The sequence below is a fragment of the Geodermatophilus marinus genome, assembly GCF_003428645.1.
Lineage (GTDB): Bacteria > Actinomycetota > Actinomycetes > Mycobacteriales > Geodermatophilaceae > Geodermatophilus.
Genome location: NZ_QVQH01000005.1, coordinates 226,165 through 282,198, shown reverse-complemented (window position 1 = coordinate 282,198; position 56,034 = coordinate 226,165). Strand labels below are relative to the sequence as shown.

General features: G+C 76.1%; 53 protein-coding genes, 2 tRNA genes and 1 riboswitch (2 of these 56 cut by a window edge). Of the genes, 29 read left to right on the top strand and 26 right to left on the bottom strand.

Annotation, left to right across the window (positions count from 1 at the left end):
- Nucleotides 1-770, bottom strand: the 5' portion of a protein-coding gene (locus D0Z06_RS08470; protein WP_233517536.1) for an alpha/beta fold hydrolase. 145 nt of this gene lie to the left of the window's left edge; 770 of the gene's 915 nt are visible here — the first part of the coding sequence; its start codon is at nt 768-770; its stop codon lies off the left edge, out of view.
- A 173-nt stretch (nt 771-943) separates the two neighbouring features.
- Here D0Z06_RS08470 and D0Z06_RS08465 point away from each other — a divergent pair, with 173 nt between their 5' ends.
- The gene (locus D0Z06_RS08465; RefSeq protein ID WP_117376958.1) at nt 944-1,735 is read left to right on the top strand and encodes a lipase family alpha/beta hydrolase; all 792 of its coding nucleotides are present in this window, start codon (nt 944-946) and stop codon (nt 1,733-1,735) included.
- A gap of 27 nt (nt 1,736-1,762) precedes the next feature.
- Here D0Z06_RS08465 and D0Z06_RS08460 read toward each other — a convergent pair.
- From D0Z06_RS08460 to D0Z06_RS08450, 3 genes are all read right to left on the bottom strand, one after another.
- Nucleotides 1,763-1,834 (bottom strand) — tRNA-Val (locus D0Z06_RS08460).
- Nucleotides 1,835-1,934: 100 nt separating this feature from the next.
- Entirely contained in the window at nt 1,935-2,396 is a 462-nt protein-coding gene (locus D0Z06_RS08455; RefSeq protein WP_117376913.1) for a peroxiredoxin, read from the bottom strand.
- 49 nt (nt 2,397-2,445) lie between these two features.
- Nucleotides 2,446-2,871, bottom strand: a complete 426-nt coding sequence (locus D0Z06_RS08450) for a DUF3052 domain-containing protein (RefSeq protein ID WP_117376912.1) — start codon at nt 2,869-2,871, stop codon at nt 2,446-2,448.
- Between the two features lie 317 nt (nt 2,872-3,188).
- On the opposite strand from D0Z06_RS08450, the gene D0Z06_RS27085 reads away from it, so the two are divergent.
- The 3 genes from D0Z06_RS27085 (at nt 3,189) to D0Z06_RS08440 (ending at nt 7,041) form a co-directional block, all read left to right on the top strand.
- Nucleotides 3,189-3,815: a hypothetical protein gene (locus D0Z06_RS27085; RefSeq protein ID WP_370453300.1), complete on the top strand. Its 627-nt coding sequence runs from the start codon at nt 3,189-3,191 to the stop codon at nt 3,813-3,815.
- On the top strand, nt 3,815-5,998 hold the full coding sequence (gene aceE / locus D0Z06_RS08445; RefSeq protein ID WP_370453299.1) for a pyruvate dehydrogenase (acetyl-transferring), homodimeric type: 2,184 nt from the start codon (nt 3,815-3,817) through the stop codon (nt 5,996-5,998). Before D0Z06_RS27085 ends, aceE begins: the two co-directional genes overlap by 1 nt.
- A 101-nt stretch (nt 5,999-6,099) precedes the next feature.
- A complete protein-coding gene (locus tag D0Z06_RS08440) occupies nt 6,100-7,041 on the top strand; it encodes an FAD-dependent oxidoreductase (protein ID WP_117376911.1) in 942 nt (313 codons plus the stop codon).
- A gap of 28 nt (nt 7,042-7,069) precedes the next feature.
- On the opposite strand, the gene D0Z06_RS08435 is transcribed toward D0Z06_RS08440, so the two are convergent.
- Nucleotides 7,070-8,470 (bottom strand): GH1 family beta-glucosidase, encoded by a 1,401-nt coding sequence (locus D0Z06_RS08435; RefSeq protein WP_117376957.1) that lies wholly within the window; start codon nt 8,468-8,470, stop codon nt 7,070-7,072.
- Nucleotides 8,471-9,046: 576 nt separating this feature from the next.
- Here D0Z06_RS08435 and D0Z06_RS08430 point away from each other — a divergent pair.
- Nucleotides 9,047-10,072 (top strand): LacI family DNA-binding transcriptional regulator, encoded by a 1,026-nt coding sequence (locus D0Z06_RS08430; RefSeq protein ID WP_117376910.1) that lies wholly within the window; start codon nt 9,047-9,049, stop codon nt 10,070-10,072.
- A 12-nt stretch (nt 10,073-10,084) separates the two neighbouring features.
- Here D0Z06_RS08430 and D0Z06_RS08425 read toward each other — a convergent pair whose 3' ends face one another.
- From D0Z06_RS08425 to D0Z06_RS08415, 3 genes are all read right to left on the bottom strand, one after another.
- The gene (locus tag D0Z06_RS08425) at nt 10,085-11,293 is read right to left on the bottom strand and encodes a M20 metallopeptidase family protein (RefSeq protein ID WP_117376909.1); all 1,209 of its coding nucleotides are present in this window, start codon (nt 11,291-11,293) and stop codon (nt 10,085-10,087) included.
- Nucleotides 11,294-11,363: 70 nt separating this feature from the next.
- Nucleotides 11,364-11,912 carry a pirin family protein gene (locus D0Z06_RS26900; protein ID WP_117376908.1) on the bottom strand — a complete coding sequence of 183 codons (549 nt, stop codon included), beginning with the start codon at nt 11,910-11,912 and terminating at the stop codon, nt 11,364-11,366.
- A complete protein-coding gene (locus tag D0Z06_RS08415) occupies nt 11,909-12,598 on the bottom strand; it encodes a phosphatase PAP2 family protein (RefSeq protein ID WP_233517535.1) in 690 nt (229 codons plus the stop codon). The genes D0Z06_RS26900 and D0Z06_RS08415 overlap by 4 nt, the downstream gene beginning before the upstream one ends.
- Nucleotides 12,599-12,658: 60 nt before the next feature.
- Between D0Z06_RS08415 and D0Z06_RS08410 the strand changes: the two genes are divergently transcribed.
- From D0Z06_RS08410 to D0Z06_RS08385, 6 genes are all read left to right on the top strand, one after another.
- On the top strand, nt 12,659-13,837 hold the full coding sequence (locus tag D0Z06_RS08410; protein WP_233517534.1) for a PucR family transcriptional regulator: 1,179 nt from the start codon (nt 12,659-12,661) through the stop codon (nt 13,835-13,837).
- Between the two features lie 168 nt (nt 13,838-14,005).
- Complete coding sequence (locus D0Z06_RS08405; RefSeq protein ID WP_117376907.1) at nt 14,006-15,208, top strand: acyltransferase domain-containing protein; 1,203 nt, start codon at nt 14,006-14,008, stop codon at nt 15,206-15,208.
- The gene (locus D0Z06_RS08400) at nt 15,205-16,176 is read left to right on the top strand and encodes a beta-ketoacyl-ACP synthase III (RefSeq protein ID WP_117376906.1); all 972 of its coding nucleotides are present in this window, start codon (nt 15,205-15,207) and stop codon (nt 16,174-16,176) included. The genes D0Z06_RS08405 and D0Z06_RS08400 overlap by 4 nt, the downstream gene beginning before the upstream one ends.
- Nucleotides 16,177-16,255: 79 nt before the next feature.
- Nucleotides 16,256-16,495 carry an acyl carrier protein gene (locus D0Z06_RS08395; RefSeq protein WP_117376905.1) on the top strand — a complete coding sequence of 80 codons (240 nt, stop codon included), beginning with the start codon at nt 16,256-16,258 and terminating at the stop codon, nt 16,493-16,495.
- Nucleotides 16,496-16,548: 53 nt separating this feature from the next.
- Nucleotides 16,549-17,790: a beta-ketoacyl-[acyl-carrier-protein] synthase family protein gene (locus D0Z06_RS08390; protein WP_117376904.1), complete on the top strand. Its 1,242-nt coding sequence runs from the start codon at nt 16,549-16,551 to the stop codon at nt 17,788-17,790.
- A 13-nt stretch (nt 17,791-17,803) separates the two neighbouring features.
- Entirely contained in the window at nt 17,804-19,216 is a 1,413-nt protein-coding gene (locus D0Z06_RS08385) for an acyl-CoA carboxylase subunit beta (RefSeq protein ID WP_117376903.1), read from the top strand.
- Nucleotides 19,217-19,460: 244 nt separating this feature from the next.
- Here D0Z06_RS08385 and D0Z06_RS08380 read toward each other — a convergent pair whose 3' ends face one another.
- Both D0Z06_RS08380 and D0Z06_RS08375 read right to left on the bottom strand, forming a co-directional pair.
- A complete protein-coding gene (locus D0Z06_RS08380; protein ID WP_117376902.1) occupies nt 19,461-19,961 on the bottom strand; it encodes a DUF3145 domain-containing protein in 501 nt (166 codons plus the stop codon).
- Nucleotides 19,962-20,347: 386 nt separating this feature from the next.
- Nucleotides 20,348-20,596, bottom strand: coding sequence for a hypothetical protein (locus D0Z06_RS08375; RefSeq protein WP_117376901.1), 249 nt, complete (start codon nt 20,594-20,596; stop codon nt 20,348-20,350).
- Between the two features lie 46 nt (nt 20,597-20,642).
- On the opposite strand from D0Z06_RS08375, the gene D0Z06_RS08370 reads away from it, so the two are divergent.
- Nucleotides 20,643-21,545 (top strand): maleylpyruvate isomerase N-terminal domain-containing protein, encoded by a 903-nt coding sequence (locus tag D0Z06_RS08370; protein WP_117376900.1) that lies wholly within the window; start codon nt 20,643-20,645, stop codon nt 21,543-21,545.
- Between the two features lie 87 nt (nt 21,546-21,632).
- Here D0Z06_RS08370 and D0Z06_RS08365 read toward each other — a convergent pair whose 3' ends face one another.
- The gene (locus tag D0Z06_RS08365) at nt 21,633-22,856 is read right to left on the bottom strand and encodes a M23 family metallopeptidase (protein WP_117376899.1); all 1,224 of its coding nucleotides are present in this window, start codon (nt 22,854-22,856) and stop codon (nt 21,633-21,635) included.
- Nucleotides 22,857-22,867: 11 nt separating this feature from the next.
- A riboswitch (cyclic di-AMP (ydaO/yuaA leader) is annotated at nt 22,868-23,016 on the bottom strand.
- Between the two features lie 265 nt (nt 23,017-23,281).
- Here D0Z06_RS08365 and pstS point away from each other — a divergent pair.
- Together pstS and D0Z06_RS08355 are read left to right on the top strand one after the other, a co-directional pair.
- Nucleotides 23,282-24,379, top strand: coding sequence for a phosphate ABC transporter substrate-binding protein PstS (gene pstS / locus D0Z06_RS08360; RefSeq protein WP_117376898.1), 1,098 nt, complete (start codon nt 23,282-23,284; stop codon nt 24,377-24,379).
- A 52-nt stretch (nt 24,380-24,431) separates the two neighbouring features.
- A tRNA-Ile gene (locus D0Z06_RS08355) sits at nt 24,432-24,505 on the top strand.
- A 215-nt stretch (nt 24,506-24,720) separates the two neighbouring features.
- Here D0Z06_RS08355 and D0Z06_RS08350 read toward each other — a convergent pair.
- The 6 genes from D0Z06_RS08350 to D0Z06_RS08325 form a co-directional block, all read right to left on the bottom strand.
- Entirely contained in the window at nt 24,721-27,639 is a 2,919-nt protein-coding gene (locus D0Z06_RS08350; protein ID WP_117376897.1) for a toll/interleukin-1 receptor domain-containing protein, read from the bottom strand.
- A gap of 220 nt (nt 27,640-27,859) precedes the next feature.
- Complete coding sequence (locus D0Z06_RS08345; protein WP_147332001.1) at nt 27,860-29,461, bottom strand: hypothetical protein; 1,602 nt, start codon at nt 29,459-29,461, stop codon at nt 27,860-27,862.
- 1,041 nt (nt 29,462-30,502) lie between these two features.
- A complete protein-coding gene (locus D0Z06_RS08340; protein ID WP_117376895.1) occupies nt 30,503-31,048 on the bottom strand; it encodes an acyltransferase in 546 nt (181 codons plus the stop codon).
- 124 nt (nt 31,049-31,172) lie between these two features.
- Nucleotides 31,173-32,012, bottom strand: a complete 840-nt coding sequence (locus tag D0Z06_RS08335; protein WP_117376894.1) for a DUF2382 domain-containing protein — start codon at nt 32,010-32,012, stop codon at nt 31,173-31,175.
- A gap of 154 nt (nt 32,013-32,166) precedes the next feature.
- On the bottom strand, nt 32,167-32,499 hold the full coding sequence (locus D0Z06_RS08330; protein ID WP_117376893.1) for an STAS domain-containing protein: 333 nt from the start codon (nt 32,497-32,499) through the stop codon (nt 32,167-32,169).
- A 97-nt stretch (nt 32,500-32,596) separates the two neighbouring features.
- On the bottom strand, nt 32,597-33,373 hold the full coding sequence (locus D0Z06_RS08325; RefSeq protein WP_117376892.1) for a TetR/AcrR family transcriptional regulator C-terminal domain-containing protein: 777 nt from the start codon (nt 33,371-33,373) through the stop codon (nt 32,597-32,599).
- 256 nt (nt 33,374-33,629) lie between these two features.
- Here D0Z06_RS08325 and D0Z06_RS08320 point away from each other — a divergent pair, with 256 nt between their 5' ends.
- The 4 genes from D0Z06_RS08320 (at nt 33,630) to D0Z06_RS08305 (ending at nt 38,196) form a co-directional block, all read left to right on the top strand.
- Nucleotides 33,630-34,877, top strand: a complete 1,248-nt coding sequence (locus D0Z06_RS08320; RefSeq protein WP_158579917.1) for a phospholipase D-like domain-containing protein — start codon at nt 33,630-33,632, stop codon at nt 34,875-34,877.
- A gap of 96 nt (nt 34,878-34,973) precedes the next feature.
- Complete coding sequence (locus tag D0Z06_RS08315; protein WP_158579916.1) at nt 34,974-36,440, top strand: phosphatase PAP2 family protein; 1,467 nt, start codon at nt 34,974-34,976, stop codon at nt 36,438-36,440.
- The gene (locus D0Z06_RS08310; RefSeq protein ID WP_117376889.1) at nt 36,437-37,330 is read left to right on the top strand and encodes a metallophosphoesterase; all 894 of its coding nucleotides are present in this window, start codon (nt 36,437-36,439) and stop codon (nt 37,328-37,330) included. The genes D0Z06_RS08315 and D0Z06_RS08310 overlap by 4 nt, the downstream gene beginning before the upstream one ends.
- The gene (locus D0Z06_RS08305; RefSeq protein WP_117376888.1) at nt 37,327-38,196 is read left to right on the top strand and encodes an alpha/beta fold hydrolase; all 870 of its coding nucleotides are present in this window, start codon (nt 37,327-37,329) and stop codon (nt 38,194-38,196) included. The genes D0Z06_RS08310 and D0Z06_RS08305 overlap by 4 nt, the downstream gene beginning before the upstream one ends.
- A gap of 3 nt (nt 38,197-38,199) precedes the next feature.
- Here the strand turns inward: D0Z06_RS08305 and D0Z06_RS08300 are convergent, their stop codons facing one another.
- Both D0Z06_RS08300 and D0Z06_RS08295 read right to left on the bottom strand, forming a co-directional pair.
- Nucleotides 38,200-38,784, bottom strand: a complete 585-nt coding sequence (locus D0Z06_RS08300; protein ID WP_117376954.1) for a YdeI/OmpD-associated family protein — start codon at nt 38,782-38,784, stop codon at nt 38,200-38,202.
- A gap of 31 nt (nt 38,785-38,815) precedes the next feature.
- Nucleotides 38,816-39,202, bottom strand: a complete 387-nt coding sequence (locus D0Z06_RS08295) for a VOC family protein (RefSeq protein WP_117376887.1) — start codon at nt 39,200-39,202, stop codon at nt 38,816-38,818.
- A gap of 80 nt (nt 39,203-39,282) precedes the next feature.
- On the opposite strand from D0Z06_RS08295, the gene D0Z06_RS08290 reads away from it, so the two are divergent.
- Nucleotides 39,283-39,783 (top strand): DUF2505 domain-containing protein, encoded by a 501-nt coding sequence (locus tag D0Z06_RS08290; RefSeq protein ID WP_117376886.1) that lies wholly within the window; start codon nt 39,283-39,285, stop codon nt 39,781-39,783.
- Between the two features lie 434 nt (nt 39,784-40,217).
- The gene (locus D0Z06_RS08285; RefSeq protein ID WP_117376885.1) at nt 40,218-41,426 is read left to right on the top strand and encodes an HNH endonuclease; all 1,209 of its coding nucleotides are present in this window, start codon (nt 40,218-40,220) and stop codon (nt 41,424-41,426) included.
- A 182-nt stretch (nt 41,427-41,608) separates the two neighbouring features.
- Here D0Z06_RS08285 and D0Z06_RS25305 read toward each other — a convergent pair whose 3' ends face one another.
- Nucleotides 41,609-42,067 carry a GNAT family N-acetyltransferase gene (locus tag D0Z06_RS25305; RefSeq protein ID WP_158579915.1) on the bottom strand — a complete coding sequence of 153 codons (459 nt, stop codon included), beginning with the start codon at nt 42,065-42,067 and terminating at the stop codon, nt 41,609-41,611.
- Nucleotides 42,068-42,117: 50 nt separating this feature from the next.
- Nucleotides 42,118-42,597: a universal stress protein gene (locus D0Z06_RS08275; RefSeq protein WP_233517533.1), complete on the bottom strand. Its 480-nt coding sequence runs from the start codon at nt 42,595-42,597 to the stop codon at nt 42,118-42,120.
- A gap of 202 nt (nt 42,598-42,799) precedes the next feature.
- Between D0Z06_RS08275 and D0Z06_RS26705 the strand changes: the two genes are divergently transcribed.
- The 4 genes from D0Z06_RS26705 to D0Z06_RS08260 are packed head-to-tail and all read left to right on the top strand — an operon-like array spanning nt 42,800 to nt 46,135.
- Nucleotides 42,800-42,928 carry a hypothetical protein gene (locus D0Z06_RS26705; protein WP_255419339.1) on the top strand — a complete coding sequence of 43 codons (129 nt, stop codon included), beginning with the start codon at nt 42,800-42,802 and terminating at the stop codon, nt 42,926-42,928.
- Nucleotides 42,919-44,187 (top strand): serine/threonine-protein kinase, encoded by a 1,269-nt coding sequence (locus tag D0Z06_RS08270; protein ID WP_233517532.1) that lies wholly within the window; start codon nt 42,919-42,921, stop codon nt 44,185-44,187. Before D0Z06_RS26705 ends, D0Z06_RS08270 begins: the two co-directional genes overlap by 10 nt.
- 2 nt (nt 44,188-44,189) lie before the next feature.
- A complete protein-coding gene (locus D0Z06_RS08265; protein ID WP_158579914.1) occupies nt 44,190-45,626 on the top strand; it encodes an arylsulfotransferase family protein in 1,437 nt (478 codons plus the stop codon).
- 2 nt (nt 45,627-45,628) lie between these two features.
- Entirely contained in the window at nt 45,629-46,135 is a 507-nt protein-coding gene (locus D0Z06_RS08260) for a mycothiol transferase (protein WP_117376951.1), read from the top strand.
- A gap of 31 nt (nt 46,136-46,166) precedes the next feature.
- Here D0Z06_RS08260 and D0Z06_RS08255 read toward each other — a convergent pair whose 3' ends face one another.
- The gene (locus tag D0Z06_RS08255) at nt 46,167-47,198 is read right to left on the bottom strand and encodes an NAD-binding protein (RefSeq protein WP_117376950.1); all 1,032 of its coding nucleotides are present in this window, start codon (nt 47,196-47,198) and stop codon (nt 46,167-46,169) included.
- Between the two features lie 101 nt (nt 47,199-47,299).
- Here D0Z06_RS08255 and D0Z06_RS08250 point away from each other — a divergent pair, with 101 nt between their 5' ends.
- Nucleotides 47,300-48,484 (top strand): acyl-CoA dehydrogenase family protein, encoded by a 1,185-nt coding sequence (locus D0Z06_RS08250; protein ID WP_117376882.1) that lies wholly within the window; start codon nt 47,300-47,302, stop codon nt 48,482-48,484.
- 14 nt (nt 48,485-48,498) lie between these two features.
- On the opposite strand, the gene D0Z06_RS08245 is transcribed toward D0Z06_RS08250, so the two are convergent.
- Nucleotides 48,499-48,759 (bottom strand): hypothetical protein, encoded by a 261-nt coding sequence (locus D0Z06_RS08245; RefSeq protein ID WP_117376881.1) that lies wholly within the window; start codon nt 48,757-48,759, stop codon nt 48,499-48,501.
- 174 nt (nt 48,760-48,933) lie between these two features.
- On the opposite strand from D0Z06_RS08245, the gene D0Z06_RS26700 reads away from it, so the two are divergent.
- On the top strand, nt 48,934-49,059 hold the full coding sequence (locus D0Z06_RS26700) for a hypothetical protein (protein ID WP_255419338.1): 126 nt from the start codon (nt 48,934-48,936) through the stop codon (nt 49,057-49,059).
- A 67-nt stretch (nt 49,060-49,126) separates the two neighbouring features.
- Nucleotides 49,127-49,432 carry a hypothetical protein gene (locus D0Z06_RS08240; protein WP_117376880.1) on the top strand — a complete coding sequence of 102 codons (306 nt, stop codon included), beginning with the start codon at nt 49,127-49,129 and terminating at the stop codon, nt 49,430-49,432.
- A 33-nt stretch (nt 49,433-49,465) separates the two neighbouring features.
- Here D0Z06_RS08240 and nhaA read toward each other — a convergent pair whose 3' ends face one another.
- The 3 genes from nhaA to D0Z06_RS08225 form a co-directional block, all read right to left on the bottom strand.
- Nucleotides 49,466-52,102 carry a Na+/H+ antiporter NhaA gene (gene nhaA, locus D0Z06_RS08235; RefSeq protein ID WP_158579913.1) on the bottom strand — a complete coding sequence of 879 codons (2,637 nt, stop codon included), beginning with the start codon at nt 52,100-52,102 and terminating at the stop codon, nt 49,466-49,468.
- Nucleotides 52,099-53,643, bottom strand: a complete 1,545-nt coding sequence (locus tag D0Z06_RS08230; RefSeq protein WP_117376879.1) for an MFS transporter — start codon at nt 53,641-53,643, stop codon at nt 52,099-52,101. Before D0Z06_RS08230 ends, nhaA begins: the two co-directional genes overlap by 4 nt.
- 137 nt (nt 53,644-53,780) lie before the next feature.
- Entirely contained in the window at nt 53,781-54,638 is an 858-nt protein-coding gene (locus tag D0Z06_RS08225; RefSeq protein ID WP_117376878.1) for an aldo/keto reductase, read from the bottom strand.
- A 135-nt stretch (nt 54,639-54,773) separates the two neighbouring features.
- Here D0Z06_RS08225 and D0Z06_RS08220 point away from each other — a divergent pair, with 135 nt between their 5' ends.
- Nucleotides 54,774-55,562 (top strand): (Fe-S)-binding protein, encoded by a 789-nt coding sequence (locus D0Z06_RS08220; protein ID WP_117376877.1) that lies wholly within the window; start codon nt 54,774-54,776, stop codon nt 55,560-55,562.
- A protein-coding gene (locus tag D0Z06_RS08215) for a LutB/LldF family L-lactate oxidation iron-sulfur protein (protein ID WP_117376876.1) crosses the window boundary here: on the top strand, nt 55,559-56,034 show its beginning. It continues 1,012 nt past the right edge of the window; only the first 476 of its 1,488 coding nucleotides appear in the window; the start codon lies at nt 55,559-55,561; its stop codon lies beyond the right edge, outside the window. The genes D0Z06_RS08220 and D0Z06_RS08215 overlap by 4 nt, the downstream gene beginning before the upstream one ends.

Below are 56,034 nucleotides of genomic sequence, written 5' to 3'. Positions count from 1 at the left end.
GGCACGAGCCGGTCCCGGTCGCCGTGCAGCAGGAGCACGGGGACGTCGACGCCCGCCAGCGCCCGGCGCAGCAGCCGCGGGTCGGCCAGCAGGAGCAGCAGCGACCGGGTGGCGGTGAGGAATGCGCGGTCCATGCCGCTGACGTCCTGCCGCTGGTCCACCAGCGCCACCGAGCGGTCGACGAGCTCGGGCGGCAGCCGGTCCGGGTCGACCCCGCACAGCCGCATCGTCTCCAGGACGGTGCCGCGCGCACCCAGCTGCGCCCGCCGCTGCGCGATCCGCCGCTCCCCCACCCCCGGGACCGCGTAGAGGGCGAAGTTCGCGGCCACCCGCGGGTCCGGGCGGCCGCGCGGCCCGGGCAGCGCCGGGTCGACGAGCACCAGCCCGCTGACCTTCGCCGGCGAGCGCGCCGCCTCGAGCACCGAGATCATGCCGCCCATCGAGTTGCCGACCAGCACGGCCGGCGCCCCGGCGACCTCCCGCACGAACCGGTCCAGGACGGCCACGTTGTCCCGCACCCCGGTCAGCCGGCGCCCGGGCTCGCTGAGGCCGAACCCGGGCAGGTCGAGGGCGTGCACGCGGGCGTACGGGGTCAGCAGCGGGGCCAGCAGGTCCCAGTTGAGGTGCGAGCCGCCGAGCCCGTGCACGAGGACGACGACCGGCCCGTCCTCGCGGCCGCCGTAGTCGACGTGGTGCACCGGACCACCCAGGTCCACCGTGCCGCTGATCCCGCGCGTGCCGCCGTCCCCGTGCGTCGTCCTGTCCGCCACGCAGGGCACGGTGCCACGGGGCAGGTGGGACGCGCGCGACGACGCCACGGTGGCGTGTCCCGGATCACACTCACATTGCCGATAGATGACGAGAGGAGTCGACGGGGTGTCGAGCAGGCACCCCCGTGGGTACCCGGCGGCCCGACGGCCGCCGGCCGGACGAGGAGGACGACATGGATCTCGGTGACGGGCCGGCACTCCCGCTCTACCTGAGCGAGCCGACACGGGCGGTTGCGGACTTCGGCCTGTACCTGGCGGCCCGCCCCCTCGTCCCCCGCCTCCCCGCGGGCGACGGGCACCCGGTGCTCGTCCTGCCGGGCCTGCTGGCCGACGACGGGTCGACCCACGCGCTGCGCTCGGTGCTGCGCCGGCTGGGCTACCGCGTGCACGGCTGGCGGCTGGGCCGCAACATCGGCCCGACCGCGGCCTGCGTCGAGGGCATGCAGGCCCGCGTCGACGACCTCGCCGACCGCTACGGCCGGCCGATCTCGCTGGTGGGTTGGAGCCTGGGCGGCATCTACGCCCGCGACCTGGCCCGCCGCACGCCCGACGCCGTCCGCCAGGTGATCACCCTCGGCAGCCCGTTCGGCATGACCCGGCACAGCCAGAGCCGGGCCTCCCGGGCCTTCGACCGCTTCGCGCACCTGCACGCCGAGCGCCGCTCGCTGCCCGTCGAGCCCGACGGCTGCCCGCTGCCGGTGCCGGCCACCTCGGTCTACAGCCACCTCGACGGCATCGTGCACTGGTCGACCTGCCTGAACACCCCCGGCGAGCGCTGCGAGAACATCGCCGTCACGGCCAGCCACCTGGGCCTGGGCCACCACCCGGCGGCGCTGTACGCGGTGGCCGACCGGCTGGCCCAGCCCGAGGGCACCTGGCGGCCGTTCCGCGCGCCGCTCTGGCTGCGCCCCGCGTTCCCGAGGCCCGACGTCCCACCGCCCGCCCGCCGGGCCGCCGCCGCCTGACCGGGGCGGACCGGACGCCGGCAGGGGTGGGCGCGGCAGGGATCGAACCTGCGACCGCTCGCTTGTAAGGCGAGAGCTCTCCCGCTGAGCTACGCGCCCCGCGCGCCCAGCGTAGGCGAGGGCTCCCCCGCCCCCCGGGCGGGAGCGGAGTGCCCCGTGCGAGGAGGACTCGCACGGGGCACTCCGCTGCGGTGCCCGCTCAGGCGGCGAGCTGCGCGACGGCGTCCTTCCAGCCGCTCTGCTCGCGGGCGTCACCGGGGCCGTTGACCTCGGCGAAGGCGATCCGGCCCTCGGCGTCGACCAGGAACGTGCCGCGCACCGCCATGCCGGCCTTCTCGTTGAAGACGCCGTAGGCCTGCGCGACGGTGCCGTGCGGCCAGAAGTCCGACAGCAGCGGGAAGTCGAAGCCCTGCTGCTCGCGCCACGCCTTGAGGGCGAACACCGGGTCGGTGCTGATCGCCAGCACCCGCACACCGGCGTCGGTGTAGGTCGCCAGCTCGTCGCGCAGCTGGCACAGCTCGCCGGTGCAGATGCCGGAGAACGCGAAGGGGTAGAAGACCAGCAGGACCGGGGTCCCGCGCAGGTCGGCCAGGGAGATCGCCTGGCGGTCCTGGTCGGGGAGGCTGAACTCGGGCGCGGCGTCGCCGACGGAGAGGGTCATGGCCTGATCGTGGCCCACCCGTCCCCGGGTCCGGACGCCGGGTGGGCGTTCAGCGCCGGGAGCGGGCGGCCTTCGGGGTGACCAGCCGGATGCCCGACCAGTCCTTGGCCGCGGAGACGCTGCTGGTCTGGGACAGCCCGGCGGTGGGCGCCACCTCGGTGACGTCGCTGGGCTCGACGTGGCCCGGGCGCCCGGACTTGGGCACCAGCAGCCACACGACGCCCTCGTCGGCGAGCGAGGTGAGCGCGTCGGTCAGCGCGTCGAACAGGTCGCCGTCGTCCTCCCGCCACCAGAGCAGGACCACGTCGGCCACCTCGTCGGTGTCCTCGTCGACCATCTCGCTGCCGGAGACCTCGACGATCGAGTCGCGCAGGTCCTCGTCGGCGTCCTCGTCCCAGCCGAGCTCCTGCACGACCATGCCCGGCTTGATGCCCAGCCGGGCCGCCATGCCGGCGCTGCCCGAGTCGACGCTCATCCCTGCTCGTCCTCCGTGGGTCCGTCTGCGGCCCGGGCGCGGCGCAGCCGGCTCCGGGGGTGGGTGGGGGCGAGGGGCCCGGACACGACCGGCGGGCGAGGTCCCCGCAGCCTGGCCATGCCACCCCTCTCGTCCGTGCCGCGCCCGGCGACTCCGACCGGCGGCGCGCCGGCCCGCTCCCGCGGCCCGGCTTGGGCGGAAGCGTAGGGCATGCCTGGTCAGGTGCAAGCGCTCGAAGGCAGGTCGCCCGGGACGCCGCCGTCCCGACACGTGGGCGTGGGGTGACGCCGGGATGACCGGCGGGGGACGATGGGGCCATGAGCGCACCGCAGCAGTCGGGCGGCGACCCCGCCCGCGATGCAGGTACCACCCGCGCGGTCATCACCGACGGGCTCCCCAGCCAACTGGTCGACACCGACCCCGACGAGACCCAGGAGTGGCTGGAGTCGCTCGACGCGGTCGTCGACCACGCCGGGCGCGGCCGGGCCCGGTACCTCATGCTCCGCATGCTGCAGCGCAGCCGGGAGCAGCAGGTCGGCGTCCCGGCGCTGCGCAGCACCGACTACATCAACACGATCCCGCCGGAGCGCGAACCCTGGTTCCCCGGCGACGAGCACGTGGAGCGGCGGATCCGCGCCTACATCCGCTGGAACGCCGCGATCATGGTGCACCGGGCGCAGCGCCCGGGCATCGCCGTCGGCGGCCACATCTCCTCCTACGCGAGCTCCGCGTCGCTGTACGAGGTGGGCTTCAACCACTTCTTCCGCGGCAAGGACCACCCCGGCGGCGGCGACCAGATCTGGTTCCAGGGGCACGCCTCTCCCGGCATCTACGCCCGCGCCTTCCTCGAGGGCCGGCTCACCGAGGCGCAGCTCGACGGCTTCCGGCAGGAGGTCAGCCACCCCGGCGGCGGGCTGTCCCCTCCTACCCGCACCCGCGGCTGATGCCCGAGTTCTGGGAGTTCCCGACCGTCTCGATGGGCCTGGGCCCGATCAGCGCGATCTACCAGGCGCGGTTCAACCGCTACCTGCACTCCCGCGGCATCAAGGACACCTCCGACCAGCACGTCTGGGCCTTCCTCGGCGACGGCGAGATGGACGAGCCCGAGTCCCTCGGCGCCATCCACCTCGCCGCCCGCGAGGAGCTGGACAACCTCACCTTCGTCGTCAACTGCAACCTGCAGCGGCTCGACGGCCCGGTGCGCGGCAACGGCAAGGTCATCCAGGAGCTCGAGTCGTTCTTCCGCGGCGCCGGCTGGAACGTCGTCAAGGTGATCTGGGGCCGGGAGTGGGACCCGTTGCTGGCCGCCGACCGCGACGGCGCGCTGGTCAACCTGATGAACGACACGCCGGACGGCGACTACCAGACCTACAAGGCCGAGGACGGCGCCTTCGTCCGCGAGCACTTCTTCGGCCGCGACCCGCGCACCCGCCGGCTGGTCGAGAAGATGAGCGACCAGGAGGTCTGGAACCTCTCCCGGGGCGGGCACGACTACCGCAAGGTCTACGCGGCGTTCAAGGCCGCGGTCGAGCACAAGGGCCAGCCCACGGTCATCCTCGCCAAGACGATCAAGGGCTGGACCCTGGGCAGCCACTTCGAGGGCCGCAACTCCACCCACCAGATGAAGAAGCTGACCGCCGAGGACCTCGCCGCCTTCCGCGACCGGCTCTACCTCGACATCCCCGACGAGGCGCTGGACAAGACGCTGCCGCCCTACTACAAGCCCGACCCCGGCTCCGACGAGATGCAGTACATGCTCGAGCGGCGCCGGGCCCTGGGCGGGGCGGTCCCGCGGCGGCGGACGGAGTTCAAGGCGCTCAAGGCACCCGAGGACAGGGCCTTCGACGTCCTGCGCCGGGGCTCGGGCAAGCAGGAGGTCGCCACCACGATGGCGTTCGTCCGGCTGCTCAAGGAACTCCTCAAGGACAAGGAGCTCGGCCCGCGGTTCGTGCCGATCATCCCGGACGAGGCCCGCACCTTCGGGATGGATTCCCTGTTCCCGACGCAGAAGATCTACTCGCCGCAGGGCCAGCGCTACACCTCGGTCGACCGCGAGCTGATGCTGGCCTACAAGGAGTCCGAGCAGGGCCAGATCCTGCACGAGGGCATCAACGAGGCCGGGTCCGCGGCGTCGTTCACCGCCGTCGGGAGCTCCTACGCCACGCACGGCGAGGCGATGATCCCGATCTACATCTTCTACTCGATGTTCGGGTTCCAGCGGACCGGCGACGCGTTCTGGGCCGCCGCCGACCAGATGACCCGCGGCTTCCTGCTCGGCGCCACCGCCGGGCGGACGACGCTCAACGGCGAGGGCCTGCAGCACGAGGACGGCCACTCGCTGCTGCTGGCGCACACCAACCCGGCGGTCGTCTCCTACGACCCGGCGTTCGCCTTCGAGGTCGGGCACATCACCGGGGACGCGCTGCGCCGCATGTACGGGGAGGACCCCGGCGCCCCGCTCGGCGGGTCCCGCTCCCCCGACGTCATGTACTACCTGACGGTCTACAACGAGCCGTTCCACCAGCCGGCCGAGCCGGAGGACCTCGACGTGCAGGGCCTGCTGGCCGGCATGTACCTCTACCGACCGGGGTCCGGGGACGGCGCGAAGGCGCAGGTGCTGGCCTCCGGCGTCGCCGTGCCGTGGGCGCTGCGCGCGCAGGAGCTGCTGGCCGACGACTGGGGCGTGTCGGCCGACGTGTGGTCGGTGACGTCGTGGAGCGAGCTGCGCCGGCAGGCCGACCAGGCCGAGGAGCACAACCTCCTGCACCCGGAGGAGGAGCCGCAGGTCCCCTACGTCACCCAGCGCCTGGGCGACGCGGCCGGCCCGGTGGTGGCGGTGTCGGACTGGATGAAGTCGGTGCCCGACCTCATCGCGCCCTACGTCCCGGGCGGCATGGCCACCCTGGGCACCGACGGGTTCGGCCTGTCCGACACCCGGCCGGCGCTGCGGCGGCACTTCCACGTCGACGCCGAGTCGGTCGTCGTCCGCGTGCTGGCCTCGCTCGCCCAGCGCGGGGAGGTGGACCGCGACCTGGTCCGCCAGGCGGTCGAGAAGTACTCGGTGCGCGACGTGCAGGCCGCGCCCGAGGACACCACCACCGACCCCGAGCAGCAGCCGGGAGCGTGAAAGAGGACCCCTCTGCTCCCCACGCCTCGCAGGCTCGGCGCGGGCCCCTGCAGGGGGGCCACCTCGGGAGAGGGCCGGCCGCCGGCGGCGGTCACCGCGCGGTGACCGTGGTCGGGGGCGGGGTGGTCGGGCTGACCTGCGCCCTGGAGCTGGCCCGGGCCGGGCACCGGGTGCGGGTGCTGGCCGCCGACCCGCCCGAGCGGACCACCTCGGCGGTCGCGGCGGCCATCTGGTCGCCCTACCGGGCGTTCCCGGCCGAGGCCGTGCAGCGCTGGGCCGCGGTGTCGCTGGGGGTGCTCACGGGCCTGGCCGGGCAGGAGGGCACCGGCGTCACCCTGCGCCCGGGCACCGTCGTCCACCGCGGGGGCGGGCCCGACGGCCGGTGGGACGCCGTGCCGGGACGCCGGCCGGCCACCGCGGCCGAGCTGCCGCCGGGAGCACCGGCGGGTACGCGCTGCACGCTGCCGGTCGTGGCCATGGGCCGCTACCTGCCGTGGCTGCTCGCCACCTGCCGCGCCGCCGGGGTGCGGGTCGAGCAGGGTCGGGTCGACCGGCTCGACGACGTGGCCGGGGACGCCGTCGTCGTCGCCGCGGGGCTGGCCTCCGGTCCCCTGCTCGGCGACGGCAGCGGGGTGCCCATCCAGGGCCAGGTGGTGCGGGTGGCCGACCCCGGGCTCCCCGAGTGGCTGCTCGACGAGGACCACCCCGACGGGCTGACCTACGTCGTCCCCCGCGGGTCGGACGTCGTGTGCGGCGGCACCGCGGTCGAGGGGGCCACGGGCACCGAGCCCGACCCGGAGGTCGAGGCCGCCGTCCTGGCCCGGGCCCGGGCGCTGGTGCCGGCGCTGCGGGACGCCCCCGTGCTCTCCCGGGCCGTGGGCCTGCGGCCGGGCCGGCCGGCCGTCCGCCTCGAGCGGGTCGACACCGGGGGCCGCCCGGTGGTCGCCTGCTACGGGCACGGCGGCGCGGGGGTCACCCTCTCCTGGGGCTGCGCCGCCGACGTGGCCGCGCTGGTGCGGTGCGGAGTGGGTCCGTCGGCGTGACGCCGACGGACCCACTCCGGACCGCAGCTCAGCCGCGCCCGCGGTGCTGCCGGAGGATCGCGGCGTAGGCGTGCCCGCTGTCCTTCACCGTGCGGCGCTGGGTCGGGTAGTCCACGTGCACCAGGCCGAAGCGCTGGGCGTAGCCGCGGGCCCACTCGAAGTTGTCCATGAGCGACCAGGCGAAGTAGCCGCGCACGTCGACGCCGGCGTCGATCGCGTCGACCACGGCCGCGAGGTGGCGGACCAGGAAGTCGACCCGCTCGGGGTCGTGCACGTGCCCCTCGCCGTCCACCTCGTCCGGCCAGGCGGACCCGTTCTCGGTGACCACCAGCGGCAGGTCCGGGGCGCGCTCCCCCAGCCACTGCAGCAGCCGGGTGAAGGCCCCCGGGCTGATCCCCCAGCCCATGGTCGTCGTCGGCCCCTCGGGGTCGAGCTCGACGACCCCCTCGCCGCCGATGAAGGAGGTCTCCCCCTTCTCCGGCGGCCGGGTGCCGGCGCGCACCGTCTGCTCGAAGTAGTAGTTGACGCCGAGCCAGTCCAGCGGGGCGGCGATCACCTCGAGGTCGCCGCCCCGCACGGGCAGCGGGGCACCGGCGGCGGCGAGGTCGGCGACGACGTCCTCCGGGTAGGCGCCGCGGACGACGGCGTCGAGGAAGACCCGGTTCTGCTGGCCGTCCAGGAGCCGGGCGGCCTCTCGGTCGGCCGGGGCGTCGGTGGCCGGGTGCGTCGGGGTGAAGTTCAGGGTGATGCCCAGCGACCCGACCCCGGCCGCGCGCAGCCGGCCGGCCGCCAGGCCGTGCCCGAGCAGCAGGTGGTGGACGGCGCGCGACGCGGCGACCGGGTCCTGCAGCCCGGGGGCGTGCTGCCCCGACCGGTGCCCGAGCAGCGCGCTGCACATCGGCTCGTTGAGCGTGGACCAGTGCTGCACGCGGTCACCGAGGGCCTCGACGACCACCGCCGCGTAGTCGGCGAACCGCTCGGCGGTGTCCCGGTCGGCCCAGCCGCCGCGGTCCTGCAGCCCCTGCGGCAGGTCCCAGTGGTAGAGGGTCAGCCACGGCTCGACGCCGGCGGCGAGCAGCTCGTCGACCAGGCGCCGGTAGAAGTCCAGGCCGCGCTGCTCGACCCGCCCGGCGCCGGTGGGCAGCACGCGCGGCCAGGCCACCGAGAACCGGTACGCCGACAGGCCGAGGTCGGCCATCAGCGCGACGTCCTCGCGGTAGCGGCGGTAGTGGTCGGTGGCCACGTCCCCGGTGTCGCCGCGGACGGTGCGCCCCGGGGTGTGGCTGAAGGTGTCCCAGATGGAGGGCCCGCGGCCGTCGGCGTCGACCGACCCCTCGATCTGGTAGGCGGCGGTGGCCGCGCCGAAGACGAAGCCGGGCGGGAAGGCCCGGCCGCCGAGGGCCTCCTCGGGCGCGACGGTGACGGTCATGGCTGACGTGCTCCTCGTGGTCCGTGGTCCGTGGTGCGTCGTGGTCCGTGGTGCGTCGTGGTCCGTGGTGCGTCGTGGTCCGTGGTGCGGGGTCGTCCGGGCTGCGTGGTCGTCGGGGGGTGCGTGGGCGGCGCCCCCGTTGGGGCCCGTCGCGGCTGCGGACGGCGGGGGCCCGCAGTCAGCCGACCCGCGGACCGGTGCCCGGGTCGAACGCGTGCAGGCACCCGGGGCGGGCGCGGAGCCCGACCGTCGTCCTCGGGGCGGCCGCCCGGCGGGCCCGGTGCGGACGACGTCGGCGGTGTGCTGCAGCTCACGGCCCTGCCCGGCGAGGGCAGCGTACAGGGAGGCGTCCGCGCCGAGCTGCTCGACGGCGGAGACCTCCACGGGCAGCCCGTCGGCGGGGTCGGACGGCGGCTCGTCCACGAGGAGGACCTGCGGGCTGCGCACGATGGCCCGGCCCATGGCGACCGCGCCGCCGTGCACGCCTGCGAACGGTCACCGGCCCTCCCGCGGGATGCGTCCGCGGCCTCTGGCGCGCGTGCAGAATGGGGCTCCACGACGTCCGAGGAGGGGTGCATGACAGCCGTCCACGGCCGTGGCCCCTCGCCCACGCTCGAGGAGGTCGCCGGGCTGGCCGGGGTCTCCCGCGCCACCGTGTCCCGCGTGGTCAACGACTCCCCGCGGGTCAGCCCCGAGGCGCGCACGGCGGTCCTCGCGGCGATCGAGCAGCTGCGCTACGTCCCCAACCGCGCCGCCCGCAGCCTGGTCACCCGGCGGACCGACACGATCGCCCTGGTCCTGTCGGAGTCCGACACGCAGGTGTTCAGCGACCCGTTCTTCGCCCGCACCGTCCGGGAGCTGTCGGCCGCGCTGGCCGACACGGAGCTCAACCTCGTGCTGCTCACCGCCCGCGGCGAGCGGGAGCAGGAGAAGGTCGGCCGCTACGCCCGCCAGGGCCACGTCGACGGCGTGATCCTCATGTCGCTGCACCGCGACGACCCGCTGCCGGGCACCCTCGCCGCGGCGGGCGTGCCGCTCGTCCTCTCCGGCCGGCCGCTGGACGGCCGCGAGGTCTGCTACGTCGACGCCGACAACGTCGGCGGCGCCACGGCGGCCACCGAGCTGCTGCTCGCCGGGGGGCGGCGCCGGATCGCCACGGTGACCGGGCCCGGCGACATGATCGCCGGCATCGACCGGCTCGCCGGCTACCGCACCGCCCTCGCCGGGGCGGGCCGGCCGGTCGACCCGCTCCTGGTCGCCGAGGGCGACTTCACCGAGGCCGGCGGCAACCGGGCGATGGCCGAGCTGCTGGCCCGGGCGCCCGACCTCGACGCCGTCTTCGTGGCCTCCGACCCGATGGCCGTCGGTGCCCTGCGCGCGCTGCGCCGGGCCGGGCGCTCCGTGCCCGGCGACGTGGCGGTCGTCGGCTTCGACGACGCACCGGTGGCGGCCACCGCCGACCCGCCCCTGACCACCGTCGCCCAGCCGCTGGACGAGATGTGCCGGCTCATGGTCGAGCTGCTCCGGCGCCGCATCGAGGGCGACGAGCAGGTGGCGGCGCGGGTCTGCGCCACCCGGCTGGTGCGGCGGGCCTCGGCCTGACGCGGCCGGCGGTCAGCCGCCCGCGAGGGCGTCGCACGCCATGGCCGCGTACAGGGCCGCCCCGACCGGCAGCACCTCCTCGTCGAAGACCACCAGGTTGGAGTGGTTGCCGGCGGCGGTCCCGGGCTCGTCGCCGGGCGGGCAGGCGCCGAGGAACGCCATCGCGCCGGGCACCCGCTGCAGCACGTAGGAGAAGTCCTCGGCACCCATGAGCGGGTCGGGCGTCGGCACGCTCCGGTCGGCGCCCAGCAGGGCGGCCGCCGCCGTCCGCACCCGGTCCGCGGCGCCCGGGTCGTTGACCGTCACCGGGTAGCCCTCCTGGTGGTCGAACTCCACCTCGAGGTCGTGCGCGGCGGCCACGTGGGTGGCCACCCGGCGCACCGAGGCCACCGTGTCGGCGCGCCGCTGGGGGGACAGCGAGCGGATGGTGCCCTGCAGGAACGCGGAGTCCGGGATGACGTTGTCGGTGGAGCCGGCGGTCAGCTGGGCGACGGTCACCACGGCGGGGTCGAACACGTCCACCCGCCGGGTCACCATGGCCTGCAGGGCGAGCACGATCTCCGCCGCGACCGGCACCGGGTCGGCGGCGCAGTGCGGCATCGAGGCGTGCCCCCCGCGGCCGCGGACGGTCACCGACCAGTGGTCGGCCGCGGCCATCATCGGCCCGGGCCGCACGCTCACCGTGCCGCTGGGCAGCGAGGTGAACACGTGCAGCGCGAAGGCGCCCGCCACCGGCGCCCCGGGGACGGCGTCGAGCACCCCCTCCTCGAGCATGTAGCGGGCGCCGTGGAAGCCCTCCTCCCCCGGCTGCAGCATGAGCACGACCTGGCCGGCGAGCTCGTCGCGCCGCTCGGCGAGCAGCCGCGCCGCCCCGATCAGCATCGCGGTGTGCAGGTCGTGACCGCAGGCGTGCATCGCGCCGGGGACCTCCGAGGCGAACGGCAGCCCGGTGTCCTCGTGCACCGGCAGCCCGTCCATGTCGGCGCGCAGCAGGTAGCTCGGGCCGGGCCGGGCACCGCGCAGGACGGCGACCGCCGACGTGGTGCTGCGCCCGGTGGTCACCTCGACCGGCAGCTCGGCCAGCTCGCCCAGGACCGTCTCGAGCGTGCGCGGCAGGTGCAGGCCCACCTCGGGGTGCCGGTGCAGCCTGCGGCGCAGGTCGACGGTGCGGTCGGCGTCGGCGCGGGCGGCGGCGAGCAGGTCCGGGACGGGCGTCGGCATGCCGCCACTCTCACACGAGCGCCGCCGGCCCCGCCCGGGAGCACCACGGACCCGGCCCCGGCCCCTGCCGTCAGCCCCGGGCCCACTCCGGGCGGCCGGTGTCGAGCGCCCACACCAGCGCCGTGGCCGGCCCCTCGACCGGCCCGCCGTCCTGCCGGGCCAGGGTGGTGCCCCGCACCCGCGCCAGCACCAGCAGCCCGGCGGGCACCGCCACCCGCTCACCCGGGGCGAGCACGGCCACCCACAGCCGCGCGTCGGGCCGGCCGAGGTCCACCCACCCCCGGGCGGCGCGGTGGACCCGGTGCGCCGGCGCGGCGGCGGGGTCGGCGCTGCGCAGGTAGGTCTGCAGGACGCGGGCACCGGCGTCCCCCGCGACCTCGTCGTGCTCCAGGCCGGTGCCCGCGCGCAGCACCGCGACGTCCCCCGCCCCGACCTCGGCGCGCTCGCCCCACGCGTGCCGGACCGCACCGGCCAGCACCACCGCCACCACGTCCACCGCCCGGTGGGCGTGCCGGCCGTATCCGGCGCCCGGCGCCAGGACGTCGTCGGCCACCCGCAGCAGCGGCCCGAGGGAGCCGTCGTCGGGCTCGGCCAGCACGGCCGAGCGCAGCCCCGTCACGCCGGCCCCCGGGGCGGCAGGGCGGCCGGCCCGCCCGGCAGCGCGCCGAACGCCAGGGCCGCGAGGAGGGTCCACACGACGCCCAGCGACCAGCCGCCGAGGACGTCGGAGGGGAAGTGCACCCCGAGCCACACCCGGGTCAGCCCGACCAGGAGCACGAGCGCCGCCCCGGCGGCCGTCGCGGCCCGCCGCCCGCGGGAACCCAGCCGCGGCCAGGCCAGCACGAGCGCCGCGGTGACCAGCGTCGCGATGCCCGCGGAGTGGCCGCTGGGCCAGCTCAGCCCCTCGTAGTGCAGGCCGCCGCCCTCGAACGCCGGCCGCACCCGGCCCACCGCCTCCTTGAGCAGCTCGGTCAGCGGCGCCACGCCCACCACGGCCGCGGTCAGCCACGCCGCCGTCCGGTAGGCCCGCCGGGCGCCGAGCCAGAACAGCACCGGGAGGGACACCAGCACGCGGAACCAGGTGACCCCCGGCGTGGTGAGCACCTCCAGCAGCGCCCCGAGCGCGGCCGGGCGGCCGTCGCCCACGTAGAGCGCGTCGCTGACCGCCGCGTCCACCCGCACCTGGGGCGCGAACCCGGCGAGCACCCCCGCGCCGAGCCCGGCGAGGACGCCGAGGCCGGCCGCGACGCCGGCCAGCGCGCGGTTCCGCACCGACACGGGGGTCCCCCGGGACAGCACGGCCACCGGCCCACTCTCCCCGACGCGCCGCTGCGCGGGCGACCCGGCCCGTGACACGCTGACGCCGTGCCCGACCGGGGAAGCCGCCGCCCGCCCTCCGAGGCGACCCTGCGCCGGCTCGAGCGCGCCTCCGGAGCGCTGGCCACCCGGGCGGTCGCCCGCATGGACGACCAGCTGCCGTGGTTCCGCACCATGCCCGCCGACCAGCGCTCCTGGGTCATGCTCGTCGCGCAGGCCGGGATCGCCTCCCTGGTCGAGTGGTGCCGCTCCCCCGACCGCCCGCCGCGGCTGACCGGCGAGGTGTTCGGCGCCGCCCCGCGCGAGCTGGCCCGGGTGGTGCCGCTCAAGCACACCGTCGTCCTGGTCCAGGTCACCGTCGAGGTGATGGACGACTTCGTCGACACGGTCGCCGAACCCGGGGACGCCGACGCGCTGCGGGTGGCGGTGCTCCAGTTCAGCCGGGAGGTCGCCTTCGCCACCGCGCACGTCTACGCCACCTACGCCGAGAGCCGCGGGGCCTGGGACGCCCGCCTGGAGGCCCTGGTCGTCGACGCGCTCGTCCGCGGCGAGCGCTCCGAGGAGCTCTCCGGGCGGGCCTCGGCGCTGGGGTGGGCGGCGACCAGCCCCGTCGCGGTCGTCGTCGGCGCCGCCCCGGCCGACCGCGACGCCCACACCTCCGCCCGGCGGGCCGCGAGGCAGATGCGCTGCGAGGTGCTCGTGGGCGTGCACGCCGACCAGCTGGTGGTCGTGCTCGGTGGCGGTGACGACCTCGACGCGGTCGCCGAGCGGGTCAGCGACGAGTTCGGTCCCGGCCCGGTGGTCGTCGGACCGGTCGTCGACGGCCTGGGCCGCGCCGGCGAGTCGGCCGCCGCAGCGCTGGCCGGCCTGCACGCCGCGCCCGCGTGGCCGGCCGCCCCGCGGCCGGTGGCCGCCGAGGCGCTGCTGCCCGAGCGCGCCCTGGACGGCGACCCCGTGGCGCGGGCCGCCCTGCAGGAGCAGGTCACCCGGCCGCTGCAGGGCGCCGGCGGCGAGGTGCTCGAGACCGTCCGCGCGGTGCTGGCCAGCGGCGGCAACCTGGAGGCCAGCGCCCGCGCGCTGTTCGTGCACCCCAACACGGTCCGGTACCGGCTGCGCCGCGCCGCCGAGCTGACCGGGGTGTCCGCGGCCGACCCGCGGGGTAGCTGGACCCTCCAGGTCGCCCTCGCGCTGGGCGCGCTCGGCGACGACAGCTCCCTCTGGCACTGACGCGCCGGGGCGCACGCGCGCGCCCGCGTCAGTGCGGTTCCCACCACAGGAACGCGCTCCCAGGACCACTGCGCGCCGTTCTCTTGTAGGAACCCTCCAAATCCGACCGGTGCGACTTCGTCGCGCTCCCCACCGACGCGTCGGCGCGACGCCTGGCACGGTGGGGAGGTGCTGGCCGTTCTCGCCCCTGGACAGGGTGCCCAGAAGCCCGGGATGCTCACCGACTGGCTCGAGCTCCCCGGTGCCGAGCCGTTCTTCCGGTGGGCCGGCGCCATCGCCGACGCCGACCTGCTGACCCTCGGCACCACCGGCGACGCCGAGGCGATCCGCGACACCGCGGTCACCCAGCCGCTGGTCGTCGCGATGAGCCTCTTCGTCGCCCGAGAGCTCGGCGGCCTCCCCGGCCCGGTGCCGCACACGCCCTCCACCGGCCGCGACGTCGTCATCACCGGGCACAGCGTCGGCGAGCTGACCGCGGCCGCGCTGGCCGGCGTCCTGTCGGTCGAGGCGGCGATCGCGCTGACCGCCGTCCGGGGCCGCGCGATGGCCGCCGCCTGCGCGCGGACGCCCACCGGGATGTCCGCCGTCATGGGCGGGGACCCCGAGGAGGTCGCCGCGAAGCTGGCCGAGCACGGGCTCACCCCCGCCAACGTCAACGGCGGCGGGCAGGTCGTGGCCGCCGGCCCCCTCGACGGCCTGGCCGCGCTCAAGGACGACCCGCCCGCCCGGGCCCGCGTCGTCCCGCTCTCGGTGGCCGGCGCCTTCCACACCCCGTACATGGCCCCGGCGCGCGAGCAGCTCGAGGCGCTGGTCGGCGGGCTGCGCCCGGCCGACCCCAGCCGATTGCTGCTCTCCAACGCCGACGGCGCCGCCGTCCCCTCGGGGCCCGAGGTGGTCTCCCGGCTGGTCAGCCAGGTCACCAGCCCGGTGCGGTTCGACGCCTGCCTGACCACGCTGCGCGAGCTCGGGGTCACCGCCGCCATCGAGCTGCCACCGGCCGGCGCGCTGGCCGGCCTGGCCAAGCGGGAGTGGAAGGGGGCGGGCATCGACGTCCTCGCGGTGGGCAGCCCGGCCGACCTCGACCGCGCCCGCGAGCTCATCGACGCCGAGCGCGGCCGCGCCGAGGCCACGCACCTGCCCGACTGGCGGGTGGTCGTCTCCCCGGTGCGCGGCACGGTCAGCCCCGCCGAGGTCGCCGAGGGCACGCACGTGCCCGCCGGCAGCCCGCTCGGCCGCATCCGCGGCCGGCGCGAGGAGGTCAACGTCTCCGCCGGCTACGACGGTGTGCTGGCCGAGTGGCTCGTGCAGGAGGGCGACCGGGTCGACGCCGGGGACCCGATCGCCCGTCTCTACCCGGAGGTCACCGAGTGACTGGCTCCATCACGCTGCAGCAGGGCGCCGCCGGCGCCCGGATCCTCGGGCTGGGCGCCTACCGCCCCCGCCGGCGGGTCACCAACGACGAGCTGGCCCAGACCATGGAGACCAGCGACGAGTGGATCCAGAGCCGCGTCGGCATCGCCGAGCGCCGCTGGGCGTCCGAGGACGAGTCGCTGGTCGACATGGCGGTCGCCGCCGGTGGCAAGGCGCTGGCCGCCAGCGGCCTGACCCCCGGGGACGTCGACCTGGTCGTGGTGGCCAGCGCCAGCCTGCGGGCCCCCATCCCCGGCATCGGCCCGCAGGTCGCCTACAAGCTGGGCATCCCGCGGCCGGGCGCCTTCGACCTCAACGCCGGGTGCGCCGGCTTCTGCTACGCGCTCGGGGTGGCGGCCGACTCCATCCGCACCGGGTCGGCCCGCAACGCACTCGTGGTCGGGGTCGAGCGGCTCACCGACGTCACCGACCTGACCGACCGGTCCACGGCGGTGATCTTCGCCGACGGAGCCGGGGCGGCGGTCATCGGCGCCGCCGACGAGCCGGGCATCGGCCCGGTGGTGTGGGGCAGCGACGGCGACCAGCACAACGCGATCGAGATCGCCGCCGGCAGTTCCACGATGACCATGGCCGGGCAGGCGGTCTACCGCTGGGCCACGACCAAGCTGACCGCGACGCTCGAGGAGGCCATGGCGGCCGCCGGCGTCGGCCCGGCCGACATCGACGTCTTCGCCCCGCACCAGGCCAACCTGCGCATCGTCGAGTCGATGACCAGGCGGCTGGGCTTCGGGGAGCGCACGGTCGTGGCCCGCGACATCGTGCAGTCCGGCAACACCTCGGCCGCCTCGGTGCCCCTGGCGCTCACGGCGCTGCTCGAGTCCGGCGAGGCCAGGAGCGGCGACCTCGCCCTGGTGCTCGGCTACGGCGCCGGGCTCACCTTCGCCGGGCAGGTGTTCCGGCTGCCCTGACGGGCACTCCCAGATCCCCGGGCCACGGGGCCCGGCGGCGGGGAGCTCCCCCGCCCCACCCGAGAGAGAGGACTTTCGCGTGAGCGAGGACATCCAGAGCGGCCTGGCCGAGATCCTCGAGGAGGTCGCCGGCGTCGCACCCGCCGACGCCACCCCGGAGAAGTCGTTCACCGAGGACCTCGACGTCGACTCGCTGTCGATGGTCGAGATCGCCACCGCGGTCGAGGACAAGTTCGGCGTCGCCATCCCCGACGACGAGCTGGCCAACATCAAGACCGTCGGCGACGCGATCAGCTACATCCAGAAGAACCGGGGCTGACCGGCCCGGTCCGCCCGACCCGGCCCCCCGGCCGCACCCCCAGGAGGGATCTCATGAGCACGTCCAACGGTGACGTCGTCGTCACCGGACTCGGCGCCACCACACCGCTGGGTGGCGACGTCGCCAGCACGTGGGAGGCGCTGCTGGCGGGGCGGTCGGGGGTCAGCCGGATCACCGACGACTGGGTGGCCGACTTCCCCGCCCAGCTCGTCGCCCGGCTCGCCGACGACCCGACCGCCCAGCTCGACCGGGTCCGCGCCCGGCGGCTGGACCGCAGCCAGCAGGTCGCGGTCATCGCCGCCGAGCAGGCCTGGCGGGACTCCGGCGCGGCCGAGGCCGGCGTGGCCCCCGAGCGGGTCGCCGTCGTCTTCGGCACCGGCATCGGCGGGGCGCTGACCCTGCTCGGCCAGGACGACGTCCTCGAGCAGAAGGGGCCCAAGCGGGTCTCCCCCTTCACCATCCCGATGCTCATGCCCAACGGCCCCTCGGCGGCGGTCGGGCTGGCCATCGGCGCCAAGGGCGGCGTGCACGCGCCGGTCAGCGCCTGCGCCTCCGGCGCCGAGGCCATCCGCTGGGGGCTGGACCTGCTCCGCCTCGACCGGGCCGACGTCGTCCTTGTCGGTGGCGCGGAGGCCTGCGTGCACCCGCTGCCGATGGCCGGCTTCGCGGCCATGCGGGCGATGAGCACCCGCAACGACGAGCCCGAGCGGGCGTCGCGCCCCTTCGACAAGGCCCGCGACGGCTTCGTCCTCGGCGAGGGCGCCGGGGCGCTGGTCCTGGAGCGGGCAGACGCCGCCCGGGCCCGCGGCGCGCAGGTGCACGCCCGGCTGGCCGGCGCCGGCGGCACCGCCGACGGCTACGACCTGGTGGCCCCCCACCCCGAGGGCGAGGGCGCCGGGCGGGCGATCGCCGCGGCCGTCCGCGACGCCGGCCTCGCCCCCGCCGACATCGGGCACGTCAACGCGCACGCCACCTCCACCCCGGTGGGCGACACCGCCGAGGCGGCGGCGATCCGCGACACCATCGGCGAGCACGTCCTGGTCACCGCCACCAAGAGCCAGACCGGGCACCTGCTCGGCGCGGCCGGCGCGCTGGAATCGGTGTTCACGGTGCTCGCGCTGCGCGACCAGCTGGTGCCGGCGACCGCCAACCTCGACGACCCGGACGACGACGCGGCCGTCCAGGCGCTCGACATCGTGCGCCGCGAGCCCCGGCGCGCCTCCTTCAGCGCCGCGGTCAACGACTCCTTCGGCTTCGGCGGCCACAACATCGCGCTGGTGTTCACCACCGCCTGAGCACGGAGGACCCGTGACGACGCTCTCCCCCGCCCCGCCCGCCCCGACCACCGACCCGCGGGACCCGGAGGACCGGCTGCGGCGGTTCTTCGACGAGGGCAGCGCCGCGCTGCTGCTGCCCCGCGACACCTCGGGCGTCGTCGCCGCCCGCGGCCGGGTCGCCGGCTCCCCCGCGATCGCCTTCTGCACCGACGCCACGGTCATGGGCGGGGCCATGGGCGTCGACGGCTGCCGGCACGTCGTCGACGCGATCGACACCGCGCTGCGGGAGCGGCTGCCGGTGGTCGGGATCTGGCACTCCGGCGGCGCGCGGCTGGCCGAGGGGGTCACCGCGCTGCACGCGGTGGGCGAGGTGTTCGAGGCGATGGTGCGGGCCTCCGGCCGCATCCCCCAGGTCTCGGTGGTGCTGGGCCCGGCCGCCGGCGGCGCCGCCTACGGCCCCGCCCTCACCGACCTGGTGATCATGGGCCCCGCCGGGCGGGTGTTCGTCACCGGGCCCGACGTCGTCCGATCGGTGACCGGCGAGGCCGTGGACATGGAGTCCCTCGGCGGACCCGACACCCACGGCCGGCGCAGCGGGGTCGTGCACGTGGTCACCGACACCGAGCAGTCGGCCCTGGACGCCGCCCGCGAGGCGGTCGACCTGCTGGCGGCCCAGGGCTCGTTCCAGCCCGCCGACGAGGAGCCGGACGTCGACCTGCGGGCGCTGCTGCCCGAGCGGTCCAACCGCGCCTACGACGTCAGGCCGCTGGTGGCCGCCGTCCTCGACGCGCCGGGCCTGGAGCTGCACCCGCGCTGGGCGCCCAACATCGTCACCACCCTCGGCCGGCTGGCCGGGCGCACGGTCGGCGTGGTCGCCAACAACCCGCTGCGGCTCGGCGGCTGCCTGGACTCCGCCTCGGCGGAGAAGGCGGCCCGGTTCGTCCGGATGTGCGACGCCTTCGGCGTCCCGCTGGTGGTGCTGGTCGACGTCCCCGGCTACCTGCCCGGGGTCGGCCAGGAGTGGGACGGCGTCGTCCGCCGCGGCGCCAAGCTGCTGCACGCCTTCGCCGAGGCCGTGGTGCCCCGGGTGACGCTGGTGACCCGGAAGTCCTACGGCGGGGCCTACATCGCGATGAACGCGCGCTCCCTGGGCGCGACGGCCGTGTTCGCCTGGCCGGGTGCGGAGGTGGCGGTCATGGGCGCCAAGGCGGCCGTCGGCATCCTGCACCGCAAGAAGCTGGCCGCCGTCCCGCCCGGCGAGCGCGAGGCCCTGCACGCGCAGCTGGCCGAGGAGCACGAGCGGATCGCCGGCGGGGTGAACCGGGCCCTGGCGATCGGGGTCGTCGACGAGGTGGTCGAGCCCACCCGCACCCGGCGCCGCCTGGTCGCCGCGCTCACCGCGGCGCCGTCGGGCCGCGGCGCGCACGGCAACATCCCGCTGTAGCCCGGCGGGCGCGCCCGACCGCGCACGCGGACGAGGGCCCGTACCCCTGTCAGGGGTACGGGCCCTCGCCGTCGACGGGACCTGGTCGTCCGGGCGCCGCTTCCCCGACGACGCCCGGACGACCGGCCCCGAGCCTACGACGGGCGCGGGTCGCGCTCATCCCGTCGTGGTCGGATCGTGATGAAGTCGAAGGACCCCGTCCCCCTCACCGCTCGCAGGCTCGCGGCGAGCCTCTGGACGGGGCCTAGACCACCTGGTGGAGCCAGGTGACCGGCTGGCCGTCGCCGGCGTGCCGGTAGACCTCGAGGTCGGCGTCCCAGGCCGCGCCGAGCAGCTCGTCCACCCCGTGCCGGAAGGCCTCGATGGAGGTGGCGGTGGCCGCGAGGTGCCGCAGCTGCTGCTCGGTGACGATGAGGTCGCCGTTGGCGCTCGTCGGCGCGCGGTACACCCCGTGCCCGGGCACGTAGGACATGCGCTCGCCGTCGTTGCCGTGGCTGGCTTCCTCGGTGACCTCGAAGCGCAGCATCGGCCACGCGCGCAGCGCGGCGACGAGCTTGGCGCCCGTCCCGGGAGCACCGGTCCAGGCCACCTCGGCACGGAACGAGCCGTGCGCCGCGGGCTGGTCGGCCCACGACAGGGAGACCGGCGCGCCGACGACGCGCTCGAGCGCCCACTCGACGTGCTGGCACAGCGCCTTCGGGCACGCGTGCACGAAGACGACACCCTGGGTAGACCGTCGCTGCACGAGGCACCTCCATCGACTTGATCGGTCTCGTCTTCCCCAACGGACGATCAATTCGGTGACAGGCTGTGTTCGGCGGTCCAGGACCAGGCGTCCTGGCACCAGTGTGCACGATGCCGCCCCGGTCGCGCCAGTGCGCGAGTGGCGGATGGGACACATGTGACGGATGGTCACCGCGGTGACCACTACCCGCAGGTCAGCGCCGCATACCACGACATGGGGCGTCGAGTCCACAGCACGGGCGCTCCGCACACCGCGTCCACAGGATCTCCCCCGCGCGCCCACAGGCGCATCCCCAGGCCCGCGGGCGGTCCCGCACACCGCTCACACAGCGTAGCCGCAATACCCCTTGCGAGCCTCCGCGGTCCGTTGCTGGGGCGGACCGCAGGTCAGGCGCCGAGCGTGGCCTGCAGGTCCTCGCGCGGCACGACACGGGTCACCGTGGGCGGCTCCCCGGGCGCGGCCGGCTCGGTCCACTCGAGGTCGACCACCTGCCCGGCCCGCAGCACCGACGCACCGTGCACGACGGCGGCCTCGGCCCAGCACGGCTCGGGCAGTCCCTCCGCCTCGACGAGGGCGCCGGGCCGGGCGTCGTCCCAGCGGACGACCGTGCCCCGCGCGGTCCGGTCCTGTGTCATGCCCCCAGCGTGCGGTCCGCGGCGGCTCCCGGCAACGTGCACCGGCATGGCACCCCCGGACGGCGACCGCTACCGCCACGGCATGGCCGACGCCGGTCGCGCGGAGGTGGGGCGGTGGGTGCTCGGCGCCTGGGACGCCTTCCTCGCGCAGGCCGCGGCCGTGGACCTGGGGGCACCGACGCGCCTCCCCGGCTGGCGGGCCCAGGAGGTCTGCGTCCACCTCGGCAGCTGGCCCGATCACACGGCGCTGGCCGACGTCGTGGCGTCCGCGCGCGCCGGGGGGACGGGGTCCCCGCCGGACGTCGACGCCACCAACGCCCGGGTGACCGCCGCGCACCGGGACGCGTCCCGGGCGGAGGTGCTCGCCGCGCTGCGGCGCAACCGGGAGGCGACCGTCCGGTACCTGGCGGAGGAGCCGGCAGCCCTGGACACCTCCCCCGCGGTCGCGGTGGTGGGCCGGCTCCCGGTGCTCAGCGTCGTCCTGGGGCAGGCCTACGAGCTCGCCGTGCACGGCCTGGACCTCACCGCGTGCGGGGCGCCGCCGGTCCCGCCGGACGTCCTCCAGGCCGGCCTGGCCGCGCTCGCCGACGTCACCGGGGCCCTGGCCGCCGGCACCGGGACGGTCGCCGGAGCCACGCTGGCGACCCCGGAGGGCGGCTGGGCCTTCGCCGCCGGCACCGACGGCTGGACGGTGCGCCGGGTGCCGCCGGGGCGCGTGCCGGGGCCCGCCGTCGAGGCGCCGGCCGCCCTGCTGCTCGAGGCGGCCTCCGGGCGGGTCAACCCGGTGGCGGCGCTGGCGCGACGGCGGCTGTGCGCCCACGACCTGGCCGGCCTGCTGGCGCTGGCACCCGTCGTGCAGGCCGCTCCCGGCATCCCGGGCGGTCCGGTCCTCCAGCTGGCCGCCCGCACCCTCGGCGGCGCCGGCGGCCTGCTCCGGTGGCGCCGCTGACCGCCGGCGCGCCGGGGACGGGCGGGGCCCCGCACCCGGTCGGGGTGCGGGGCCCCGTTCAGGCCCTGCGGGCTCGGACGACCCGGGTCAGCAGTTGACCGCGATGCCGTGGGCCTGCAGCCACGGCGCCGGGTTGACGCGGCTGGCGTACAGGCCGCCCTGGTGGACCTCGAAGTGCAGGTGCGGGCCGGTGGACTGGCCGCGGTTGCCGACCTCGGCGATCTGCTGCCCGGCCTCGACGACCTGCCCCGCGCTGACGAAGAACTGGTTGACGTGCCCGTAGAGCGTGATCTGCCCGTCGGCGTGCTGCACGTAGACGGCCAGCCCGAACCCGCTGGCGGGGCCCGCCTGCAGGACGACGCCGCCCTCGGGGACGTAGATGGGCGTGCCGATCGGCGCGGCGATGTCGACCCCCTGGTGCATGGTTCCCCAGCGCGGGCCGTAGCAGGAGGTCACCCGTCCGTCGACGAGCCCGCTGCCGCTGCCGGACGCGGCCAGGGCCGGGGCGGCGGCCGCGGCGCTGGCGGCCTGCTGCGCGGCCCAGGCCGCGGCGGCGTCCTCGGCACCCTGCGCGGCGGCCAGGCGCTCACCGGCCTGGCGCAGCTGCTCGTCGAGGGCGGCCTTCCGCGCCGCCGTCTCGTCGTAGCGGCCCTGCGCCTCGGCGAGGTGGGCGTTGGCAGCCGCCTCGGCCTCGTCGGCGGCCCGGGCGACCTCGTCGAGGCGGGCGACGGCGGCCTTGGCGGCGCGGTCGGCCTCCTCGACGCGCTGCTTGACGGTCAGGAACTCGGCCAGCCGGTCGGCGCGGTGGTCGCCGATCACCTCCATGGTGGCGGCCTGCTGGAGCAGCTCCGTGGGGTTCTCGGCGTCGAGCAGCAGCTGGATGTCGCCGTAGCGGTCGTCGGCGCCCATGTAGGCCTCGCGCCCGAGGTCGGCGATGTCCTCCTCGGCCGCGACGACGGCGGCCTGGGCGTCGGAGAGCTCGCGGGCCGTGGCCTCGGCGTCGGCCTGGGCGCGGGCGAGCTCGGCGCGGGCGACGAGCGCGGCGTCCGCGGCGGCCTCGGCCTCCACGGTCATGCGCTGCAGCTGCTCCTCGGCGGCGCGCACCTCCTCCGCGAGGCGGTCCACCTCGGCGGACAGCTGCGCCTGCTCGGCGGCGATCTCGCTGGAGCCGGGGGCCGCGACGGCAGCCGGGGTGCCGGCCAGGAGGCCGAGGGCGACGGCGGCGACGAGCGTCAGGCGGGGGGCGCGCAGGCGGCCGCGGCGTGACGTGGTGCGGGCGTGCTTGAAGGTCAGGCGGTGCAAGGTCGCCAACGCGACGGTTCTCCCATCCTCGCGACCGCCTACCGGGTTAGCTGACGGGTTCGGGCCGGACGTCGCCCTACCCGGGTGCGCCCCCCTGCGCACCCAGGACTCACCCCAGAGGTTCGGTGGGTCCCCGGTCCGCCTCGACCCCGGAGGGCGTCGGCGGTTCGGCGGGGCCCGGCCGAGGCCCCCCGGGATTCGGGGCGCTGCCCGGCAGGGCCGACGCGACGCTACACCGGACGGCGCCGGCGGTCACGATCGGGTAACGCAGATCGCGCGCCTCCTTGCCCCTTCGGGTGGTTCCAGCTACCCGGAGTGGTCGGGTGACTGCGTTGCGCTGCCCATCCGCCCCGGGTCGCCACGGGCTGGGAGGATGGCTGGCGCTCGGGCGGGGGTCGTCCGCCGGGTCCCGCAGTCGATCGGCAGAGGTGGGCGTGTCAGCACGGAGGAAGCTCGTCGGCCTGGCCGGCGTCGCGGTGGTCGCCGGCGGGGTCGCCGTGGCCGCGACCTGGACCCCGCCCAACGAGCGCCGGACCCCGGTCGCCGCCGGTGACCGGCTGGAGGGCGAGCTCGTCGGGGCGGGGGCGAGCAGCCAGCAGGCGGCCATGCAGGGCTGGCTGGCCAGCTACTCGGCGGTGCAGCCCGACGTGCGGGTGAGCTACGACCCGGTCGGCTCGGGCGGCGGTCGGGAGCAGTTCCTCGCCGGCGGGGTGGACTTCGCCGGGTCGGACGCCGCGCTCGACGAGGAGGAGCTCGCGGAGGCGCGGGAGCGCTGTGGCGACGCCGGCGTGTTCGAGCTGCCGAACTACATCGCGCCGATCGCCGTGGTCTTCCAGGTGCCCGGCGTCGACGAGCTGCAGCTGTCGCCGGAGACCCTGGCGGGCATCTTCTCCGGCGCGATCACCCGCTGGGACGACCCGGCCGTCGTGGGGGACAACCCGGGCACGGCGCTGCCGGACCTGCGGATCTCTCCGGTCCACCGCAGCGACGAGTCCGGGACGACGGAGAACTTCACCGCCTACCTGGCCGAGACGGCGGGCGCGGCCTGGCCGTACGAGCCGGAGGGCGAGTGGCCGCTCCCGGGTGGCGAGGCCGCCCAGGGCAACTCCGGCGTCGTGGCCGCGGTCGCGGGCGGTGAGGGCACCATCGGGTACGCCGACCTCAGCCAGGCCGGGGACCTCGGCGTCGCCGCCGTCCGCGTCGGGGACACCTACGTCGGCCCGACCGCGGAGGCCGCGGCCGCCGTGGTGGCCGGGTCCCCGCGCCGGGAGGGCCGCGGGCCGGCCGACCTGGCCATCGAGCTCGACCGCGGCACCGCCGAGGGCTACCCGATCGTGCTGGTCAGCTACCACATCGGCTGCGTCGAGTACGCCGACCAGCAGACCGCCGACCTGGTGCGATCCTTCCTGGGCCACGTGATCAGCGAGGAGGGCCAGGAGGCCGCGGCCGAGGTGGCCGGCTCCGCCCCCATCTCCGACGAGCTGCGCGAGCAGGCCCGCCCGGTGGTGGACTCGATCCGCGCCCGGTCCTGACCGCGGGCCCCGGGGCCGGGCTCCCCGGCCGTCTGGCAGGCTGGGCCGCACCGGGGCGGTAGCTCAGCCGGTCAGAGCATGGGACTCATAATCCCTGGGTCGTGGGTTCGAGCCCCACCCGCCCCACCCCGAGCCTCATCTGCAGAGATGGGACTCGATACCGACGGCGCCGTTCCGCACAGCGTTCGTACAGCGGCCTTGACCACGGCGGACCGAGCTGACCAGTCGGTCCCCCTCGGTTGCCGAGCACCCCACCACACCAGGACCCACCCGCCTGGCCGGAGGGAGCCGAGCGGGTAGCCGGTGTTCGACGACCCCAGCGACGACCCCCGGCGACGAGCTCAGGACGCACAGGTGTCCTGGTAGGGCAGGCCTGTGACGAAGCGCTGCCACTCCTCCCGGTTCAGACCGCGTCCGGTGATGGCGCACGCCCGATCGGCCGGCGCTTCTCTCAGGGTCCCGAGCTCTCCGAGGTCCCACAGGCCGACGGTGCCGTCGCCACTGCCGGTGGCCAGGGTCCGCCCGTCCGAGGAGAACGCGACCGCGTTGACGGACCCGCGATGCCCGATCAGGGGCTCACCCAGCGGACGCGGTCGTCCCAGGTCGGTCAGGTCCCACAGAGCGAAGGCGTCGTCCGCACCGCCGCTGGCGAGCGTGCGACCGTCGGGATCGAAGGCGATCGACCGGACGTAGCTGCCGTGTCCCGTCAGCGCCGGACCGACTCGACGGGGCGAGGCCGGGTCGGCGACGTCCCACAGCAGGACCGAGCGGTCGGCACCGCCGCTCGCGAGCAGGTCCCCGTCCGGGGAGAACGCCACGGTGTACACCAGGCTCGCGTGGTCGCCCAGCGCCCGACCAAGCCGGCGGGGCCGGGCCGGGTCGGCGACGTCCCACAGCAGGACCGAGCGGTCGGTACCGCCGCTCGCGAGCGCGTCGCCGTCCGGGGAGAACGCCACCGCGAGGACCTCGCCGGTGTGCCCGGTCAGCGGCCCACCGACCCGTCGGGGCCGGGCCGGGTCGGCGACGTCCCACAGCAGGACCGAGCCGTCGGCCCCGGCGGTGGCCAGAGTGCCTCCGTCGGGGGAGAACGCCGCCGCGAAGACCTCGCCGGTGTGCCCGGTCAGCGGCCCACCGACCCGTCGGGGCCGGGCCGGGTCGGCGACGTCCCACAGCAGGACCGAGCCGTCGGCCCCGGCGGTGGCCAGAGTGCCTCCATCGGGGGAGAACGCCACCGCGAAGACCTCGCCGGTGTGCCCGGTCAGCGGCCCACCGACCCGTCGCGGTCGCGTCGGGTCGGTGATGTCGTGGAGCACCACGGACCCCTCGGCGCCACCGCTGGCCAGCGTCCGCTCGTCGGACGCGAGGGCGACTGCGTTCACGGGGCCGGTGTGCCCGGTCAGGGGCTCGCCGATCCGCTGTGGCCGCAGGGAATCGGCGAGGTCCCACAGGACGGCGGTCCGGTCCGTGCCGGCCGTGGCCAGCGTGCGCCCGTCGGGAAGGAAGACGACTGCGTTGACGGGGCCGGTGTGCCCGGTCAGGGGCTCGCCGAGCCGCCGTGGTCTCGACGGGTCGGTGAGGTCCCACAGGACGACGGTCCGGTCCGAGCTCGCCGTGGCCAGCGCGTGCCCGTCCGGCGCGAAGGACACCGCGTACACCTCGCTGATGTGCCCCGTCAGCGGCTCGCCGAGCCGCCGGGGAGCGGCCGGGTCGTCGATGTCCCAGAGCAGGGTCCTGTTGTCGGCTCCCGCGGTGGCGAGGATGCGATCGGCAGGGGCGAAGGCCACTCCCCAGACCGCGTTCGTGTGGCCGGTGAGAGGGGTCCCGAGCCGTCGGGGTCCGGCCGGGTCGGACACGTCCCACAGCAGCACCAGGCGGTCGAACCCCGCGCTCGCCATGGTCTCTCCGTCGGGAGAGAAGGCCACCATGGTCACCAGGTCGGTGTGGCCGGTGAGCGGTTCTCCCAGCCGCGCAGGTCTGGCCGGGTCGGACACGTCCCACAGCAGCACCAGGTTGTCGAAGCCCGCGGTGGCCACGGTTCGTCCGTCCGGGGAGAAGGCGGCGTGGTGGACGGCATCGGTGTGGCCGGTGAGCGGTTCTCCCAGCCGCGCAGGCCTGGCCGGGTCGGACACGTCCCACAAGGCGACGGTCCGGTCGTTGCTCGCGCTCGCCATCGTGCGCCCGTCCGGGGAGAAGTCGACGGAGTACACGAAGCTGCTGTGGCCGCTGAGGGGCTGGCCGATCGGGCGGGGCCGGGCGGGGTCGGCCACGTCCCACAGCGTGATGGTGCCGTCGAAGCCACCGGTGGCGAGGGTGCGGCCGTCACGGGTGATCGCCAGCCCGACCAGGCCGCTGTCGTGCGGCAGCGTGCGCGAGTACCGCGTGTGCGTCAGGGTGTCCACCAGGCTGCTCTCGGCCTCCGAGCCGGGGCGGATGCGCTGGGCCGCGATGCCCAGCAAGAGTGCGTTGCGAGCGTCACGGGCCCGTGCCGCGTCGGCCTGGGTGACGAGCTGACGGGCTACTGCGAGGTCCCGTTGTTCACGGGCGGCATTGCGCTGAACGAGGAATTGCACGGACATCACGGTCGCAACGAGAGCCAGGGTGAGCAGCGCTGCGATCGCAGAATTGCGCCATCTGATCGTCCGTCGCTGCTGGCGAGTGTCCTCGCCGATCAACTGTTCCTTCGTGACACCGTGCAGGGGCGCAGCCAGATCGGCTACGACTTCGCGGAACCTCGGATTGTGGAGCGAGAGGTCGTTCTCGGTGTGCGCCCATCTCACGTCCACCCAGAGCGGCTCTTCACCGAACGCTCCGTACAACGAAGGCGGCAAGGCGTCGGAAGCGTCGGGGTCGAAATCCCCTGTCGCGCTGTCCCAGGTGAGTTCGCCGTCGGTCAGAGCCACCAGGACGCGGTCGCGTGGCTTGTTCGAGAGCCACCAGGTCACCTCCCGATTAACCCACTGCGACTTCGAGGCCTGTGGAGACGCGAGGAGCACGAAAAATGCTGACGCCTGGAGAGCCTGCTCGATCGACGACCAGAGAGCAGGGGTGGCGGTCAAGCTCGTGTCGTCACGGAAGACGCGGAAGGCCGGAGGCCGATACCAAGGCTTGCCGAGCCGATGCAACCCGCGTTGGAGAGATGGAGCGAGTTTGCCGTCGGCGGCGTGACTGTAGGACATGAACGCCCTGAACCCAGCACCGTCATGCTGCCCGGACACCAGAGGTGCGAAGTCCCCTCCGTGGGAGACCGAGTGATCGGTCACCGCGAGACCCCACCTCGAGTGTCCGACCCGCCCCTGCACCCAGCACCCCTCCGGGCCGCGCCGCAACCGGCCCTCGTGCCGCGCCGGGCGACCGGTCCAGGACCGCCACCTCCCCCTTCCGTGCGCACCGGGGTAGCTGACCGGGCATCGTCGGAGGAACGACTGAGAAGGGCTCTGGCGGCTCGTCCTCGCCGGTGCTGCCGTTGACCTCTTCGGGCGGTCACGGTGTGGTGGACCCCGTCGCGTCCTCGTTCGGCCCTGCGGTCGTCTCGGCCGGCGGGGGCGGCGCCTGGCTGGTCGTCTCGGCCGGCGGGGGCGGCGCCTGGCTGGTCGTCCCCGGCGGCGGGGGCTCGCTGGTCGTCCCCGCCGGTGGGGGTTCGCTGGTCGTCTCGGCCGGTGGGAGCGGGGGCTCGCTGGTCGTCTCCGCCGGTGGGGGCGGGGGCTCGCTGGTCGTCTCCGCCGGTGGGGGCGGGGGCTCGCTGGTCGTCTCGGCCGGCGGGGGCGGCGCCTGGCCGGTCGTCCCCGGCGGCGGGGGCGGGGGCGGCGCCTGGCTGGTCGTCCCCGGCGGCGGGGGCGGGGGCTGGCTGGTCGTCTCCGCCGGCGGGGGTTCGCTGGTCGTCTCCGCCGGCGTGGTCTCCGGCGGAGCGGTGCTGGATCCCGACGCCGCCGCCTCCGCCTCCTGCGCGGCTGCCTGCGAGATCCCCGATCCCGGGCGGAGCCGCCCGTCCTCGGGCAGGTCCTCGAGCTCGATGGGATCACCGTCGGCGTCCACCAGTCCGAAGGCCGCCACGCACCCTCCGCCGATGAGGAGGACGTGACCGGGCTGATCCCCAGCAGCCTCCACCCAACTGGCCTGGCAGCCCTCGGCATCGGGGTCGGCCACGACGACCGGGGCCGTCTCGAAGAACGCGGGGACCTTCTCCACACACGCCTGCTTGTCGATGACCTCGACTTCGCCCTCTTCCAAGACACCACGCTCTGCCAAGCAGCGGTCCGTGAGGGCCTTGATGGCCTCCTTCAGGGTCGGCGTACCCCCGAACTTCTGGAAGAAGTCGTCCACCCCCGGCGCTGGCGAGACCGTCTGGGGAACCGGGGGGCCTCCACCCGTGGTGCCGCCAGCGCCACCCTCCGATACCCCGGGCGCGGGTACCGCTCCGGGCGCGATCCCACCGCCCTGGGGCAGCCGGCCGTCCGCCGGCACGATGGCGGGGTCGAGGGGCTGGCCCTTGGCGTCGACCAGGTGGAACGCGGTCGCGCAGTCCGCACCACTGAGGATGATGCCGCCGCTCTCCCAGCGGGCCGCACAGCCGGGCGCGCCGGCGCCGATCCACGTCACGGGCGCGGTCGCCAGGCGCTCCTGGACGGCGGCCTCGCAACCCGTCCGGTCGGTGACGGACGGATCGTCGCCGCAACGCCGGTAGAGGATCTCGGCGGCCTGCTCCAGGGTCTGCGCACCGGAGACGTCATCGAGGAACGCCTCGTCCACCGCCGACTCCCCGGGTGGGGATACCGCTCCGGGCGCGATCCCACCGCCCTGGGGCAGCCGGCCGTCCGCCGGCACGATGGCGGGGTCGAGGGGCTGGCCCTTGGCGTCGACCAGGTGGAACGCGGTCGCGCAGTCCGCACCACTGAGGATGATGCCGCCGCTCTCCCAGCGGGCCGCACAGCCGGGCGCGCCGGCGTCGATCCACGTCACGGGCGCGGTCGCCAGGCGCTCCTGGACGGCGGCCTCGCACCCTTCCCGGTCGGCGATGGACGGATCCTCACCACAACGCCCGTAGAGGAGCTCGACGACCTCCTCCAGAGTCTTTGCACCGGACATCTCCTGGAGAAACGCCTCGTCCAGCGGGAACGCCTCCTGACCGGACGCTTGCGGGTCTGCCGGTGGCCGCCCGCCCCCGGAGTCCGCCCCGGTCGAGCCGGAGTCGGACGAGCACCCCGCCACAGTCAGGGCGATCGCGACAGCGGCGCAGATCAGACAGTCGCTCGGTCGCCGTCTGCCCATGGCCGAACTTCCTGATCTTCTGGATCGGAGACCCGCTCACGGGGAGCGCATGCAGCCGTCGGGGACTCGACAGCGCGGAGGTGGATCAGGTCGCCCCGGGCAGAATCCGCGGAGGTTCGTCGGAACCTCTGCGACCGTCCTGCACGTGGGCGTTTCCGGGCCTCCCCATCGGACCGGGGTGTCCTCGACGGATGCGCTGCGCCGCCTCGTGCCCGAGTTGAACCCTGGCGCGCTGCAACTCGACACGGCGGAGCACCCTGCGGTCCGGGTTTCGGCGGCTCACGCCTCGCTGCTGCCGCCTGCGCCACGGATGTCGCCTGACGCACGATCGAGCCAATCCGTTGATCTGGTTCCTGCTCGCAGGGCGGGCACCCGTGCCCGCCCTGCACGTCGGTCGCGCCTCCCGTGTTCTCTGTCGGGTGAGCGTCTGTAGGGCGTCCGGTGGGGCCCGGCCTCTGTATAGACGGTGGTCCGTCACCGCTGCGTCACGCCCGTATCAGCGGGGCGTGGTCGCGTGCTGGCGACAGTCGTCGTCGGCCGTAGGGCGTCCCCCGGTCCCCGACGGGTCGGGCGGCTGGTTGCGTCGGGAGTGCACCCGTTCCGTGAACGCAGCGCCACGCTGGAGGTCGGGCGGGAGCTTCCCTCGACACCCGGGCAGGGGAATGGAGGGTCCTCACCGACGTGCGTGGAGGCAGCAGGGCCCAGCGCAGCCTGCGAGAGCACCGTCCACCCCTGGGTCGTGGGTTCGAGCCCCACCCGCCCCGCCGGTGCTCCCCCGGCCGACGACGTGGAACCCCGGCGTCACTGTCGCCGATCCCGTGCTGCACCACACGCACGGCCCAGCACCGCAGGCCTTCCTCACCCGTCGTGCGGGGGACCCCCGCCGGCCTCCTCGGCATCGTCACAGGCCACGGAGGTCGGGAGGTCCTTCACCCGCCGAGCGGGGACCCCCGCGTAGAGACCGTGCGGTGCACAGTCCTCGGTGACGACCGAACCGGCGGCGATCACGCACCCCTCACCGACCGTGACACCGGGCAGGAGCACCACGCAGGCCCCGACCCAACAGCCGTCGCCGATGCTCACCTGCCGCGCGAGGAGCTCACCGGACCGTCGGTCGCCACCCCCGATGCGGTGGGTACCGGTGGCGACGACGACGCGCATCGCCAGGGAGCAGTTGCGACCGATCCGGATCGGTGCGGACCCGTCGAAGAAGCACTCGCGGTTGATGTACGAGCCGGGGCCGATCGCCACGTCCCTGCTACCGAAGTAGCTGGCCGGCTCGATGGTGCAGCGCCGTACGTCCATGCCGAGCTTGGCGAGGTACCGCCACCGCCGCGGTGCGGAGATGAGGCTGGAGGCGAGGGTTCTGCTCAGGAGATCCCGGACCGCGGGCCGCGTCCACATCCCCACACCCTGGCAGCCCGACGAGCGGTGCACGCGACGCGCTTGCCCAGCGACGAGGCACCGCCCCGCCGACCGGGCGGCCCGCAGCCCGAGGGACGTGCGGGCCACCCGGTCGGGAGCCGGGTCAGCGGCGGTAGGAGGGGTCGTCCGCGTCCATCTCGACCTGCTCCTTGCGGACCTCGCCGGTCACCGTCTCGCGGTCGGTGACGGTCTCGGTGTCGAGGCGGACGCGCTCGACCGGCACGGCCTCCTTCTCCACCACGGGGCGCTCGGCGTGGAGCGTGACCTCGTGCTCCTCCTCGCTGATCGCCGGCCCGTCCATGGCGTTGCCGCGGTTGGCGTCGGTGATCGGCTCGCGCTCGACCCGGACCTCCTCGCGGGTCACCGGGACGGTCTCGGTCACGTTCTCCGTGACGACGTACTTGCGCAGCCGGGCCCGGCCGGCCTCCTCGGTCCGGGTGCCCACGGCCAGCCGCTCCTCGGAGCGGGTCATCGCGTCGTCGGTCGTGGGGCCCGAGGTGTCCCGGCCCACGGCGCGGCCCCGGACGTCGTCGCGCACGCCGTCGCCGTCCCGGTCCGCCCGCGCGGTGCCGGCCGCGTCGGTCGTCGACCGGGTGGTCTCCGTGCCGGTGACCTGCGTCCCGGTCGTGGCGGGGCCGAGGTCGTAGTAGCGGTAGAGCTCCTGCTCCTCCTGCGGGGAGAGGTGCCCGTCGGTGTCGATCTTCGGGGCGTCCTTCACCCGGTCCTTGCTGACGGCGACCCGCAGGCCGTCGTCGGTCAGGTCGGCGTCCCGGATCGGGACGAAGGACTCCTTGGTGCCGAACAGACCGGTGCGGACGGTGACCCACTCCGGGCGGCCGGTCTCGTCGTCGAGGTAGACCTCCGATGCCGAGCCGATCCTGTCGCCGGTCTGGTCGTAGACGTCCTTGCCGATCACGCGGCTGATGCTGTCGGTGCCGATCATCGTCACTCCTGCGGGTCGTGGCCCGAGCGGCACGGCCGGGGAGTCGTGGCCGGTGCGTCGTGGCGCGTTCACCTGGGTAGCGACCCGGAGGTCCCGGGCCTACCGGAGGAGCGTCTACCCGGCGGTTTACGACGTAAACGGACGTCGGAGGCCGTCAGCCGACCCGATCGAACAGCAGCTCCAGCCCGGTGAGGCGGAGGACCTGCAGCGCCGCCTCCGAGGGCCGGCGCAGCACCGGGCGCAGCCCCGCCGTCCGGGCCGGCTGCGTCAGCCGGATCACCAGCACCGCGCCCACGGAGTTGAGGAAGGTCACCGCCGAGGCGTCCACCACGCGGAGCAGCCCGGGGGGCGCGGCCCCGCCGGCGCTCTCGAAGGCGGCGACGGCGGCGGCGTCGACCTCGCCGGTGAGGTGGAGCACGACCACGCCGTCCTCGACGGCGAGCCGGATCTCCCCCGACGCTCGGGGGCCGGGCGTGCTGGGCACCATCGGCCGCGGCCTCCGTGAGCTCCCCTGCCTCGGCGCTCGGGACGCCCGGTCCTTTACATCGTAAAGGCAACAGGCTCCCGGGCAACAGGCCGCGAGGTCACCCGCGCGGGCGGCGGTGGAACTCGCGCAGCAGCCGGTCCAGCCGGTCCAGCAGGTTCTCCAACGCCTCCTCGAACTCGGCCGCGGACTCGTCCTCCCGCAGCAGCGGCTCGAGCCGCACGACCGACGGGTACCGACCCAGGTCGGTACCCGCCCCGCTCTGCGGGTCGGGGTCGTCGCGGGAGCTGATGGGCACGCCGCGCTGCGAGATCTCGAGCAGCAGGTGGCCGAGCAGGAAGCTGGTGTAGGCGCGGTAGGCGGCGACCGCCGCCTCGTCGGGGAACCCGTGGTCGGTGAGGGTCGACAGGAACGACTCCACCCACCGCAGGCTGCGCAGCGGCGGGCGGATCCACGGGGCGGCCGGCGGCCGGGTGGCGACCAGGGGGAAGACGGCCGGGTGCGCGAGCGCGATCCGGCGCACGCCGTGGGCCAGCCGCTGCAGGTAGTCCTGCCACCCGTGCGACGCGGTGAGGTGGACGTCCGGATCGCCGTAGAGCTCGTCGACGACGGTCTCGACCACGCCGTCGAGCAGGTGCTCCCGGCTCGGCACGTAGCGGTACAGGGCCATCGCCTCCACGCCGAGGTGGGCCCCGAGCCGGCGCATGGTCAGCGCGTCGATGCCGTGCTCGTCGATGAACTCCACCGCCGCACCCAGCACCCGCCGCCGGTCCAGGCTGCCGCGTGCCGAGCCCGGGGCGGCTGCAGGGACGACCATCGCCGACCCGCCCCGCGCCTCGGGCTCGTCCGGGTCGCGGGGCGTGCGCGCGTCCGCCATGCGACCCTCCCCACCCGGACGAGCGGACCACGACCGGGCCGGCCGCCGTCCCCTCCCCCGAGCATCCCCGCCACCACCGGCGGCGCGCACACCGGCCCCCCGACCGGGTGGCGCCCACGGCTCCCCGGCCGGCGGGCGAGGGGTGACGGCTTCGTGACGGTCGGCCGGTGCGCCCATGGGTGCACCGGCACCCGGGCACTCCCGTCCGAGGTACGGGCCGGCCGAGCGCGTCCCACCCGACGAGGAGGGAGACACCATGCCGGGATCGCGGGTGCCGCCCGGTGGGCCGGTCCAGGGCACCGCCGCTCCGCGCCGCGTGCTCGAGCAGCTCCTCGGGATCCCGTTCACCGAGGGCAACCGGGTCGACGTCCTGCGCGACGGCCGGGAGACGTTCCCGGCCCTGCTCGACGCCATCGCCGCGGCCACGCGGACCGTCGACGTGCTGTGGTTCGCCTGGCGCGGCAGCGACGTGGGGACGCAGGTGTCCGAGGCGCTCGCCGAGCGGGCACGGTCCGGCGTGCGGGTCCGGGTACTGCTCGACGCCTACGGGGCCGGGCAGATGAGCCGCGACGAGCGCGAGCGGCTGCGCCGCGCCGGGTGCACCGTCTTCAGCTACCGGCCGGTGCCGAGCTGGCGCCCCACGGTGTGGAACCTGCGCACGCACCGCCGGGTGCTCGTCTGCGACGGGTCGGTCGCGTTCACCGGGGGCACCGGGGTGGCCGACGCCTGGGCCGGTGGCGGCTCCTCCCCCGGCGAGTGGCGGGACACCGCCTTCCGGGTGCGCGGCCCGGCGGTGGCGGGCCTGCGGGGCGCCTTCACCGAGACGTGGCTGCAGGCCGAGCTGCACCGCGGCACCGGCCACCCCCTCTCCGAGGCCGACCCGTTCCCCGTGCTCGACCCGGTCGGCCCCAGCCCGGTCCAGGTGCTCCGCCCGAAGTCCGGGCCCGGGTGGAACGACGCCGCGCTGGCCATCGCCCTGCTCCTGCAGACCGCGCGCGCCCGCGTGCGGTTCACCACGCCCTACGTGCGGCTGCCCGGCTGGCTGCGCGACCTGGTGCTCGAGACGGCCGGGCGCGGGGTCCGGGTCCAGCTGCTCGTCGCCGGCCCGCGCGTCGAGCGCCCGGCGGTGCACCTGCAGGGCGAGCGGGAGTTCGGGCCGCTGCTCGGCGCGGGTGCGGAGATCTGGCGCTACCGGCCCAGCCTCCTGCACGCGAAGGTGGTCACGGTGGACGGCGCGATCGCGATGGGCGGCACCACGAACCTCGACGTCCGCTCCCTCGCCCTCAACGAGCAGGTGGGCCTGCTCGTCGACGACCCCGCGGTCGTCGCCACCCTCGACGAGCACTTCGACGAGGACCTCACCCGCAGCGAGCGGGTGACCCCGGCCGGGTGGGCCGCCCGGCCGCCGACCCACCGCGCCCTGGAAAAGGCCGCCGACGTGGTGGGGCGCCCGCTGCGGGGCTGGGGCGGCATCGGGCTGGCCGGGCGCCGCCCGGGCCGCTGACGACCCGGCGACGGCGGTCACCCCGCCGCCGGCCCCCGGGGAAGCGTCACGGAACCGTCAGAGCCCGCCGGGGGGACGCCGGGTATGCGGCAGGCGATGACTGCCCCCTCCCCCACCCGCCACGCCGAGACCGCGGGCCTCGGCCGGTTCGAGCGGCGCTCCGCGCTCGCCGGGCTGGCGGTCCTCGTCGGCGCCGTGCCCTTCCTGCTGCTCTGGCTGCTCGTGCAGCGGTCGTGGTCCCCGCTGGCCGGCCTGGACGGCGACGTCGCCGCCGGGCTCAACGACGTGGTCAGCGACTCGCCCGTGCTGGTCACCGCGCTGCAGGTGGTGACCGACCTCGGGGGCACCGGGACGGCGGTGTTCGTGCTGGTGCTGCTGACGGTGGTCCTGGTGGTCCGGGACCACCGGCGGCTGGCGGCCTTCGTGGCGACGACGGGTCTGGGGCTGGCCGTGCTCGGCCCGGTCACCAAGGCGGTGGTCGACCGCGCCCGGCCGGTGGTCGAGTCGCCCGTGGTCGCCACGCCGTCGAACGCCAGCTTTCCGAGCGGGCACTCCATGACCGCGCTGGTCACGTGGGGCGTGGTGCTGCTCGTGGCCCTGCCCGCGGTGCACCGCCGGGCCCGGCGCTGGCTGATCGCGGCGACCGTGGTGGTGGTCGTCGCCGTCGGCTTCACCCGGCTCGCGCTGGGCGTGCACTTCGTCTCCGACGTGCTCGCCGGATGGGCGCTGGGGGCCGGCTGGCTGGCGGCCACGACGGCGTCCTTCCGCGCCTGGGAGCACGAGCACCACCCGCCGGCGCACGAGCCGCTGGACCCGCTCGACGTCCGGCCGGACGAGGCGCCGCACGCGGCGCCGGGCCCGGTCCCGCCGCTCCCCCGCGGCCGGCAGGCCGGGCTGCGCCTGCTCGCCGTCGCCGCCGCCCTGGTCGCCACGCTCGCCGGGCTGGGGCTGCTCGTCACGGGCCTCCTGGGCGACAGCTGGGTCGGCCGGCTCGACCGGGCGGTCGTCGAGTGGTTCGTCCAGTTCCGCAGCCCCACGGCCACCGCTGTCGTGGACACGCTGGGGGCGCTGGCCGGTACGCGGACCGTGGTGCTCGGGGGCCTCGCGCTCGGCGTCCTCGGCGTGGCCGTGGCCGCGAGCTGGCGGCCGCTGGTCTTCGTCGCCGTGGTGCTCGGGGGCGAGGTGCTCCTCTACTGGGCGACCGCCCAGCTGGTCGGCCGGCTGCGGCCCACGGTCGCCGACCTGACCCAGGGGCTGCCGACGGGGGCGAGCTGGCCCTCCGGGCACGCCGCCGCCGCGATGGCCCTGTACGGGGCCGCCGCCGCGCTGGTCGTCGTCCACGGCCGGTCGCCGCGGCGCTGGTGGGTGCTGACCCTGCCGCTGCTCGTCGCCCCGGTCGTGGCGGTCAGCCGGCTCTACGTGGCCGCCCACTACCCCACCGACGTCCTCGCCGGACTCGTGCTCGGTGGCGTGTGGGTGTACGCCTGCACCCGCCTGCTGCTCGCGGCGCCCGGCCGGGGCTCGCGCGCCGGCGTGCGGCGCCGCGCGGTGGCAGCCCCGTGACGCGGGTGCTGGGCCGGGTCGCCCTCGCCCTGGGCGTCGTGGTCGTGCTGCTGCTGGCCTACGGGACGCTGGTCGAGCCGCGGTTCGTCCTGGACCGGGAGCGGGCGGAGGTGACGCTGCCCCGGTTGGGTCCGGACCTCGACGGCACGGAGGTCGCCGTCGTGTCCGACTTCCAGCTGGGCATGTGGTTCGGCAACCCCGGGATGAGCGCGCGGGCGGTCGAGGCCATCGCCGAGGAGCAGCCCGACGTCGCCCTCCTGGGTGGGGACTTCCTCTACAGCACCGATCCCGGCATCGCCCCGCGGGTCGACGCGGTGCTCGACCTCCTGGCGCCGCTGCGGGACGCCGGCATCCCGACGTACGCGGTGCTCGGCAACCACGACCACGCGATCGGCGCCGCCGACGAGCTGACCCGCGCGCTGGAGGGGGCCGGCGTGACCGTGCTGCGCAACGAGGCGGCCCGCGTGCCCGGCACCGGCGAGGACGCCGGCCGGGCGCTGTGGGTGGTCGGCGTCGGGCCCGACCTGCCCGACCTGGTGGACGTCGACGCGGCGCTCGCCGACGTCCCGGACGACGCGCCGCGGGTGGTGCTCATGCACAACCCCACCGTCTTCGACCGGTTCCCCGCCGGCACCGCGCCGCTGACCCTGGCCGGGCACACGCACTGCGGCCAGGTCGCCCTGCCCGGCACGCCGCGGTGGGGCTACCTGGCTTTGACCACCGAGGAGCGCATCGTCGCCGAGGGGTGGGCCCCCGAGGGGTACGGCGCACCCGGCAACGCCCTGTTCGTCACCTGCGGCACCGGGTTCAGCCTCGCACCGGTCCGCATCAACGCGCCGCCCCAGGTCGCCACGTTCGTCCTGCGGGCCGGCGAGGAGGGAGCACCGTGACCGAGCCGGCCACCGTCGACGGGACCCCGCTGGCGGTCACCGTCCGCGGCCCCCGGGAGGCCCCGCCCGTCGTGCTCGTGCACGGGCTGGGCATGTACTCCCGGGGGTGGGACGACGTGGCCGCCCGCCTGGCCCGGGAGCACCGGGTGATCGCCTACGACCTGCGCGGGCACGGGCGCAGCGGGGACGCCGGATCGGCGGGCTACACGCTGGAGGCGCACGGCCGGGACCTGCTGGCCGTGCTCGAGGGCTGCCTCGACCCGGGCACCCGCGCGCTGGTGGTCGGCCACAGCCTCGGCGGCGGCGTGCTGCTGGCCGCCGCCCGGCTGGCCGGCACCGGGCGGTACGCCGGGGCGGTGTTCGTCGGGTCCGGCGGTTCCCGCGTCACCGCGCCCGGCCTGCCCGCCCGCCGGCTGCCGCCGCGGCTCGCGGGCGCCCTGCAGAGCGCCTGGTTCGCCGCGCTGCGGGTCGGGACGGCGGCCGGTCGGCGGCTGCGGCCGGTCGGGTGGGTGTCGGACCGGCTGGTCCGCCGGTTCGGCTTCGCCCCCGGGGAACCGGAGGAGCTGGTCGAGCGGGTCCGCGACGACCTGCTCACCACCCGGTCGCCGGCGTTGTCGGCGACCACCCTGGCCAGCCTCAGCCACGACGGCACCGGGCTCGCGCGGCACCTGGACGTGCCGGCGCTGGTCCTGCACGGCACCCGCGACCCCGAGGTCCTCGAGGAGGACCTCCGGGCGCTCCTCACCGCCCTGCCCGACGCCGAGCTGGTCTCCTACCCCGGCGCCGGCCACTTCCTGCCGCTGACGCACGGCCCGCAGGTCGCGGCCGACGTGGCCCGCTGGGCGGCGCTGGTGCGACCGGGCTGACCGTCAGCGCCCGCGCGGTTGCCGCCACTGGTTGGCCCGGCGGCCGGCCTCGGCCTCGGCCACCACCGTCTGCACCCGCCGCAGCCGGGTCTCCGGGCGCCGGGCGGCGGACACCCACTCCAGGACCGCCCGCCGGACCGACGGCGGGAACGCCGACCAGTGCTCCCGCGCCCGGGGCCGGGCGTCCAGCGCCGTCCGCAGGTCGTCGGGCTCGACGAGGTCCTCGACGTCGTCCAGGGCGCCCCAGGCGCCGCTGGCCTCCGCGGCCGCGACCACCGCCTCACCGGCGGGGGTCATCAGGCCGGCGGCCCGCAGCCGCTCGACGCGGTCCTTGTTCCGGCGGGACCAGCGGCTGGCCGGGTTGCGCGGCGCGACGTAGAGCATGGCCCGGGCGGTGTCGAGGCGGGCCGGCCGGCTGTCGACCCAGCCGAAGCAGAGCGCCTCCTCGACGATGTCGTCGTAGCCGAGCCGCCGCCCCGGGCCCTTGTCGTAGACCAGCCAGACGCCGCCCGAGCGGTCCGCGTTCTCGGTCAGCCAGGCCCGCCAGCCCGCCCGGTCCGCCGGCTGCGCGCGTTCCGCCGGTCGCACGGCGTCCGCCGGCCCCGTGCGGACCGGCCGCTCACCAGGCGGCACCGGGCTCGTAGGAGCCGAGGCTCCACTCGCCGCCCTCGGGGTCGAGCAGGCGGGAGCGTCGCGTGCCCCACTCGGTGTCCTCCGGCGCGAAGACCTCGCGCCCCCCGGCGGCCAGTGCGCGGGCGTGGACCTCGTCGACGTCGTCCACGAGCAGGTACAGCCCGGAGCCGGTCGACCGGCCGACCAGCGGCGCGCGCCGGTAGTCGGCGTCGTTGCTGGCGACCATGACCACGGCGTCGCCGGCGCGCAGCTCGGCGTGCAGGACCTGCCCGGGTTCGCCGTCCTGCCGGCGCACCTCCTCGAACCCCAGGGCGGCCAGCCACCGCAGTGCGGCGGGAGCGTCGGCGTAGCTCAGGTAGGCGAACAGCCGCATGGCGCGGACGCTAGACCCGCGCCCGCCGCGGGCACCACCCCCGCCGCGCGCCCGGTGCGGCGCTCGGCGGACACTGCGGCGTGCCCATCGACCACACCGCCCTGCTCGCCGGCTCCCCCGACGAGGTCCTGGCCGTCCTCACCGACGAGGTGTTCCTCCGCGACGTGGCCCGGTCGCTGGGGGCGCAGCTGCAGGGCGTGTCGGCCGAGGAGTCCGACGACGGCCCGCGGACGGCGGTGCGCCTGCTGGTCCCCACGACCGGCGTCCCGTCGGTGTTCGCCCGCTTCGTCGGCCGCGAGGTGGCCGTCGTCGACCGGCGGAGCTGGACGCGCTCGCCCGACGGCGCGCACCGCGGGCTGCTCGACGTGCAGGCCGAGGTGTTCGGGCGGTCGGTGGCGGTCCGGGGCGAGCGGAGGCTGGCGGCGGTCGACGACGGCACCCGCTCCACGGTCACCGGTGAGGCCGAGGTCGACGCGCCCTTCGTGGGCCGGCAGGCGGAGGCCGCCGTCCGGGAGCTGGCCCTGGTGGTGCTGCGGCGAGAGGACGAGGTGCTCCGCCGCTGGCTGGCCTCGCCGGCCTGAGCGGTCCTCCCCGCTCCCGGGGCGCGAGCCTCCCGGGCGGGGCGTTCGCCTGCCGGACGGCGGCGTGCACGTCCCGGGCGGGGGTTCACCTCCCGAGCGGGCATGCCTTCCTCCGGCTGGGGCCGGGGTCCCTTCCCGGCGGGAATCGCGGGCCCTTGCGCACTGCCTGCAGCACCTGGCGTGGCCCGCGCGGATCACCCGGCCGGCGGGCGCCGCGTGAGGTGGAGCGCCGGCGTGCATGCCGGCCTCGCTGCTCGGGCCGCTACCGCGGCCCTTGCCCGCTGGGCCGGTGGAGCCCCTACCAGAGCCGCGTCAACCCTCGGCATGGATCTGTGGACAGCCTGCTGACCTGGGGATTCATGCTGCGGTGACCACCGACCGGCGATAGTATTCGTACACGTGTTCGATGGGCGGGGCAGGGAGGTGCGGTGACGGTGGAGGACCTGTGCGCGGCGATCGACGGGCTGGCCGGGGCCGGGCTGGCCTCGGCGTTCGGCCCGGAGCTGCTGGAACGCCTGGGTGGACTGCTGGTCGCCCAGCACCGGATCGCCGCCGAGGTCGCCCGCACCGTGCGGGCCTGCGAGCTGGCCGGCGCGGCGGAGGTCGACGGGCTGAAGACCATGGCCTCCTGGCTGCGCGGGCACGGGCGGCTGAGCCCCTCCGCGGGGGCCGGGCTGGTCCGGGCCGGGCGGGCGCTGGAGCACCTGCCCGCGCTGGCGGAGGCGCACGCCGCCGGGGCGGTGTCGGCCGAGGCCGTCGCGACGGTGGCGCCGGTGGCCGCCGACAAGAACCTGGCCGCCGCCGCGGCCGCCGGCGTGGAGCTCGGGGAGATCGACCGGCTGCTCACCGGCGTCGCCGCCGCGCGCCCGCACGCCGACCTGGTGCAGGTCGTGCGGCACTACCTGGCCGGCCTGGACCCCGACGGCCCCGAACCCGACCCCACCGAGGGCCGCCGCCTCTCCCTCGTCCGGCACGCCGACGGCACGCTCACCGGCCGGTTCGACCTCGACGCCGCCGGCGGGGAGAAGCTGCAGGCCGCCCTGGAGAGCATCCTGCAGGCCGGGCGGTGCGCCGGCGACGAGCGCACCCGCCCCCAGCGGCAGGCCGACGCCCTCGTCCAGCTCTGCGACACCCAGCTCGCCGCCGGCACCCTGCCGGTGCTGCGCACGGTCAAACCGCACGTCGCCGTCGTCATCAACGCCGAAGACCTCGTCGACCCCGCCCCCGGCCCGGGTGCTGCGGAGCTGGGCTTCGGCGCCACCGTCTCCGCCGCCCGGGCCCGCTGGCTGGCCTGCGACGGGGCGGTCACCCGCATCGTGCTGGGTCCCGACGGGGCCCCGCTGGACGTCGGGCGCACCCACCGGGTGGTGCCCCCGCACCTGCGCAGAGCGGTGGAGCGGCGCGACCGCGGGTGCGTGTTCACCGGCTGCACCGCCCCGACCCACTGGTGCGACGTGCACCACCTACTCGAGTGGGCCCTCGGCGGGGAGACCTCGCTGGCCAACAGCGCCCTGTTGTGCGAGCGGCACCACACCAAGGTCCACCACGGCTTCCGCGTCGAACGGCAACCCGACGGCGCCTGGCGCACCTGGCGCCCCGACGGCACCGAGATCCGCATCCCCCAACCCCTCGCCGCTGCCTGACCGCCAAGGTCCCGGCACCACGGCACCACGGCACCACCGCGCACCGGCCGACCCGGCGCACCCACCCGTGCGCCGGGCACTCGGCGTACCCGGCAGCGAGACCTGCCCGGCAGGAGGGCCGCCGGGGTGAGCGGGTCGTACTCGGTGCTGCGAAGGGTCGGGTGCGGAGCGGAGCGCGGCGGTCAGAGCAGCGGCCGGGCGTACCAGACCTCCCGAAGCGACCGGCCGTGCCACGTGCGCTCGAGCACCTCGCCGGTCGAGACGAAGCCCTCGGCCTCGTAGAAGCGCCGCGGGCCGGTGTTGCGCTCCTCGGTGCGCAGCCGCGCCACCGCGTGACCGGCGGCCCGCAGCCGGTCGAGGACGAGCCCCAGCAGCAGCCGGCCGGTGCCGCGCCCCTGCTCGTCGGGGTCGACGTAGAGCAGGGCCACCTCGCCGGCCTGCTCGTCGGCACGGGCGAAGGCCACGACCCGCCCGGTCCGCTCGGCCACCACGAAGCCCGGTTCGGTCACCCGCGCGGCCCACGTCGCGACGTCCGGTTCGGCGAGCACGTCCCCGAGGAAGGACGACCACGCTGCGCGACCGGCCCGGGCGTGCACGCCCGCCACCGCGGCGGCGTCCGCGGGCGTGGCCGCCCGCACCACGGGGGGATCCGCCCCCGCCGCCGGGGCCGCTTCCCCCGCAGTGGTGTCGCTCAGGAGACCGGCTCCCGGCCGTGCTGGCGGCGCAGCCGGATCCGGGTCCCGTGCGCCTCCGCCGAGTGGACGACGGTCACCGGGCAGGAGGCGTGCAGCACGCAGTGCATGCCCACCGACCCGAGCAGGACGCTGGAGAAGCCACCGTGCCCGCGGCTGCCCACGACGAGCAGGTCGGCACCGGTCGACGCGTCGACCAGGACGTCGGCGGCCGCGCCCTGGACCGCGGTGACCCGGACGTCGGGGGCCGGCCCGGTCAGCTCCCCGAGCACCTCGTCCACGTGCCTGCGCGCCTGCTCCTCCGCGGCTGTCCGGGCGCGGTCCGGCTCGTACTCCCCGATCGCGTAGAAGTCCATCCACGCCTCGGGCGGCCGGTAGGCGGCGACGGCCTCCAGCGGGACACCGCGGCGCACGGCGTCCTCGGCGGCGAACCGCAGCGCTGCGCGCGCCCCGGCCGACCCGTCGACACCGACGACCACGCGTCCCGCGGTTCCGCGTCCCGTACCCGGTTCCCCGGCCATGTCCCGCCTCCCACCGCCGGTGGGGCCCTCCGCCCGCCCGCGCCCAGCCTCCCCGGGGCGGCGGTCGCGGGGGCAGGGTCCTCGGTCGACGTGGCCCGGGGCCGGAGGACCCGTCGACCACGACAGGGCACGCGGGCCTGGTCTGCGGCAGTCTGACCCCATGACGACTCCGGACCCCGACACCCCAGAACCCCGGGACATCGCCCTCGAGATGGCCACGCCCGAGCAGGCCGCGGAGCTCGAGGCCCAGAGCGACGGCGGCGCGGCCGAGCGCCCGGAGTGGGACTGAACGCCCTCCGCCGCCCGGCCCGCCCGCACGTGGCCGCCCAGCCGCCCGCACCCGACCGCACCCTGGCCGGTCGGTACACGCTGCGCGACGTGGTCGGCCGCGGTGGCATGGGCGTCGTCTGGACGGCCACCGACCGGCTCCTCGACCGCACCGTCGCGGTCAAGGAGGTGACCTTCGGGGTCCACCTGGACGACGGCGAGCGACGGGTGCTGCGGGAGCGGACCCTCCGCGAGGCGCGGACCGCTGCCCGCATCGACCACCCGTGCGTCACGCACGTCCTCGACGTGGTGGAGGAGGACGGCCGCCCCTGGCTGGTCCTGGAGTACGTGCCCTCCCGCAGCCTGCAGCAGCTCGTCGACGAGGGCGGCCCGATCGCCTGGGACGTGGCGGCCCGCATCGGCCTCGACGTCCTCGCCGGGCTGGAGGCGGCGCACGCCGCGGGGATCGTGCACCGCGACGTCAAGCCGGCCAACGTCCTGGTCTGCCCCGACGGCCGGGCGCTGCTCACCGACTTCGGCATCGCCACGGCCACCGGCGAGTCCAGCATCACCACCACCGGGGCGATCATCGGCTCGCCGTCCTACATGGCCCCCGAGCGCGCCCACGGCGGGCGGCCGGGGCCACCGGCGGACCTGTGGTCCCTGGGCGCGACCCTCTACACCGCGGTGGAGGGTCGGCCGGCCTTCTCCCGGCCCGAACCGATGGCCACCCTCATGGCCGTGGTCTCCGAGCCCCCCGCCCCGGTCGCCCGCGCCGGCCCCCTCGAGCCGGTGCTGCGCGGGCTGCTCGCCAAGGACCCCGCCGAGCGCCCGACGCCGGCCGGGTTGCGCGACCAGCTCCAGGCGGTGCTGGCCGGGCGCTCCCCGGCACCGCTGCGCCCGCCACCTCCCGCGCCCGCCGGGGCGCCGGCCCCGCATCCGGTGGCCCGGGACGGCGAGCGCGTGCAGCGCTTCGACGCCGCCGACCTCGCCACCCTCGCCTCGGCCTCGGTCCAGGCCCTGGGCACGGTGGCCCGCGACGCCCGCGACCAGGTCCACCACCTCGCCGAGCGGCACCGCGAGCGGCGGGCCGGTCGCGGACCCCGGCCGGAGGACGGCGCCCGGACCGCGTCGCGCCGGGACGCCTCCCCCGAACCGACCCACCGGTGGCGCTTCAAGCGCCGCTGGATCGTGGTCCCCACGCTCGTCGTCATCGTCGTGCTGCTTGCCGTCGCCGCGGGCCTGTTCCTGCTCGCGGCCTCCGAGTTGGGGTGGTTGTGACCATGCACGTGCTCTCCCGCCGACGCGCACCGCTGCTCGTCGCCGCCGGCCTGCTCCTGCTGCCGGCCTGCTCCACGTCCGAGGCCGCCGACGAGGAGGCGTCCGAGCCGGGACCGCACTGGACCTTCGTCAGCCGGCCGGACCTCACCCCCCCGAAGGTCACCGTGACCGGCACCCCCCGCGCGGAGGACGGCACCGTGCTCGCCCTCGGCCCCAAGGGCGATGACGCGCCGCACACCGGACCGCTGCTCGTCGACGCCGCGGGTGAGCCGCTCTGGGTGCACCCCACCGAGGGCAGCGCCTTCGACGTGCGGATCCAGGAGTACCAGGGCGAGCCGGTGCTCACCTGGTGGGAGGGCGAGCAGGAGATCGGCGTCGGCTGGGGCGAGTTCCACATCGTCGACACCTCCTACGAGGAGGTCGCGACCGTCACCACCGGGGGCGATGTCGGCTCCGGGCAGGCCGACTTCCACGAGGGTCGGCTCACGCCCGAGGGCACCATGCTGATCCCGGCCTACGTCGCCGAGCCCGCCGACCTCACCTCCGTCGGCGGACCGGAGGACGGCTGGGTCTACGACAACCTCATCCAGGAGGTCGACGTGGCCACCGGCGAGGTGGTGTTCGAGTGGTCGGCCCGCGACCACGTCCCCCTCGAGGAGACCGCGTCGGAGTTCGAGGAGGGCGAGGGCACCGAGGAGGACCCGTTCGACTGGTTCCACGTCAACTCCATGTCCGTGGACGCCGACGGCTCGCTGCTCGTCTCGGCCCGCAACACGTGGGCCGTCTACGACCTCGACCGCACCACCGGCGAGGTGCTGTGGACCCTCGGCGGGGAGGGCAGCGACTTCGCCATGGGCCCGGGCACCGAGTTCGCCTGGCAGCACGACGCCGAGCGGCAGCCCGACGGCACGCTGACCCTCTTCGACAACCAGTCCGAGCCCGACGTCGGGCCGGTGTCCCGGGGGCTGCGGCTGGCCCTCGACGAGACCGCCCGCACCGCGACGCTGGTCACCGAGTACCTCCCGCCCGACGACGACCGGCTGGCCGGCAGCCAGGGCAGCTTCCAGCAGCTGCCCGACGGCACCGTGGTCGTCGGGTGGGGGTCGCGGAGCTTCTGGTCGGAGTTCGCCCCCGACGGCACCCTGCGCTACGACGCCGCGCTGGGCAGCGGCGACAACTACCGGGCCGACCGGGCCCCGTGGACGGGGCGGCCGACGACCGACCCGGACGCCGTCCGCGACGGTGACACGGTGTTCGCCAGCTGGAACGGCGCCACGGAGGTGGCCGCGTGGCGGCTGGTCGCCGACGGCGTCGAGGCCGACCCGGTGCCCCGGGACGGCTTCGAGACGGAGCTGCCGGTACCCGAGGGCGCCGACGAGCTCCGCGTCGAGGCCCTCGACGACGCCGGCGAGGTCATCGGCGCCGCGGAGGTGGGGTGACCGTGGACAGCCGGACCCTCCTGACCTACGCCTACGAGCAGGTCGCCGCGACGCTGGGGGGTGCGCTGCGCGGCCTGGACGCCGACCGGCTGGCGCAGCGTCCCGGCCCGGACGCCAACCCGGTCGGCTGGCTGGCCTGGCACCTGCTGCGCGTGCAGGACGACCACGTCGCCGACGCGGCCGGCACCGAGCAGGTGTGGACCGCCGCCGGGTGGGCTGACCGGTTCGCCCTCCCGGTCGACACCGCGGCGACCGGCTACGGGATGAGCCGCGACGAGGTCGCCGCCGTCCGCGTGCCCTCGGCCGACCTGCTGCTCGGGTACTCCGAGGCCGTGCACGCCCGGACGGCGGAGTTCCTGGGCGGACTCACCGACGCCGACCTCGACCGGGTCGTCGACGAGCGCTGGGACCCGCCGGTGACCCTCGGCGTCCGCCTGGTCAGCGTGCTCTCCGACGACCTGCAGCACCTCGGTCAGATCGGCTACGCCCGCGGCCTGCTCGAGGCCTGACCGACGGCGGGCGCGGCGCGCGGCCGGGCGCTCAGCGGCCGGCGGCCAGCCGCCCGGCGTCGACCCGGCGGGGGGCGACGTAGTACAGCGTCGAGCCCGCCGGCACCGGGGCCGCCCAGGCCGGGCTCACGGTCAGCCCCTCCGCCGTGCGCAGCGCCAGCACGGTCGCCCCGAAGGTCTGCCCGAACCAGGTCTGGCAGGCCCCGAACGTGGTGTGCGGGAAGCCCGGCGGCACCCGCGCGGAGTACGTGTTGCCGTGCCCGCCGCTGGTCATCAGGTCGTTGTAGACCTGCGCGATGCCGGGGTCGGTGGCCTCCTCGGTCAGCAGGTAGGGCATGTGCCACTGCACCGCCTGCACCGTCGGGGAGACGTAGCGCAGCACCGAGAGCCGGGACAGGTCGCGCAGCGCGGCCACCAGGTGGATGCCGGGGTTGGCGTGAACCACGGCCAGCGCGACGGCGAGGGTCTCGTTGTCGTCGCGGGCGTCGACGACCGCCGTGCGGGCTCGGGCCACCGCCGCGCGCGCCATCACGTCCTCGGAGGTGAGGTCGCCGCGCACGAACTGCACCTCCGCCCGCTCGGGGAGGGGGTCCTCGGTCACGTCGTCCCAGGCGCACAGCACCACCCGGGAGCCGGCCTCGGCGGTGAGCTCGGCGACGATCCGGCCGGTGCGGCCGGGGGTGTAGCCGAGCAGCACGACGTGGTCGGTGAGGTCCAGGTCGACCAGCCCCCTCAGGCGTCGGCTCCGCACCGACTGCAGCCCGGAGGCCAGCTCGGTGAACAGCAGGGTGAGCGTGACGATGCCGCCGACGACGACGTAGGCGCCGACGACGCGGCCGCCGAGGGAGGCGGGGAAGACGTCGCCGTACCCGACGGTGGCGGCGGTGATGACGAAGTACCACCAGTAGGTGTCCGGCCGCACGATCGCGCTGCCGGCCGGCTCGACCAGCACCATGGCCAGCCAGCTCGTCAGGAACACCGCCAGCGCCACCGCCAGGGGCAGCCGCCACCCCGCCAGCCGCAGCCGCGCGGTGCGCAGCAGCCGCTGGAGCAGGAACGGCACGGGCACCCCCTCGGACGGCGACCGGGGGACGCTACCGCCTCCGGGGGCCGACCGGCCGCTGCGACGGGCGGCGGGGGGCGCCCGGCCGTAGCGTCGGTCGCGTGAGCGAGCCGAGCCCGGACTTCTACGCCCTGGAGGACCTCCTCTCCCCGGAGGAGGTAGGGATCCGCGACCGGGTCCGCGCCTTCTGCGCGCGGGAGGTGACGCCGTACGTCAACGACTGGTGGGAACGGGCGGAGTTCCCCGTCGACCTGGTGCCCCGGTTCGCCGAGCTCGGCATCGCCGGCGGCACGGTCCGGGGCTACGGCTCCCCGGGCATGAGCGCCGTGGCCGCCGGGCTGGTGGCCGCCGAGCTGGCCCGCGCCGACGGCAGCATCGGCACGTTCAACGGGGTGCACAGCTTCCTCGCCATGCAGTCGATCGCGCTCCTCGGCGACGAGGAGCAGCGCGAGCGGTGGCTGCCGGCCATGGCCCGCATGGAGCTGATCGGGGCCTTCGGCCTCACCGAGCCGCAGCACGGCTCCGACGCCGTCGCGCTGGAGACCTCGGCCCGGCGGGACGGCGACCACTACGTCCTGGACGGGCGGAAGAAGTGGATCGGCAACGGGTCGATCGCCGACCTGGTGATCATCTGGGCCCGGGGTGAGGACGGCGCGGTCGGCGGCTACGTCGTCGAGAAGGGGACGCCGGGCTTCTCGGCGACCGTGATGACGGGCAAGACCGCCCTGCGGGCCGTGTGGCAGGCCGAGCTGACCCTCGACGGGGTGCGGGTGCCGGTGGAGAACCGGCTGGCGAACTGCAGGTCGTTCAAGGACGTGTCCCAGGTGCTCGACCGCACCCGCTACACCGTCGCCTGGCGCGCGCTCGGGCTGGCCACGGCCTCCTACGAGCTGGCGCTGGCGCACGCGCTGCACCGCGAGCAGTTCGGCCAGCCGATCGCCGGCTACCAGCTGGTCCAGGAGAAGCTGGCCCGGATGCTGGCCGACATCACCACCATGCAGCTCATGTGCTGGCGGCTGTCGACGCTCGCCGACGCCGGGCGGATGACCCCCGCGATGGCCTCCCTGGCCAAGCGGCACTGCGCCGCCCGGGCGCGCGCCGTCGTGGCCGACGCCCGCGACGTCCTCGGCGGCGACGGCATCCTGCTGGAGCACCACGTGGCCCGCCACCACGCCGACATCGAGGCCATCTACACGTTCGAGGGCACCGACTCGGTGCAGGCGCTGATCGTGGGCCGCGAGATCACCGGGTTGTCGGCGATCTCGGGCCGGCGTCCCGCCGGCTGACGGCGGGCGGCGGCTCAGCCGGCCCGGCTGAGCTCGCGGACCACGCCGGTGCGCTCCCAGCACTCGGGGCAGGCGCTGGTCCCCGCACCGATGCGGTCCCAGCGCTGGGACCCCCAGACCTGCACGATCGCCCCGCAGACGGCCAGCTCGACCTCCCCGTCGAGCTCGTCGCTCGGTCGGTGCGCCTCGACGGCGTGCCACGGCCGGTCGTTCCTCCGGGGATCGCCCCTGGACCACCTGTCCGGGCGGGCGAACCCCACGGCGTAGGACTGCACTGTCCACCTCCTGTGACCCTGGTCTCCTGCCCGGTGCGCAGCGGGGCAAACGGCTGCGGGCGGGGATGCGGATCGAACCGGGCCGGATGTGTGCGCAGGCCCCTCGCCGGGGATGGGTGGGGGACGGCGCGACCCGCGGGCGGCACCCGAGCCGAGGGGTGCAGGAGGAGGTCGGTGCCGAGGAGGCCGAGCACGACGAGGCTCGGTCCCGACGAGAAGGGCGCCCGGTCGGCCACCGGGCCCGCCGCCGGCCTGTTCGACCGCATGCGCGACGCCGTCACCGGACGCGGCCAGGGCTGAGCGGGGCGCCGCCGCCCCCTCCCGGTCCGCGCTACCGTTCTGGGTGCACGGACCGGGAGGGACAGCGGTGGAACCAGTCAGCCTGCTCGTCGGCGCGGCGCTGCTCGCCGCGGGCTTCGCGGCCGGGCGCGTGGGACGGCGACGGCCCCCCGCCCCTCCCCCGCAGCTGACGCCGATCTGCGGCTGCGGGCACCCCCTCTCCCAGCACGACCGCGAGAGCAACACCTGCTACGCCGAGCTGCGCCGTGACAGCTACGACAAGCGCGGGCGCTGGGCCGGGCACACCTGGGTGGCCTGCACCTGCCGGCAGTACGTCGGTCCCCGCCCGGTCGACGAGGTGTTCGTCCCCCGGGTCCTGCCGCCCGCCGACTGATCAGCCGGCGCACCGGGCCGGGCTGAGCCGGGTTCAGTCCCCCGCCTCGACCGCCGCGGCCACCTCCGCGTCGCTGGGGTTGCGCAGCACCCGGCCCCGGCGCCACACCACCACCGGCAGGTCGGCCTCGGTGACCCCGAGCTCGGCGAGCAGGTCGGCGTGCTCGGGCGAGCCGTCGAGCTCGACGAACGCCGTCGGCAGCCGCCGGGCGCGGGCGAACTCCCGGAGCCGCTCGGTGTCGGCCGTCCCGGCCCGGCCGACGATGCGCAGGTCGGCGGCCAGCTCCAGCAGCCGCGAGCGGCGGACCAGGAAGGCCCGCAGCACCAGCTCCTTGAGCGCCGGGTCGGCGGCGAAGACCTCGCGCATCCGGTCGTCGGGGACGGCGATGGCCGCGCCGCCGCGGAGCACCAGCGCCGTGAGGGACACCGGGTCGTCGCTGAAGAGGTCCAGCTCGCCGAGGAAGCGGCGGGGCCCGTGCACGGAGACGACCCGCTGACCCGGCCGGCCGAGGTCCTCCACGACGGCGACCGCGCCGGAGAGCACGACCTGGAACTCGTAGCCGGGGTCGCCGGCGCGGAAGAGGGTGTCCCCGGGCTCGGTCTCCCGGCGGGTGCCGTACCGGGCGAGCAGCGCGAGCTGGTCGTCGTCCAGCCGGGGGAAGGCGCCGTCCCGGTCGGGGCTCTCGGGCAGGTCGAGGGCGACCGGAGGGACCGCCTCCCCCTCCGCGCGGGGCGGCGGCACCGCCTCGCGGCGCGGGCCGATGGCCGGCAGCACCCGCGGGTCGGCGGCGGCCCGCTCGGCCGGCGGGAGGGCGGCGGCCTCGGGGGTGGCCAGCAGGGCGGCGGCCAGCGACTCGGTGTCGTGCGGACCGGTGTGCCGCCGCCCGCCGACGAAGAAGGTCGGCGTCCCCTCGACGCCGCTGCCCTCGGCGGACTCGACGTCCTCCTCCACCCGGCGGGCGTAGCGGCCGGAGCCGAGGTCGTGGGCGAAGCGCTGCACGTCCAGCCCGAGCGCGGCGGCGTGCTGCAGCAGGTCGGGGGCGGTGAGGCGGTCCTGCTCGGCGAAGAGCCGGTCGTGCATCTCCCAGAACCGGCCCTGCGCCGCCGCGGCCTCGGCGGCCTCCGCGGCCAGCTGCGCGTGCGGGTGGACGTCGACCAGCGGGACGTGCCGGAAGACGTAGCGCAGCCGGGGGCCGAAGCGCCCGAGGAGCTCCTCGACCGTGCCGGTGGCCCGGCCGCAGAACGGGCACTCGAAGTCGCCGTACTCGACCAGGGTGAGGGGCGCGTCGACCGGGCCGCGGACGTGGTCCCGGGTCGGGTCGACCGGCGGGTCGAGCAGCACCGGGCGCCCCCCGGCGCCGTCGGGTCGGCGCCGGTCGCCGAGCCGGAACAGCGCCCAGCCCAGCAGCGCGGCGAGCAGCGAGGCGGCGAGGACGCCGACCCGCGCCTGGTCGGCCCGCGCCTCGTCGGTGAAGGCGAGGTCGACGATGAACAGCGAGATGGTGAAGCCGATGCCCGACAGCGCGGCGCCGCCGGCGACCTGGAAGGCGCCGAGCCCGGGGGCGAGCTCCCCCATCCGCAGCCGCACGGCCAGGCCGGTGCCGAGCAGGATGCCGAGCAGCTTGCCCAGCACCAGCCCGGCGACCACGCCGAGGGTGATCGGCGAGGTCGCCGCCTCGGACAGGGTCTCGGCCGACAGGCTCACCCCGGCGTTGGCCAGGGCGAACACCGGGACGATGACGAAGCTGCTCCACGGCTGCCACAGCTGCTGCAGCCGCTCGCTCGCCGACACCGATCGGTCGATCGACAGCCGGGCCAGCCGCGCGTACTCGGGGTTGGGCGACTGCTGGTAGGCGCGGGTGAGCCGGGCGGCGGCCGCCACCTCGTCGCGGCGGGCGGGGTAGGCGGGGGTGAACAGCGCGATGACCACCCCGGCGAGGGTGGGGTGTACGCCGGAGAGGTACATGAACACCCACACGGCCACCCCGAGGACGAGGTAGGCCGGCCCGCGCCAGACCCGCAGGTACCGCAGCCCCACCATGAGCGCCAGGCCGGCGACGGCCAGCGCGAGCGGCACGAGCTCGAGGTCCTCGGTGTAGAACAGCGCGATCACGCTCAGCGCCCCGACGTCGTCGGCGATGGCGAGGGTCAGCAGGAACACCCGCAGCTGGGCCGGGCACGCCGGGCCGACGAGGGCCAGCACGCCCAGCAGGAACGCGGTGTCGGTGGAGATGACCACCCCCCACGCGGTGACCGCCTCGTCCCCGAGGGTGAAGGCGACGTAGACCAGCGCCGGCACGACGAGCCCGGCCACCGCGGCCACCGCGGGCACCGCGGCCCGCCGCCGGTCGGTGAGCTCCCCCATGACGAGCTCGCGCTTGATCTCCAGCCCGACGACGAAGAAGAAGAACACCATCAGGCCGTCGTTGACCCAGTGCTGCAGGTCCAGCGACAGCTCGGCGCCGCCCACGCGGACGGCGAGCTCGGTGTGCCAGAAGTCGTCGTAGCTGTCGCCGAACGGCGAGTTGGCCCACAGCACCGCCACGACGGTCGCGAGCAGCAGCAGGCCGGCGCCGCCGGCCTCGGTGCGCAGCCGCCGGCGCAACGGCGCGACGCGGGCGAGCAGGCCCGAGCCGCCGAGGGCGGACCGGCCGGTGGCGGTGGCCGTCATCGGGTCCCTTCCCGCGTGGTGGCCTCGACCGGGTACAGCTGGGGCCCGGTGACCCCGCAGTGCATGCACTCCTCGAGGTGCAGCCGCTCCTCCGGGCCCGGCTCCTCCCCGGCGGCCGCACCCTCCGCGGGCCCCGCCGCGGCCAGCGGGCGCCGGACCCAGACCAGCGCGACGACCGCGCCGCCCACCAGCAGCCCGGCGCAGATGAGCATCGCCGTCCGGAAGCCGGCGGCGAAGAGGTCCGGGTCGGTGTAGTCGTCACCACCGATCCCGGCCGCGACCGGCACCACGGCGACGGCGAGCAGGGAGGCGGCCCGGGCGACGGCGTTGTTGACCCCCGAGGCGATCCCGGCGTAGCGGTCGGACGCGGAGTCGAGCACGGTGGCGGTCAGCGGGGCGACCAGGAGCGTCAGCCCGGCGCCGAAGAGCACCGCCGCGGGCAGCACCTCGGTGAGGTAGTCCGCGTCGTCGTCGATGCGCGCCATCAGCAGCACCCCGACGGCGGCGACCAGCGGCCCGGCCGTCAGCAGGGCCCGCGGGCCGATCCGCTGCGCCAGGGCGCCCGCGCGCGCCGAGAACAGCAGCATGAGCACGGTGACCGGCAGCAGCGCCGTCCCGGCCACCAGCGGGGAGAACCCGGCGACCACCTGCAGGTCCAGCACGAGCAGGACGAAGACCGCCCCGAGCGCGGCGTACACCAGCAGCGTCACGCCGTTGGCGGCGGTGAACTGCGGGTTGGCGAACAGCTGCGGCGGCACCAGCGGGGCCGCCGCGCGCCGCTGGACCAGCGCGAACGCGGCGAGCGCGACCAGCCCGAGCGCGATCCACAGCAGGTAGCCGGAGCCGCCCTCCCCCGCCGCGGTCAGCCCGAAGGTGAGGGCGCCGAGGCCGACGGCGACCAGGGCCGTCCCGGCCCAGTCCAGCTTCCCGGCGGCCTCCGGGTCACGGGACTCGGGCACGTGCCGGACGGCCACGACGACGATGACGGCCGCCAGCGGCAGGTTGACGAGGAACACCGCCCGCCAGCTCCACTCGACCAGCCACCCGCCGACGAACGGGCCCACGGCCCCGGCCACCCCGGACAGCCCCGACCAGGCCCCGACGGCGGCGGCCCGGTCCGCCCCGTGGAACGAGGCCGAGATGATCGCCAGGCTGCCGGGGGTCAGCAGCGCGCCCCCGACACCCTGCAGCGCCCGGGCCACGATCAGCGTCGTGATGTCCGGGGCCAGGCCGCAGAGCAGCGAGGCCCCGGCGAACCAGACGACCCCGACGAGGAAGACCCGCTTGCGCCCCAGCCGGTCGCCGAGCGAGCCGCCGAGCAGGATGAGCGAGGCCAGGGTCAAGGTGTAGGCGTTGACGGTCCACTGCAGCCCGGAGAACCCGGCGTCCAGGTCCTCGCCGATCCGCTCCAGGGCCACGTTGACCACCGTCGCGTCGAGCATCGCCAGGCTCGAGCCCAGCACGGTGGTCAGCAGCACCCAGCGGCCCCGCGGCGTCCCCATCCGCAGCCCGCCGCCCGGACCGGCCGCCGCCCGGACCATCGCGCCTCCTCCGGGGGGCCGCGCGGCCCCTCGTCCCGCCAGCAGTCTGCCCGGCTGCGGGCCCGCGCGGGAGCCCCGGCCCGGGCCCGGGTGTCCGCCCTGGACGAACGCAGACCACCGCCGGGGCCGGCGCGCGGCTACACGAACAGGGGGGTGGCCTCCTGACGCTCGGCGAGCGCGGCCATCTCCGCGTCGGAGGGGCGCCGCTCGAAGCGCTCGGCCGCGTCGAGCAGCCGGGGCAGGAGGTCGACGTCCCCGGTGCTGAGCAGGAAGGCCTCCGGGCGGCCCAGCACCCAGTGCACGGCGAGGTCGACGTCGGCCTGCTCGCGCAGCGGCTCGTACCAGGTCGCCGCCGTGGCCGCGCGGCCGTCCCAGCGGCGCCGGGCGAGGCTCTTGATGGTCTGCAGCGCCACCCCGCGCTCGGCGCAGACCGCGGCGAGCGCCTCGAAGCGGTCGGCGTAGCGCTCGTCCTGCACCTGCACGTGGTTGTAGGGCAGCAGCACCGAGTCGAACGGGAACCGCTCGAGGCTGCGCCGGTGCACCTCCGGCACCGACAGCCCGTGCCCGGTGACGCCGATGAACCGGACCAGCCCCTCCTCCCGCGCCTCCACGGCCGCCTCGAGCGCGCCACCGGCGCCCAGCGCGGTCTCCCACTCGATGACGTCGACCAGGTTGTGCAGCTGCAGCAGGTCCACCCGGTCGACCCCGAGCCGGTCCAGCGACCGACGGATCTCCTCCCGGGCGGCCCGGTAGCCGCGCTCCCCCGTCTTCGTGGCGAGGAAGAAGGTGCCGGGGTGCCGCCGGAGCCAGCCGGCGATGCGCAGCTCGGCGTCCCCGTAGCTCGCCGCCACGTCGATGTGGTTGACGCCGTGCTCGAGCAGCACGTCGAGCGTGCGGTCGGCGTCGGCCTTGGCGACCGACGCCAGCGCCGCGGCGCCGAACACCACGCGGCTGGACTCGTGACCGGTGGCGCCGAACGGCATCCGGGGGACCATGCCCGCCAGGCTAGGGGCGGCCGCCCCCGGCCGCCGGTCGGGCCGGGTCCCCGCGCCGGCGGGCCCGCCCCGCGCCGCCTCGACAGGTCGCGACCCATGGCCGACGATGCCGGGGACCGACGGGGAGGGGGCCCGATGAGGGTCGCGCTGTTCGCCACCTGCCTGGTGGACACGGTGGTGCCGCAGGTGGCGATGGCCACGGCGCGGCTGCTGGAGCGGCTGGGCCACGAGGTCGTCGTCCCCCCGGGGCAGGCCTGCTGCGGGCAGGTGCACGTCAACACCGGCTACCGGCGGGAGGCGGTGCCGGTGGTGGCCAACCACGTGCGCGCCTTCGCCGGAGCGCGGCGGGCGGGGGTGGAGGCGGTGGTGGCGCCGTCCGGGTCGTGCGTGGCCTCGATCCGGCACCAGCAGGCGGCGGTGCTGCGCCGGGCCGGCGAGCACGGCCTGGCCGCCGAAGCGGAGGCGCTGGCCGGGCGGACGTACGAGCTGTCGCAGTTCCTGGTCGACGTCCTCGGCGTCACCGACGTCGGGGCCTGCTACCCGCACCGGGTCACCTACCACCCGACCTGCCACTCGCTGCGGCTGCTGCGGGTCGGCGACCGGCCGCTGCGCCTGCTGCGCGCCGTCCGGGGCCTGGAGCTGGTCGAGCTGCCCCGCGCCGAGCAGTGCTGCGGCTTCGGCGGGACCTTCGCGGTGAAGAACGCCGACACCTCGACGGCGATGCTCACCGACAAGATGGCCGACGTGCTCTCCACCCGGGCCGAGGTGTGCACCGCCGGGGACGCCTCCTGCCTGCTGCACATCGGCGGCGGGCTGTCCCGGCTGCGCTCGGGCACCCGCACGGTGCACCTGGCCGAGATCCTCGCCTCCACCGGGGACACCGTCTCGCCCGGCCAGGGCACGGCGCCGGCGGTGCCGGCGTGAGCGCCGTCTTCCTCGGGCTCCCCACCGCCCCGGCGGGGGTCGGGCACCTGCGCGGGGACCGGCCGTTCCCGGCCGCCGCCCGCGATGCGCTGCGCGACGGTCAGCTGCGGGCCAACCTCGGCCGCGCCACCGCCACCATCCGGGCCAAGCGGGCCGCCGTCGTCGGCGAGGTGCCCGACTGGGAGGCCCTGCGCCAGGCCGGCGCCGGCGTCAAGCGGGCCACCCTGGCCCGCCTCGACGAGCACCTGCTCGAGCTGGAGGCCCGGGTCACCGAGCGCGGGGGCACGGTGCACTGGGCCCGCGACGCCGCCGAGGCCAACGCGGTCGTCACCGGGCTGGTGCGGGCCACCGGCGCGGGCGAGGTGGTCAAGGTCAAGTCGATGGCCACGCAGGAGATCGGCCTCAACGAGGCCCTGGCGGCCGCCGGCGTCACCGCGCACGAGACCGACCTCGCCGAGCTGATCGTCCAGCT

Bases quoted from the DNA above. Each gene is read 5' to 3' on its own strand.
- D0Z06_RS08465 (WP_117376958.1), top strand. From the start codon at position 944: ATGGATCTCGGTGACGGGCCGGCACTCCCGCTCTACCTGAGCGAGCCG.
- D0Z06_RS08455 (WP_117376913.1), bottom strand. From the start codon at position 2,396: ATGACCCTCTCCGTCGGCGACGCCGCGCCCGAGTTCAGCCTCCCCGAC.
- D0Z06_RS08450 (WP_117376912.1), bottom strand. From the start codon at position 2,871: ATGAGCGTCGACTCGGGCAGCGCCGGCATGGCGGCCCGGCTGGGCATC.
- D0Z06_RS27085 (WP_370453300.1), top strand. From the start codon at position 3,189: ATGAGCGCACCGCAGCAGTCGGGCGGCGACCCCGCCCGCGATGCAGGT.
- aceE (WP_370453299.1), top strand. From the start codon at position 3,815: ATGCCCGAGTTCTGGGAGTTCCCGACCGTCTCGATGGGCCTGGGCCCG.
- D0Z06_RS08435 (WP_117376957.1), bottom strand. From the start codon at position 8,470: ATGACCGTCACCGTCGCGCCCGAGGAGGCCCTCGGCGGCCGGGCCTTC.
- D0Z06_RS08430 (WP_117376910.1), top strand. From the start codon at position 9,047: ATGACAGCCGTCCACGGCCGTGGCCCCTCGCCCACGCTCGAGGAGGTC.
- D0Z06_RS08425 (WP_117376909.1), bottom strand. From the start codon at position 11,293: ATGCCGACGCCCGTCCCGGACCTGCTCGCCGCCGCCCGCGCCGACGCC.
- D0Z06_RS08390 (WP_117376904.1), top strand. From the start codon at position 16,549: ATGAGCACGTCCAACGGTGACGTCGTCGTCACCGGACTCGGCGCCACC.
- D0Z06_RS08375 (WP_117376901.1), bottom strand. From the start codon at position 20,596: ATGACACAGGACCGGACCGCGCGGGGCACGGTCGTCCGCTGGGACGAC.
- D0Z06_RS08370 (WP_117376900.1), top strand. From the start codon at position 20,643: ATGGCACCCCCGGACGGCGACCGCTACCGCCACGGCATGGCCGACGCC.
- D0Z06_RS08345 (WP_147332001.1), bottom strand. From the start codon at position 29,461: ATGTCCGGTGCAAAGACTCTGGAGGAGGTCGTCGAGCTCCTCTACGGG.
- D0Z06_RS08340 (WP_117376895.1), bottom strand. From the start codon at position 31,048: ATGTGGACGCGGCCCGCGGTCCGGGATCTCCTGAGCAGAACCCTCGCC.
- D0Z06_RS08335 (WP_117376894.1), bottom strand. From the start codon at position 32,012: ATGATCGGCACCGACAGCATCAGCCGCGTGATCGGCAAGGACGTCTAC.
- D0Z06_RS08330 (WP_117376893.1), bottom strand. From the start codon at position 32,499: ATGGTGCCCAGCACGCCCGGCCCCCGAGCGTCGGGGGAGATCCGGCTC.
- D0Z06_RS08325 (WP_117376892.1), bottom strand. From the start codon at position 33,373: ATGGCGGACGCGCGCACGCCCCGCGACCCGGACGAGCCCGAGGCGCGG.
- D0Z06_RS08320 (WP_158579917.1), top strand. From the start codon at position 33,630: ATGCCGGGATCGCGGGTGCCGCCCGGTGGGCCGGTCCAGGGCACCGCC.
- D0Z06_RS08315 (WP_158579916.1), top strand. From the start codon at position 34,974: ATGACTGCCCCCTCCCCCACCCGCCACGCCGAGACCGCGGGCCTCGGC.
- D0Z06_RS08295 (WP_117376887.1), bottom strand. From the start codon at position 39,202: ATGCGGCTGTTCGCCTACCTGAGCTACGCCGACGCTCCCGCCGCACTG.
- D0Z06_RS26705 (WP_255419339.1), top strand. From the start codon at position 42,800: ATGACGACTCCGGACCCCGACACCCCAGAACCCCGGGACATCGCCCTC.
- D0Z06_RS08265 (WP_158579914.1), top strand. From the start codon at position 44,190: ATGCACGTGCTCTCCCGCCGACGCGCACCGCTGCTCGTCGCCGCCGGC.
- nhaA (WP_158579913.1), bottom strand. From the start codon at position 52,102: ATGACGGCCACCGCCACCGGCCGGTCCGCCCTCGGCGGCTCGGGCCTG.
- D0Z06_RS08230 (WP_117376879.1), bottom strand. From the start codon at position 53,643: ATGGTCCGGGCGGCGGCCGGTCCGGGCGGCGGGCTGCGGATGGGGACG.
- D0Z06_RS08225 (WP_117376878.1), bottom strand. From the start codon at position 54,638: ATGGTCCCCCGGATGCCGTTCGGCGCCACCGGTCACGAGTCCAGCCGC.
- D0Z06_RS08220 (WP_117376877.1), top strand. From the start codon at position 54,774: ATGAGGGTCGCGCTGTTCGCCACCTGCCTGGTGGACACGGTGGTGCCG.